The following is a 57,671-nucleotide window of genomic DNA, read 5'->3' as shown; positions in this document are numbered from 1 at the left end:
GGCCTCAACTCGCTCGCCGGCGGCAAGGACGGCGGCGAGCTGTTCCAGACGGTGAAGTCGATCCGCGAGCTCGCCGAGGATTTCGACAAGCGCTCCGGTGCGCTGATGACCGACGGCCGCCGCACCCTCGGTGACATCAGCCGTGCCGTGAACAATTTCGACCGCAATCCGACCCGCGTGCTGTTCGGCGCCAGCAACAGCAGCGCACAGCCCGCGCCGCCGCCCGAGCCGCCGAAGCCGGCGCCGGCGAGCGAGCGCAAGCGGCAGTAGCGCACGAAACGGTAGGCTCCCCAGTCGGGTTTGCTTGAACGGCTCAGGCGGCTACGCGTTCGTGGATAAGGCCGTTTAGCAAGTCTTCCGGCGCGTATCTTTGCAGGCCGTCCTCGATCGCATGCGGGTGACGGCGATGGCGACGACGAAGCCCCAGCCACGAGGGACTCGGCGCCGCCACTGACTATCGCGGAGGCCAAGCGACTGCTGTCGATCTCGCTGGGCGTTGACCCCGCCAATATCAAAATCATCGTCGAGGGCTGATGAATACACCGATCGACGTCTGGAATGCCGGCACCTTCGACCAGGAGCTAATGTCGAAGCTGCAGGCTAAGGCGGAGTTGATCCGGAATTACCTGACTACCAATCGGCGCCTGTTTGAGGAGCGTGAAGCATCACGAATGGAGAACGACAAGTCCTGGCGGACGCCCCGCCGCGTGTGCCAGGAGCGTGTACACCAGGCCCCATCTCCGAAGTCAGGTGGCTGCGCAGCTCCTGCGGGCCGCGGCCGTCGCGGGCGACTTTGTCGAGCAGGCGTTCGAACTCGCTGATGTAGCGTTCGACAGAAGCGCAGGAGCAACGCCAGCAGATCGATGGAAGTAGCTGCGCTTCGGCCTACTGCAATTGTTACACGCGTTGCTCGGATCTGACGAGGCCTTCTTTCGGAGAGACCACTCCATCCCGATCAGTGAGGGATCGTCGATCGATTTGGGCAACATGATTTGTCGTGAGGATGCCCGAAGCGACGTCGGCTATCACGACGTCGCTCAATCGAACTCAACGACGCTCCAAGACGGCAGTCGGCAGTACCCAATTGGCCAAAGGGCGCTCTATTGAATGACGCGGGGGGCTTTAGGGAATGCTTCGATCCTGGGGAAATCTTCTGACGTATCAAATTGTCCAAATCTTGAGTGCATCATCTGCCATCGCATGCTGCCGGCAGATGGCAGACGCTTCTGTCAATCGTTCGTGAGATTCGGTCTTTACTTTTGCGGTGGTTCTCAGCTCATTGTCGGGTGCGAGCAGCGTGCTCCTAACGAAAAAATCGTTGTCTTCTACGTTGAGACGCAGCTTGGGGACGTGCTCGCCACTGTTTTCATCGAACTCGAGCAGGAAGTTTTGCGTGTATTTGTGGGAGGCCTCTTTTTCGTTCGACGTACCTGCGAATAGATGATCGCGAATGGCAGAAATCAGAACTGCCGTTGTTGCCAACCTTTGCTGGCCGTCGGCAACCTCCCAACGATTGTCGCCGGTTTGAGACAGAACAATCGTTCCCAAAAAGTAAGTCTTACTTTCACTTGCAATCGCATTTGAGAAGTCTTGGAGCAGCGTTCGAACGTGATGGTCTTCCCACGCGTAAGATCGCTGGTTTAATGGCACCTTTAGAGAGTAGCGGTTGAGAACCGAACCAATGCCAGACTCGCCGATTGCGATTCCTATTCCCGCTCCAGCCATTAGCTAACCCTCCGATCAACTAAAAATAGAACCTATTTGCCGGATTCGACCAACTCGCGCCGCGAGAGGAGAAAGCGACCATAATTTCGGAATAATAGCATATGCACCTGTTTTGCCCGACGAGTCAAATCAGGGTTGCTCTCAGTCTAAATTGTTGATTTTGCTCTCGGCGGCTACTGTGCATGGGGTTGTTTTTGCTGTTGCGCTTGGCCACGCTACGGTATGCGGCTCAGCCACGCACCGCCGAGGAGTGGCGCGCCGCGTCCGGGCACGAGAGCGTGCAACGACAAGCTCAAATAAAAACGGAGGCCGTGAGGCCTCCGTTTCCTATTCTTGGTTGCTGTTACGAGCCCGTTTATCCCAGCCGACCCGCCGCATGCGCGAGCAGCGTGTACACCAGACCCGTCTCCGAGGTCAGGTGGCTGCGCAGCTCCTGCGGACCGCGGCCATCGCGGGCGACTTCGTCGAGCAGGCGTTCGAACTCGCCGATATAGCGGTCGACCGTGCCCTTGAAGTTGCGGTCGGCGCGATACTTGCGGGCCACCTCGTCAAAGGCCTTCTGGCCGGCGGGCGTGTACAGGCGCTTGGTGAAGGCCTTGTTCTCGCCGCGCTGGTAGCGGTCCCACATCTCGGCCGCGAGGTTGCGGTCCATCAGTCGGCCGATGTCGAGCGACAGGGATTCCAGCGGATTGCTGCTGGCCTGCGGGGCCTGCGGCTGCGGCGAGGGTGCAGCCTGGCGGCCACGCGGGGCCTCACGGCCGGACGGAGCGCCCTGGTTCGCGTCGGTGCGGTTGAGCAGATCCGACAGCCAGCCGTCGCGGCCTTGGTCGTTGCCGCCGGGGGCGACCGGCGGAGCCTCGGTGCGACGCGAGGAGGCAGGCAAGCCGAGGTCTGGCGGTGGCAGCGTCGAGGCGCTGCCGGTGTCGCGCATGCGGGTTTCGGTGACACGAACGCCTGCAGTCGCCATGATCGGCTCTTCCTGGCGCTGGACGGCCGCAGAAGCGCGGCTCGTCGTGGTGACGTCGAGGCCGCGGCCGTGCTGGGCCACGATGCGGTTGAGCTCGGCGAGCGCCTCGATCTGGTCGACGATCACCTTGCGCATCTGCGCGGTGCTCTCGGCGGCCTCCTGCGGCATCTCGAGCACGCCGCGGCGCAGCTCGTTGCGGGTGGCTTCGAGCTCGTTGTGCATCTCGAGCGCCATCTGCTTCATGCTGGCCACGAGGTTGCCGAACTTCTCGGTCGACTGCTTGAACATCGCATCCGCTTCGTCCGTGGTCTGGCGGTAGATGTCGTGCATGGCCTCGATGGTCTGGCGATGCTCCTCTTCGGAGGCCGACCGCACCGCCTCGAACTGGCGGGTGATCGCGGCCGAGCCCGCACCGGCGGTCTCAGCGACCACGCGGGCGATGTCGCGGGCGCGCTCTTCGGCCGCAGCGAGCGACTCATCGAGCAGCCCGGTGAAGCGCGACAGGCGCTGGTCGAGATCGGCGGTGCGCAGGTCGATGGTGGTGACGAGCGATTCCAGTGCCGCCTTGCGTTCGGCGAGCGAGGCGGTGGTGTTCTTGTTGCTCTGCTCGACCACCTGGGCGGCATCGACCAGCGCCTTGCCGTGGGCGTCGAACTGGGTCGACAACTCGCCGAGGTCCTGGAGCGCCTTCGTGGTCTTCGAATTGAACACGTTGAGCTGGTCTTCCAGGTTCTGCGTCGCTGCGCCGTTGCGCGAGGTCACGTCGTTCATCGCCGAGACGAAGTCGGCGACGCGCGTCACCAGCGCCCGCTCGAGCGAGTTGAGGTTGTCGTGCGCACCGGTCAGCACCTCCTGGAGGAGGATGTTGCCTTCGCGCAGGCGCTCGAACAGGGCGATGGTGTCGGTACGCAGGATCTTGCTGGTCTCCTGCATCTCGGTGACGGCTGCGATCGAGACCTGGCGCGACTGGTCGATCGCCGTGCGCGAGGCCTGCTCGAGGTCCTTGAGCGAACGGCCGACCGCACTGGTTGCGACCTCGCTCGCGGCGTTGATGGTGCGCGCGACTTCGTTGCCGTTGCCCATCATGGTCTGCGAGAAGGCCTGGCCGCGCGTCTCGATCGACTTCAGCGCGTCGGAGGTGACGCGGTCGATGTCGAGCGTGAGCTGGCTGGCCTTCGAGCCGATCGCGTCCACGAGCGAGCCGCGCTTGGCGTCGATCATGCTCGAGAGGCGGTCGGCCTGCTGCTGCACATAAGTGACGATCTCGTCGGTCTTGCCGGTCATGGCCTGGCCGAAGCTCGAGCTGGCCGCGAGCACCGAACGCTCGACGTCGGCCGAACTCGACTTGACCCGCGAACTCGCCTCGTTGGAGGCGGAGATCAGCGCGTTCTGGGCGTTGAGCGCGCTGCTCTGGATGTCGCTGGTCGCGTTCGCCGTCGCCGTGCTCAGCGCGCGCTCGATCTCGGTCGAGATCGTGCGGATCTGGCTTGCGGCATCCGCCGAGGTCGAGGTCAGCGAGGTCTGCGCCTCGCGGGCACTGTTGAGGATGGTCGAAGCAGTGTCGGCGCCGACCGCGGTCAGCGTGCGCTCGATGTCCGTCGTCAGCGACTTGATCTGGCTCGCCGCGTCGGTCGACGCGGTGATCAAAGTGCCCTGGGCCTCGCGGACGCCGCTGGTGAGCGCCTCGATGGTGGCGCCGCCGGCGGTCGCCAGCGCGCGCTGCATCTCGGCTGCGAGCGAGCGGACCTGGCCGGTCTGCTCGGCCGAAACCGCGAGCAGGGTGCTCTGGGCGTCGCGGGCGCTGGCCGTGATCGTCTCCGCGCTGGTCTGGCCGACCTGCGACAGCGAACGGTGCACCTCGGCCGCGAGCGACTTGACCTGGCTCGCCGCCTCCGAGGACGCATTCACAAGCGTGCTCTGAGCTTCGCGCGCGCCGGCCAGAATGCTCTCCGCCGTCGAAGTGCCGGCCATGGAGAGCGAACGCTGCACGTCGGCCGTCAGAGCCTTGACCTGGTTGGCCGCATCCGCAGATCCGGCAACGAGGGTGCTCTGGGCTTCACGCGCGCCCGTCATGATGGTCTCGGCCGTCGCGGTGCCCGCCATCGACAGCGAGCGCTGCACGTCGGAGGACAGCGCCTTGATCTGGTTGGCGGTCTCGGTCGAGGCCGCGATCAGCGTGCTCTGCGCGTCGCGGGCGCCGGCAGTGATCGATTCCGCCGTGGTGGTGCCGGCCAGCGACAGCGAGCGCTGCACGTCGGCGGTGAGCGTCTTGACGTGGTTGGCCGCATCCGACGAGGCGGTGACGAGCGTGGTCTGCACCTCGCGGGCGCCGGCCAGGATCGAGGCCGCGGTGGCCGAGCCGGCCGCGGAGAGCGTGCGTTCGACGTCGGCGGCGAGCCCCTTGATCTGGTTGGAGGCATCGCCCGAGGCGGCGACCAGGGACGACTGCGCCTCACGGGCGCTGGTCAGGATCGAGTTCGCAGCACCGGTGCCGACCGCAGTCAGCGCGCGCTCGACCTCGGCAGAGGTCATCTTGAGCTGGGCGTTGACGTCGGAGGAGACCGTCATCAGCGACTGCTGCGCGGCGCGCGCACCGGTCTGGATCGTCTCGCTGGTGTTGACCACGAGGTTGGTGAGCGAGCGCTCGGCGTCCTCGACATGCGAGCGGATCGCGGTCGAGATCATCTCGGCGCGGGACATCATGTCCTCGCTGGCCTGGCGGCCGCTGCTCTCGATGCGGCCGGCGACGGCCTCGACACGCGAGCCGAGCAGGTCTTCGAACTGCGCCACGCGGATGTCGATGTCGCTCGCGACCGAGCCGACCTTGGTCTCGATCGCCTGCTGGATGTCCTGGAAGCGCGCCGTGACCGTGTCGGTCAGGTGCATGCTGCGGCCATCGATGAGCTCGCCGACACTCGTGATGCGGCGGTCGACGGCCTCGATTGCCTGCGCCGTGCCGTCCGTGAGCGTCGAGTTCAGCAGGGTGAGGCGGGTGTCGATCGACTGCACGGCCTGCGAGGCGCCGTTGGTCAGCGCCGAAGTCAGGTAGGTCAGGCGGGAGTCGATGGATTCGAGCGCCTGCGTCGCACCGCCGGTCAGGGTGGTGGTGAGGTGGGTCAGGCGGGTATCGATCGACTGGATCGTCTGCGAAGCGCCGTCGGTCAGCGACGTCGTGAGGTGGTTGAGACGGGAGTCGATCGACTGGATCGCCTGCGTTGCACCGTCGGTCAGCATCGTGGACAGCGTGTTGAGGCGGCCGTCGATCGTCTCGGTAACGGACTTCGCACGTGCATCGAACGACTGCTCGAGCGCGCCGACGCGGCCGCCGAGCTGGTGGTCGAAGGTCTTGATATGGCCTTCGATCGTATTGTCGAGGCTGGCGATCTTGCCGTTCAGCGAGGCGTCCAAGTTGGACACGCGTTCGCCGATCGAGGTCTCGAACTGGACCAGGCGCTGGTCGAGAATGGCGGTGATCTCACCACCGCTCGAGGTGAAGCGGGTGTCGAAATTGTCGACATAGGTCTTCAGCGATTCGTGGATGTCGTGCGTGCGCTGGCCCATGCGTTCGACGATTTCGCCGCCGAAGGTCTTCACGGTGCGGTCGAACTCGGAGATGTGGCGCGTGATCAGGGCACCCAGCGTGCCGGAATCGCGGGCGAACTTCTCCACCAGCTCGGTTCCCTGGTTCTTCACCAGCTCGTCGAACGCGCTCATCTGCAGCGACAGCGAGTCGTGCGCGGTCTCGGTCTGGCTGACGACCTTGGCGACGAGGGTGTTGACGGTGGCATCGAGCGCTTCGCTCGCCTTGTCGCCGGAAGTCATGATCTGGCCGGCGAGGCGGTTGCCGGCGTCGTCGATCTTGGCGGAGAGGTCGTTCGAGCGCAGCTCGAGCTCGAGCAGCAACGAGTCCGACGAATTCTTCAAGGAGTCGTGCACCTGCTCGGTGCGCTCGGAGATGCCGTCGACGATCGCCGCGGAACGCTGCTCGAACTCGCCGGTGATGCGGTCGATGCGCTCGTTGAGCATCTCGTGGACGCGGTCGGCGAGATCGACGAACTCGTCGTGGACGTGGCCGGTCTTGAAGTTGAGACTGGTGGTCAGCCGCTCGCTCGCGTCGAGCACCGCGCGGGTGGTCTCTGCGCTGGCCTCCTCGAGACGGTCGAGCAGGTCGCCGCCACGCTCGCCGAGCGCCAGGATCATGTTGTCGCCGGCATGGCTGAGCGCGCTCGTGATGTGGGCGCCGCGCTCTTCCAGCGCGCCGGTAATGGATTTTGCGACTTCGTCGACACGCGAGGCGATGGCGTCCGAGATCAACGCGATGTCATGGCGAAGGTCGATCTGCACGCCGGAAATGGCGCTGCGGACCTGCTCGGCCTGGCCGACCAGGTTGTCGCGTTGATGGGCGATGTCCTGGAGCAGGGCGCGGATGCGGACTTCGTTGTCGGAATAAGCGCGCTCCAGCGCCGCGACCTCGTTGGCGACCAGTGTCTCGAGTTCGCCGGCACGCGCGATCGCGCGCTCGATGCCGTCGCCCATCGCGGCGACCTCGCGGCGGATGGCCTGGCCGACGGTGACCATGGAATCGGAGGCCGAGCCTTCCGGCTCGGAGAAGCGGATCGCGACCTGCGCCATCGCCTGCGCGACCTGACTCATCTGCTGGCCGCGCCAGACCAGGCTGGCGAGGAAGTAGAACAACATGATGGGCGCGAAGAACATCGTGGCGAGGCCGGCGATGGCCAGCACGCCGCCGCTCTCGCCCATGGCGGCCCGGATCGAGGGCAGGAATCCGACGGTCAGCGCGGCACAGGCGGCGAGCCACACGACGGTGAAAATGGTCGCGCCAGTGTAGATGTTGCGGGCAGGGCGGCCCGTTTGCAGCGACTGGAGCAGTTGGCCGATGGTCTCGCGGTCGTCATTGGCGGCGCGGCGCGAGGGGCGCGGTTCCTCGAGGGAATCGAACACGGCGCGCTCGTTGGCGGCAGCACGCGGCTCGAAGGCCGGTTCGTCGAACACGGGAGGTGCGGGCGGTACGACCGGTGGTGCCGATTCGTTGCGCATGGATGCATTGCGGCTGGTATCGGCAGCCGTGTCGCTGATGTTGAGGGCTTCCTGAATCGCAGAAAGCGCAACTTCTGTGGGGTCTTTGACCTTTTTGGGAGTATTGGCCATGTTCAGTCCGAGCCCTCGTTACTTGTACGCGTCCCCCCGCGAGCTCTGCGCGCTACGCAAGCCCACAGTCCGGATCATGCCGCTTGCGCGGATCTCCGAGCCATCCCCACCCGGATGGCTTGTCCGCCAATTTCCGCAACATCCTATTGGCAGAGCGTTGCGAATGAAATGCCCGCGATTAAGACATTCTTAATCATCGTTAACAGGAAAGAGCCGTAACACCTTAGGCCTAAATGAAATTCTCCACTGGACTCGGCCGATTGCGGCAACTTTTCGTCAAGAAACGGGCGGATTTGCGTAAAACGACCCAAACACTTCATTAACCAATTCCATGCTTCGGTGGGCGGAACCGCCGGACCGGCGGACCATCGCGCGATGCCGGGGGCCTGCGCCATGACGCCTGAACTGCAACGGATGGAATGGATGCCTTCGCCCCCGCTTGCGCCCATCGACAGCCCGCTCGACCTCGACCATCTTTCCCGCATGACGCTCGGTGACGCCGAGCTGGAGCAGGAAGTGCTTACGATGTTCGCCGAGCAGGCGGTCCGGCTGCTCGCGGCGATGGCGACGCTGCCGGCCGAAACGGGCACACTTGCACACAAGCTCAAGGGCTCGGCGCGCGGGATCGGCGCCTTTGCCGTCGCGGATGCCGCTGCCAGCCTGGAAACCGCGATCCGGATCGGCCAAGACCAGCCGCACGCCTTCGCCGCCCTGAAAGAGGCGGTCGCCGAGGCTCGTGCCGCGATCGCGGCGATCCTCAAGCACTAGGGAGACCGGCATCGTCCCGAAGTGCGGACGTTGCGCACTAGTCTTTTGTTTTGAAGCGGTTTTGTCACGCGAGCCGGGGCCCACGTCGCCTGAAAACGCTATGGCGCGGCCCTGAGCGACCCGTTATAGGACAACCCGGACTCTCCTTTTCCCCAGATCGCGTCAGCACGAGAACACATGGCCAAAATTCACTTTGTCGACCACAAGGGCGAAACCCGCACGGTGGAAGTCGAGAACGGCGCGACCGTGATGGAAGCCGCCATCCGCAATAGCATTCCCGGCATCGAGGCCGAGTGCGGCGGCGCCTGTGCCTGCGCGACCTGCCATGTCTATGTCGACGAAGCCTGGCGCGAGAAGGTCGGCAGCCCGACACCGATGGAAGAGGACATGCTCGACTTCGGCTTCGACGTGCGCCCGAACTCGCGCCTGTCCTGCCAGATCAAGGTCTCCGACGAACTCGACGGGCTGGTTGTCGGGACGCCTGAACGCCAGGCCTGATCCTTCTTTTTATGAGTGCATGACCTTTCGGAAAACCGCTGCACGCTTTGTGCTGACGCGGCCGGCGGGGTCCGGATCAGGCATTAAGTCCTCGGCGGCGCGACCTCGATGCCGCGCTTGTGCCAGGGCTTGAACTTCGCGATCACCTCAGGGGTCAGCGGGGCCGGCCGGCGCGTCATCTCGTCGAGCAAGACGCCGACCGATGTCGCCGAGGCGATGCATTTGCCGTCCGAGAACACGACCTGCTCGAAGGTCACCGACGTTCGTCCCAGCTTCACCACGCCGAGACCGAGCTCGATCGTGTTCGGCCAGCGCAGCTCGGCGCGGAAATGCATGTCGAGCCGCACCATGATCCAGGCGAGGCCCGGCGGCGTCAGCCCGTATTGGGGAAGCTTCATCAGCGTGACGCGGCCGGTCTCGAAATAGGTGGCGTAGACCGCGTTGTTGACGTGCTGATTGGGATCGAGATCGCCGAAACGGACATTGTCGCTGAGGCGGAAGGGGAAGTCCTCCAGGCGCGGCGTCGTATCGAGGCGGCTTGGTGCGTTCACCGATTGATCTCCGTCATATCGCATCCCGTTACAGCCCAGTTATGCTGGCCCGGCAAGTGGGCGCGGCCGCGGGGCGCTCCCGCTTTTATGCCTTCCCTGATCCACCCCCGTTGGCTAGACAGATAGAGTCACCTCGGCCCGAAGGGCGCCGTCCCACCGATAACGATCGATAAAGAGACGACATGAGCGAAGTGATCAAAACCGACGTGCTGATTGTTGGCGCCGGCCCCTGCGGCCTGTTCGCCGCCTTCGAGCTTGGCCTTCTCGACATGAAGGCGCATTTCGTCGACATCCTCGACAAGGTCGGCGGCCAATGCGCCGAACTCTATCCGGAAAAGCCGATCTACGACATTCCCGGCATTCCGCAGGTCTCGGGCCAGGGCCTCACCGATGCGCTGATGGAGCAGATCAAGCCGTTCCACCCGACCTTCCATCTCGGCGAGATGGTCGAAACCGTGGAGAAGATCGGCGATCCCGCGTTCCGCTGCACCACAGACGCCGGCAAGGTGTTCGAATGCAAGGTGTTGGTGATCGCAGCCGGCGGCGGCTCGTTCCAGCCCAAGCGCCCGCCCGTGCCGGGGATCGAGGCCTTTGAAGGCACCTCGGTGCACTATGCGGTGCGCAAGATGGAGACCTTCCGCGACAAGAACGTGCTGATCGTCGGTGGCGGCGATTCCGCACTCGACTGGACGCTCAATCTGCATCCAGTCGCCAAGCGCATCACGCTGTTGCACCGGCGCGACGAGTTTCGCGCCGCGCCCCACAGCGTCGAGCAGATGCGCGCGCTGGTTGCCGGCGGCAAGATGGATCTCAAGCTCGGCCAGGTCACCGCGCTGTCAGGCGCTGACGGTAAGCTCTCCGGCGCCACCATCAAGGGCAACGACAACAGCGTGAGCGATATTGTCTGCGACACCATGCTGCCGTTCTTCGGCCTCACCATGAAGCTCGGCCCCGTCGCGAACTGGGGCATTGCGCTGGAGAACAATCTGGTGCCGGTGGAGACGAGCGCGTTCGAGACCAACGTACCAGGCATCTTCGCGATCGGCGACATCAACACCTATCCCGGCAAGATCAAGCTGATCCTGTGCGGCTTCCACGAGGGCGCGCTGATGTCGCAAAAAGCCCATCGCTACGTCTATCCGGAGAAGCGGCTCGTGTTCCAGTACACGACGTCGTCCTCCAGCCTGCAAAAGAAGCTCGGTGTCAACTGACCGCTGCGCGAACGTGGCGGTGGCACCCCATGTTTCTGGTGCTGGAACCGTTCGCGAAATCGCCGTAGTCTGCGGCCAGTGCAGTGGCAGCTAGCAAGGTGATCATAATGCGGAATCGTTTTTCCAGCTTTCGGCTGCTCTCGCTCCTTACGCTCGCCGTCGTGACGATGATTGGCTTGGCGAGGCCGGCTGCCGCGCAACAGCCGACCGCTGCGGGTCTCTGGCAGAAGGTCGAAGATGGCCGGCCCGTGGGCTGGTTTCTCTTCGTCGACCATAACGGAATTTTCGAAGGCATCATCGCGAAGACTTTCCCGCGTCCCGGCGACGATCCGAACGAGGTCTGCTCGAAATGCACTGACGATCGCAAGAACCAGCCGGTGCTCGGGCTCTCCTTCATCCGCGACATGAAACGCGACGGGTTGAAATATGAGGGCGGCAACGTGGTCAATCCGCGCGACGGGAACGTCTGGAAGGCCAAGATGAGCGTGAGCCCGGATGGCCAGGTCCTGACCATGCGCGGCTTCCTCGGCATTTCTCTTTTCGGCAAGGATGAGACCTGGCATCGTCTGCCGGATTCCAGCATGGCCGAGGTCGATCCTGCGATCATCGCCAAATATCTCCCCGCGCAGGCGGCGGCGACCGCGCCGAAGGCCGCGCCCGCCGCCAAGAAGGGTGGCGCGATGATGATGGCGCCGGCAGCGAAGAAGTAGGCTCGCCGCGCGAGCCTTCGAGGCTTGTTTCACACACGCCAAGGTCATCCCCCCAGAGGCGCATTCGTCGAAAGGCGAATGCGCGCCAGTAGTTCCCCGGAATGCGCGCTGGCGCCGGATTTGCATAGCTGTCGGCAAAGCCCGTGGGGAGCGATTTGCCGAGTCCATGCCTGTTAAGGGCGTGAGCGGCCTTGTCTGCCCCTCGCGGTGCTCATTTCGATCCGCGAGACACCACCATGAATCTTGCAAGACCGTGTGCAGCGACATTGTTGGGGGTGACGACATTGCTGGCAACGTCGGCGCTCGCGCGTGATGACGGACGCTATGCCAACTCGCCGCTCAAACCCTGGTTCGAGAGCCTGCGCAGCGAGTACGGGCAGTGCTGCTCTGATACCGACGGCTATGTCGTTGCAGATGTCGACTGGGAATCCGACAACGGACACTACCGCGTGCATCTCGACGAGGAGTGGGTCGTCGTTCCCGACGGAGCCGTGATCACCGAACCGAACAAGATCGGTCGCACCATGGTGTGGAAGCACTATATCGACGGCCATCCGCGGGTGCGGTGCTTCATGCCGGGCAGCATGACGTGAGAACGCTGTCGGCGCCTGCCTCCGCCGGAGGTGCCGCCGGACCGTTTCACTGAAGTGTCCGGGAGCGGACGAGCGTCGGGGAGCCCGTCTCAACGCAGGCGGAACGTCGTCGCGCGGATATCGGTTGGCGTCGCGCCGTGGGCGCGACGGAAGGTCCGGTTGAAATAGGAGATGTCCGAGAAGCCGCACTCGAAGGCGATCGCGCTGATCGTATGACCGGCAAATGCAGGATCGCGCAGCATCTGGGCTGCACGCTCGACCCGGCGAGCAAGCAAATATTCCGAAAAGGTGGTGCCGTCGCGTTCGAACAGCTTATGCACGTAGCGTGGAGTCACCCCATGTCGCAAGGCGATCGTGGCGGCCGAGAGGTCGCCGGAGCCGAGCCGCTGGCGGATTTCCGCCTTGATCGATTGCAATCGCGCGGCGGCCACCCCGCGCTGCCTTGCCTCATGCGCGGCATCGGCATTGGCCCCGATCGCGAGCGCAGCGAGATCGACGATGTGGCTCGCCGCGGCCTTGGCCAGCGCCGCTTCGAGCGGGCCATTTTCGTGCAAGGTTTGCAGGTAGCGAACCAAGAGTCGCAGCGCGGAGTTGTCGGCAGGAAGCTGACTTGCAAAGGTGGAGTCGAGATCGCGCACCAGAGCCGAGACGTCCGGCCGTGGCAGCACGATGGTCATGAAGCTGCCGAAGGTGTGCATCGTGTTCACGGACGGGTCGGTCCCCGAGATGATCGACGCGGCGCCGGGCCGGCCTATGATCTCTCGGCCAAGCTGCTTCGTCGTTGCGGCTCCGCTCATCAAGACTGACAATCCAAAACCGTCCCGCGCATTGGCGAGGTGCTGGCGCGTGACATGATAGTGGGCCGGTGAGCGAGAACCGGTGACCACGCCGACGCCGGGCAATCCCTGGAAGGTCACGCTGGCATGAAAGGGCGTGTCATCGATCGTCTCGATGTCCACATTGGCGATGTTGCGGCCATAGACTTCGCGCCACATGGCAAGGCGCCGGTGAGCCGGGTACGCGTCGGTCGATGTACTGACGGGGACGAAGGGCGGGTTCGGAGATGTCATGCTGCTTGGGTCGCAATCCATCGACCGGCAGTGCGATGGCTCTGGCGTCTTGTTAGCGCATTTTCGCATCATTTCAATTGCGAGGGTCCGACTGTGGCCGCGATGCATCGCATGGCGGCAAAACGCCGATGAGTTCTCATGCGTCCAATCCAGTTCATCCCGGTCCGAGCCTGCCGCGGCAGCCCGCGGTTAGGTGTTCGCACGAACCGAAGCTGCGGAATCGACGGCCGGTTGCCGTCGGGCAGCGCTGCTCGCGTTCGGATGTACGGCGCTGATGATTTTTGGAGGAGCAGGAATGAGAAGTGGTCTCGGATTTCGCAACGTGTTGCTGGCAACGACATCCGTCGCGGCAATTGCGGTGTGCGGCGTCACGTCGGCGATGGCCGGCGAGAACGAGGCGCTTCTGTCGCTCCTGGCCAGCAAGGGCGTGATCTCGTCGAGTGAAGCTCGCGCCGTCACCTCTGCACCGCCCGCGCAACAGAGCGACCGCTTGGTGGCCCTCCTGCGCAAGAAGGGCGTGCTCGCCGAGGCCGATCTTCAGGTGCTCAAATCGAAGTCGCGGCCGGAGAGCGTTGCCGCTACGGATGCCCGACCAGCCCCGGTATCCGTCGTGCCGCCCCCGGTCGCGACGCCTTCGGGGCCAGCGCCGATGCCACGCAAGGCGGCCGGCTTCGAGGTCGGCGGCTTCGAGATTGCGCCGGTCGGCTACATTGCGCTCACCGGCGTCAGCCGCAACACAAATACCGGGAATGCGACCACGACCAATTTCGGCGCGATCCCGTTCGACAATACAATCGGCGGTAACATGACCGAGACGCGCATGTCGGCGCAGAACTCGCTGCTCGGCTTACGCGCCCACGGCAACATCAGGGGCGTCGATCTCACCGGTTATTTCGAAGGTGACTTCAACGGCAATGACCCCGCTAACGTCTACGTCAACTCCAACAGCCACACCTTCCGCATGCGGCTTGCCTACGCCGACGTCAAAGCAGGGCAGTTCGAGACGAGCTTCGGCCAGACCTACAGCTGGTTGACGCCAAACCGGTACGGCATGGGCCCCGATCCGTCGGACGTTTTCCTGACCAATAATATCGACCAGAGCTTTCAGGTCGGCCTGCCCTGGGCGCGTCAAGCGGCGGCGCATTTCGCCTGGCACGCCACACCGAATTTCACCATCGGTGCCGGCGTCGAAAACCCGCAGCAATATGTCGGCGCGGGTGAGGTGATCTATCCGTTCGCCTTCAATGCGCAGCTTGCGTCGCAGTTCGACACCGGCGCTGTTCCGGGCACGCCGAACCGCACTCCCGATGTGGTCGCCAAGGCCGCATACGACAGCGATATCTGGTCCGGCACGCGGCTGCATGTCGAGGCGGCCGGCATGTGGCGGCATTTCCGCTCCACGAATATCCCAACCGCCATCGGGACGACCTGGAACTGGCACGATGCGAACGGATGGGCGACGACCGTCGGGGCGAATCTCGAATTCTTCCGGACCTTCGCGCTTGTGGGCAACGCGTTCTGGAGCGATGGCGGCGGCCGCTATCTCGGCGCCCTCGGTCCTGATGTCGTGCCCACCGCAACCGGCAGCGGAGGTGTGTACAACATCGCGCTTTCGACCGTTCGCTCGCGCGGCTATCTCGCAGGCTTCGAGTGGCGCGTGCTCCAGCCGACGATCCTATCTGCCTATTACGGTCAGACCTTCTTCGACGCCAATTACTTCGTGGATCCGACCAATCCGCTTCCCAACCGAATTGCCGGTTTCGGCGGCCCGAACTCACCGAACACCGCCAACAAGCAGATCGAGCAGTGGACGCTCGACCTCAAGCATACGTTCTGGGCTGACCCGCAATACGGCGCCATCACCGGCCTCGCGCAATACTCCTATCTGCGGCGCGAGCCTTGGTTCGTCGCGATCGGCGCGCCGGGCGAGGCGCACACCCACTTGTTCTTCACTGAGCTGCGTTACCAGCTTCCCGGCACCTGAACGAGACGAGGATAACACAATGATCAAGTACGCAATTGCTCTCGTTTCGTTGACGGGCATTCTCGCCGGCGAAGCCGCAGCCGCGGATCTCGCAGCAGTGCCGTATACGGCTGCGACCGCGGCGGCGCCGTGGTCAGGATTTCATGTCGGTGTTGTCGCCGGCTGGGGGCGCGGAACGGCAAACCAGGATTATCCGACACTGCCGCTGATCGGCAATTCCGGCAGCTTCGCGCAAACCGGCTGGATCGGCGGCGCAACCGTCGGGTACGACTGGCAGTTCGGCACGATTGTCGCGGGCGTCGAAGGCGACCTCTCCGCAGCGGACATTGACGGCAACACATCAAATGGCTTTTGCGCAGGTTCAGTTCCCTGTCGGACGAAAATCACGTGGCTGCACACTGGCCGCGCCCGCGTCGGCGTGGCGTTCGGAGACGTCATGCCGTATGTGACGGGCGGTGTCGCCGTCGCGGGACTGAAGTCCTGGAACGCATTCAACTCGACCAACTCCGAGCCGAACGCCGTCTGGGGCGGCGTTGTCGGCGGGGGCCTCGAATGGATGTTCCTGTCGAATTGGTCGGCAAAGGCCGAGTACCTGTTCGTCCCGTCGTTCACGACGGCAACTTCAACCGACTTGCCGGACGCCAAAGTCAACGAACGCAATGTCAGCCTTGTGCGGTTCGGCGTGAACTATCATTTCGGTGAAGCGCCGGTGAGAGCGCGGTACTGAGGGCGCGGCGCCGCTCAGGTCACCGGCGCCGGATTAAACAGCGTGAGATCGTTGTGGATGCCCCAGCGGTCGGACCACGGCTTGGTCCGGCCGGAGGCGACGTCGAGGATCAGGTGGAACAGGTCCCAGCCGGTTTCCTCGATGGTCTTTGCACCGGTGGCGATGCCGCCCGCATCGAAATCGATCAGGTCCTTCCAGCGGCGGGCAAGCTCGGTGCGTGTCGCGACCTTGATGACGGGTGCGGCCGCAAGGCCGTAGGGTGTGCCACGGCCGGTGGTGAACACCTGCAAGGTCATGCCCGAGGCGAGCTGGAGCGTACCGCAGATGAAGTCGCTCGCCGGCGTTGCCGCGAACAGCATGCCTTTCTGCGTTGCCTTCTGACCGGGCGAGAGCACGCCGGTAATGGCTGATGAGCCGGATTTGACGATCGAGCCGAGCGACTTCTCGACGATGTTGGCAAGGCCGCCCTTCTTGTTGCCGGGCGTGGTGTTGGCGCTGCGATCGGCGCCGCCGCGGGCCAAATAACAATCGTACCACGCCATCTCGCGCACCAGCGCGCGGCCGACATCCTCGTTGATGGCGCGGCGGGTGAGCAACTGGATGGCGTCGCGCACTTCCGTGACTTCGGAGAACATCACGGTGGCACCGGCGCTGACCAGCAGGTCCGCAGCGAAGCCAACGGCCGGGTTTGCGGTAACGCCGGAGAAGGCGTCGCTGCCGCCGCATTGCAGGCCGATGACGAGATCGGAGGCGGGGCAGGTCTCGCGCTCGCGGGTGTTGAGCACCTTCAGACGCGCTTCGGCCTGGGTCATGATCGCTTCGACGATCGCGCCAAAGCCGTCGAAGGCTTCGTCCTGCATGCGCACGATGGCATCGCTGGCGCCTTCCGGCACCAGTCGTTCGGGTGCCAGCTTCTCGCAGCCGAGGCCGACGACCAGGATCTCGCCGCCGAAATTCGGGTTGATCGCGATATTCTGCAGCGTGCGGATCGGCACCACCGCGTCGGGCGCGGTGATAGCGACGCCGCACCCATAGGCGTGCGTCAGCGGCACGACGTCGTCGACGTTGGGGTATTTCGGCAAGAGCTCGGCGCGGATGCGCTTGACGGCATATTCCATCGTGCCCTTCACGCATTGCACGGAGGAAGAGATGCCCAGAATATTTTTCGTGCCGACCGAGCCGTCCGGATTGCGGTAGCCCTCGAAGGTAAAGCCTTCGAGCGGCGGCAGCGGTGCGGGCACGGCGGTGGAGATTTCGAGCTTGTCGAGAGCAGGGGCCTCCGGCATGCGGATGCGGGCCTCGTCGACCCATTCGCCGGCCAGGATCGGGGAGAGCGCGTAGCCGATCACCTCGCCATAGCGGATGATCGGCTCATCTTGAGCGATGTCGACCAGGGCGGTCTTGTGCCCTTGCGGCACGAACGCGCGCAGCGTCAGCCCGCAGGCAAAGCGGGAGCCGGCGGGAAGCCCGAAATCATTGACCACGATCGCGACGTTGTCGCGCGCGTTGAGCTTGATGTAGCGGGGCTGTTCTTTCGCTGCGACGTCCTGGTCCATCGAGGATTCCGGAAATGTAGGGTGGGTTAGCGCAGCGTAACCCGCCCCTGTCTGCATCCGTTGAACCAGAAGAGGTGGGTTACGCTGCGCTGACCCCCCCTACGAAGTCTGCCTATCAACCCGGGAAGGTATAAGCCGTCTTCACAGTCGTGTAGAACTCGCGGGCATAGGAGCCCTGCTCGCGGGCGCCGTAGCTCGAGCCCTTCCGGCCGCCGAACGGCACGTGATAGTCGACGCCGGCTGTCGGCAGATTGACCATCACCATGCCGGACTCGCTGTTGCGCTTGTAGTGCGAAGCGTATTTCAGGCTGGTGGTGCAGATGCCGGAGGCGAGGCCGAACTCGGTGTCGTTGGAGATGGCGAGGGCCTCCTCGTAGTTCTTGGCGCGGATGACGGCGGCAACGGGCCCGAAGATTTCCTCGCGTGCGATGCGCATGTTGTTATTGGCCTCTGTGAACAGTGCCGGCTGGAGATAGTGGCCGGGATTCTCGCGCTTGAGCAGTTCGCCGCCGAAGGCGAGCTTGGCGCCTTCGTCCTGCCCGATCTTGATGTAGCGCAGGTCCTGGTCGAGCTGACTCTGGTCGACCACCGGGCCGATATGCACGCCGGCCTTGAGCGCATCGTCCACGGACAGGCTGTTCAGGCGTTCGGCCACCGCCGCGACGAAGCGGTCGTGGATACCCTCGGTGACGATCAGGCGCGAGGAGGCGGTGCAGCGCTGGCCGGTCGAGAAATACGCGCCGTTGACGGCGACTTCGACGGCGGTCTTGAGGTCGGCGTCGTCGAGCACGACCAGCGGGTTCTTGCCGCCCATCTCGAGCTGGAATTTCTTCATCGGGTTCGAGAGCACGCAAGCCTGCGCGATCTTGCGGCCTGTTTGCACCGAGCCGGTGAACGAGATCGCGGCGACGTCGGGATGCTCGAGCAGAGTCTGGCCGACCACGGAGCCGGAGCCGACCACGAGGTTGAACACGCCGGCGGGAATGCCGGAGCGGGTGATGATCTCGGCGAGCGCATGTCCGGAGCCCGGCACCAGCTCAGCCGGCTTGAACACGACGGTGTTGCCGTAGCAGAGCGCCGGCGCGATTTTCCAGGCGGGGATCGCGATCGGGAAATTCCAGGGCGTGATCATGCCGACGACGCCGACCGGCTCGCGCGTGAGCTCGACGTCGAGGCCGGGACGGACGGAGGCACCCTTCTCGCCGATCAGGCGCAGCGCCTCGCCGGCGAAGAACGCAAAGATCTGGCCGGCACGCGCAACCTCGCCGATGCCCTCGGGCAACGTCTTGCCTTCCTCGCGGGCGAGCAAGCGGCCGAGCTCTTCCTTGCGGGCCAGGATTTCGGTCGAGATCTTGTTGAGCGCGTCGTAGCGCACCTGCGGCGTCGACTGCGCCCAGGCAGGGAAGGCAGCCTTCGCTGCGGCGATCGCCTTCTCGGTCTGCGCCTTGTCGGCCTTGGCGTATTCGCCGACGAGATCATTGGTGTTGGAGGGGTTGATGTTCCTGGTGACGCCGGAGCCGTCGACCCATTCGCCGCCGATGAAGTTTTTGAGGATCGCAGTCATCTCTTTTTCCTCCAAGGAAGGTTTCTTACCGAACGAGGCAGGGCCGCTTGTCGTCGAAGGTCCAGCCGGGGATCAGGTCCTGCATGGCGATAGCGTCATCTCGGGCGCCAAGTCCATGCTTCTTGTAGAGCTCATGCGCGGCCTCAATGGCCGCGCGATCGATGTCGATGCCGAGGCCCGGACGATCCGGGACCGCGATCTTGCCGCCCTTGATCTGGAGCGGCTCCTTGGTGAGTGCCTGGCCGTCCTGCCAGATCCAGTGTGTGTCGATCGCGGTGACCTTGCCGGGAGCGGCCGCGCCGACATGGGTGAACATGGCGAGCGAAATGTCAAAGTGGTTGTTGGAGTGCGAGCCCCAGGTCAGGCCGTTGTCGCGGCAGGTCTGGGCGACGCGCACCGATCCCTGCATGGTCCAGAAATGGGGGTCGGCCAGCGGAATGTCCACCGCTCCGAGACGCAACGCATGGGAGAGCTGCCGCCAGTCGGTGGCGATCATGTTGGTCGCGGTGGGCAGGCCGGTGGCGCGGCGGAACTCGGCCATGATCTCGCGGCCGGAGAAGCCGGCTTCGGCGCCGCAGGGGTCCTCGGCATAGGCGAGGATGCCGTGCATGTTCTTGCAGAGGCTGATGGCCTCGTCGAGTGACCAGGCGCCGTTCGGGTCCAGGGTGACGCGGGCGTTGGGAAAGCGTTTCGCGATCGCGGTGACGGCCTCGATCTCCTGCTCGCCGCGCAGGACGCCGCCCTTCAGCTTGAAGTCGGCGAAGCCGTAATGGTCGTGGGTGGCTTCCGCGAGCCGCACCACCGTCTCCGGCGTCATCGCCTCCTGATGACGGAGGTTGAACCACTCCGCCTTGCCGGTCTCGCCCGTGACGTAGTCGAGCTTGCTCTTACGCCGGTCGCCGACGAAGAAGAGATAGCCGAGCGTCTCGACGCTTTTGCGCTGCTGGCCTTCGCCGAGCAGCGCTGCGACGGGCAAATCGAGATGCTGGCCGAGCAGGTCGAGGAGGGCGGATTCGATTGCAGTGACCGCGTGGATCATCACGCGCAGGTCGAATGTCTGCTTGCCGCGGCCGCCGGCGTCACGGTCGGCGAAGGTGGTCCTGATATCGGCGAGGATGTTGTTCATCGCGCCGACGGTCTTGCCGATCACGAGATCCCTGGCGTCCTGAAGCGTCTGCCAGATCTTTTGCCCACCCGGCACCTCGCCGACGCCGGTGTGGCCGGCATTGTCGGTGAGGATGACGAGATTGCGGGTGAAGAACGGCGCGTGCGCGCCGCTCAGATTGAGGAGCATGCTGTCGCGGCCCGCGACCGGGATCACCTGCATCGCTGTGACGACCGGTGCGCCAGAAATATCTGTCCGGGCCATCGCCCACTCCTCCTGTTGTCGTTTGTTATTCAGCAGCCTGTTGTGACGATCGGATGGCGGGCAGATTTTTCACCAGCGCGGTCAGTTCCGCAATCTCCTGCTCGGTGAGATCGGTCAGCGGCGGACGGACCGGGCCGGAGTCGCGGCCGATGACCTTCATGCCGGCCTTGATGATCGAGACCGCGTAGCCCTTCTTGCGGTTGCGGATCGCGATCAGCGGCAGGATGAAATCCTTCAGCCCGGCATGGATCGTCGCATGGTCGCGCCTGCGCACAGCAGCGTAAAAATTGGTGGCGAATTCCGGCACGAAGTTGAACACGGCAGAGGAATAGGTCGTCACGCCCATATCGAGATAGGGCAGAGCGAAAGTCTCCGCGGTCGGCAGGCCGCCGACATAGGTCAGGCGGTCGCCGAGCTTGGTGTAGACGCGCGTCATCAGCTCGATGTCGCCGATGCCGTCCTTGTAGCCGACCAGGTTCGGGCAGCGCTCCGCGAGGCGGGCGAGCGTGTCGGGCTGCAGAATGGCGTTGTCGCGGTTATAGACGATGACGCCGATTTTCACGGAGGCGCAGACGGCCTCGACGTGAGCGGCGAGGCCTTCCTGCTCGGAATGGGTGAGGTAGGGCGGCAGCAGCAACAGACCGTCCGCGCCGGCCTTTTCCGCACCAACAGCGATCTCGCGGGCGATCGCGGTGCCATAGCCGGTACCGGCGAGCACGGGCACGCGGCCCTTGGTCTCGTCGACGGCGACCTTGACCACTTCGGGGACTTCCGTCGGGGTCAGCGAGAAGAATTCGCCGGTGCCGCCGGCGGCGAACAGGCCGGCGACGTCATAGCCGCACAGCCAATCCATGTTGGCGCGATAGGTCGCCTCATCGAAGGAGTAGTCGGCCTTGAACGGCGTGACGGGGAAGGACAGGAGGCCCGATCCGATCTTCTGGGCCATTTCCTGCGGGGTCATTTTGCTCATGGGCGCTGCTCCCTGCTCTCGTGTGTGTGTCGGGGACGCAATGCGGGTCGCGCGTCCATGCGCTGCTGTTTAGGGGGCTGTTCGATGCGCGTCCAAGCCAAAGCCTATATCGATCGATGCGGATTGAGCATCAATCCTCAATCACCTCCGCCGAGGACAATTCGCTGGCGATTTTGACCAACGCGGCGAGCAAGGGATTCTCGTCGTCGCGGCGCCACACCATGAACAGCTCGGCCGGAACACGCGTGCGCAGCTTGAGCGGGCGGAGCCGAACGTCGGAGATCTTCAGGCCGGCGGCCGCGGCCGGCACGATGGCAAGGCCAAGGCCGGCGCGCACCATCGCCAGGATCGAGTGGATCTGGCTGAGATGCTGGACATAGCGCGGCAGGATGTCGGCGCGGGTGAACAGCGCCACCAGCAGATCGTGAAAGTAGCGGCTCTCATAGGGCGAATACATCACGAAGGGCTGGCCGTCGAAGTCCTTGACGGTGATGCTTTCCGCGTTCGCCAGCGGATGCTTTTTCGGGATAGCGGCGAGCAGGGGCTCGGCGACGACCCGGCGGCTGGCAACTTCGGGACGCGCGATCGGCGGCCGCAGCAGGCCGGCATCGATCTGGCCCGAGGTGAGCGCCTCGAACTGATCGCCGGAGACCATCTCCTTCAGCGAGAAGTCGACCTCCGGCAGCTTGGCGCGGCAGGCCGCGACCAGCTCGGGCAGGAAACCGTAGGCGGCGGCGGCCGTAAAGCCGATCTTGAGCGAGCCGGTCTTGCCGAGTGCGATACGGCGGGCCACCTGCGATGCGCTTTCCGCGAGCTTCAGGATACGGCGGGCCTCGGGCAGGAAACTACGCCCGGCCGGGGTCAGCCGCACCGAGCGGCTGGTGCGCTCCAGCAAAGGCGCGTCGATGATATGCTCGAGCACCTGAATCTGCCGGGATAGCGGCGGCTGGGTCATGTTCAGCCGTGCGGCGGCGCGGCCGAAATGCAGTTCCTCCGCCACCGTGACGAAACAGCGGAGCTGGTTGAGGTCGAACATCGATACATGCCTTAGATGGATAAGGCGTTTCTCTGGCACTTCTAGCATCGATAATCCCCAAAACAAAGACGGCGGCCTTGGGAGCCGCCGTTGAGTTACCTGGTCAGCTCCCGCGGGAGCCCTCAGGAGGAACGTTTGAGCACCACCCGCTCGATCTTGCCGACCACCACGAGATAGGCGAATGCCGCCACCAGCGCGTTGAAGCCGACGAATACCAGCGCGCCGTTGAAGGAGCCCGTCGCGGCCACGATGTAGCCGATCACGATCGGCGTGGTGATCGAGGAGAGGTTGCCGAAGGAGTTGAACAGGCCGCCCGACACGCCGCCGGCCTCCTTGGGCGAGGTGTCGGAGACGACCGCCCAGCCGAGCGCGCCGATGCCCTTGCCGAAGAAGGCGAGCGCCATGAAGCCCACCACCAGCGCCCGGCCGTCGACATAGTTGCAGGCGATGATCGACATCGACAGCAGCATGCCGCCGACGATCGGGATCTTGCGTGCCATGGTCAGTGAGCCGGTCCTGCGCAGGATGGCGTCGGAGATGATACCGCCGAGCACCCCGCCAATGAAACCGCACAGCGCCGGCAGCGTCGCGACGAAGCCGGCTTGCAGGATCGAGAGGCCGCGCTCCTTGACCAGGTACACCGGGAACCAGGTCAGGAAGAAGTAGGTCAGCGTGTTGATGCAGTACTGGCCGAGATAGACGCCGAGCATCATCCGGTTGGAGAGCAGCTGGCGGATGTGCTCCCATTTCGGACCGGAGTCCGGCGCGCGCTCGTCCTTCGGCGCGTCGAGATCGACCAGCGCGCCGCCGTCCTTGATGTAATCGAACTCGGCTTCGTTGATCGAAGGATGTTCTTTCGGCCCGTAGACAGTCTTGATCCAGGCGAAGCCCATCACCACGCCGAGCCCGCCCATCACGAAGAACACGTAACGCCAGCCGTAATCATGCGCGATCCAGCCCATCAGCGGCGCGAAGATCACGGTGGCGAAATACTGCCCCGAATTGAAGAAGGCTGACGCGGTGCCGCGCTCATTGCCCGGAAACCAGGCCGCGACGATGCGGGCGTTGGCGGGAAAGGAGGGTGCTTCCGCGACGCCCACCAGCAGGCGAAGCGCGAACAGCACGGCGACCGCAGCGCCGGCGCTGAAGAAGCCGACCCAGCCTTGCATCATCGTGAACAGCGACCAGACGATGATGCTGAAGGCGTAGACGAGGCGCGAGCCGTAGCGGTCGAGCAGCCAGCCGCCCGGTACCTGCGCGACGACGTAGGACCAGCCGAAGGCCGAGAAGATCCAGCCCATCGCGACGGGATCGAGATGGAGTTCCTTGGAGAGGGCGGAGCCGGCAATCGACAGCGTGGCGCGGTCGGCATAATTGACTGTCGTGACCAGGAACAACATGGTCACGATGAACAGCCTGACGCGAGACCTCCTCACGTCCGCCGCGGACACCACTGCGCTCATCATGCGCCTCCTCAAGTCGAATGTTTCCTCAAGGCGACTCCTAGAGGCGCGCGCGGGAAAGTGTCCAAGTTGAAGGGGGTATCGATTGATGCCGTTTTTGAATTGATGGAACGGCAAGAGGAGGCGCTGGCAGCTAGACCAATGCCAGGTTCGTCGGATGCACGCCGGTGAAGATGCGCTGGAGGCTCTCGTTACCAAGGCCGAAGACATGACCGAACAGATCGGCAAACAGGGCGCGATAGTCGGTCAGCACGGGATAGTCGCGGTTCTGGAACAGATGCGGCTGCTCGACCTTGACCTGCTCGCCGAGGATACGGCCGCCGTTGATGCCGCCACCGAGCACCCAATAGACGCTGCCATGACCGTGATCGGTGCCGCGGTCGCCGTTCTCGCGGAAGGTGCGGCCGAATTCCGAGATCACGACGACCACCGTATCGCGCCACGCGGCCGGCCCGACTTCCTCGGAGAAGCCGACGAGGGCGCGACCGAGCTCACCAAGCCGGTCGGCGAGATAGCCGGTGGCTGCGCCCTGGTTGACATGGGTGTCCCAGCCGCCGACATCGACGAAGCCGAGATTGAACTGCTCGCGCATCAGGCGGCCGATGCGCCGCGCCGACAATTCGAAGCCACGCGGCGAGACCGCGCCGCGATTGGCGGCATTCATCTCCTCGGAGACCGATCGGTAGACGTCGTCGCGGACGCGAAAGCCCTCCGATACCGAGGAAGCGAGACTGGACTGCGCGTACATCCTCTTGATCAAATCGGCCTGGCGGTCGTCGACGCCCGGCTTTGCGACGTTGTTGATTCCAGTGTTCGGCACCTGTGATTTGCCGCGGAAGATCAGCGGCAGCTGATCGGTGAAGGCGATCGGCTTGACGCGCGTCAGCTCAGCGGCGAGACGGCTCATGAAGCCCGAACGATAGTCGCGCGAGCCGCCGGCAGACTGGCCGAGCTCGATCGTGTCCTGGGTTTCGAAATGGCTTCGGGTCAGATCGTCGCTGGTGCCGGCGAAGGGAATGAAGGCGATCTCGCGCTTGGCCCAGAGCGGATAGATGCTGTCGCGCAAAGCCGGATGCAACCCCCAGTCGGCGTCGAGCGCGAGCGCGGCGTTGGGATTGCCGACGTCGGGCTTGGCGATGGCGAGCGTCGGCCGCGATGTGCGGTAAAAGTCGCTCGAGACCGGTACCACGACATTGGCCGCATCATAAGCGCCGCGCAAAAACACCACCAGCATGCGCGCGTCGGTCGCCGGCGCAGCCCAGACGCGGCCCGCCACCGTGAGCGGAGCGAGGGCGGCAAAGGTCTTGATCAGCTCGCGGCGGTTCATGACGATCTCCGTGGCTCAGTGCATGAATTCCGGTGATGACAGGAAAAGCGTGTTCCAGTCCTGCGGTGAAATCGCCCGGTCGAGCGATGCCAGCGTCGCCGGGCCGAGAGTCTTGCGAAGGCCGTTGAAGTAGAGCGCATTCTGCAGGAGCGGGAACGCGGGCTGTTCGACCGGGTTGGGACCGTCGGATTTGAACAGGCCGGACGAGCCCGATCCGATCTGACGTGCGATCTCGAAGCGAACCATCATTTGTCCGGGGCCGTTCCACGCCGCCGACGTCAGCGCATAGCCGTCCGGCGTCTCGTGGTTGAACAGGCCTTCGCCCAGGCGATTGATCCAACCCTGGATCGGTGCGGTATTCAAGATCACCCTGTCGTCATAGGCGAGGCGGACTGCCGAGAGCACATATTGCACCGGATCCTTGAAGCGCGTGCCAGGCTTCAGCGCAGCCTCGAATTCGCTCGAATGGATCATTGTTGCGAGGACCGAGGCGATGTCGCCGTCGGTGGATTTGAATGTCTGGGCCATCCGCTGCACGAGTACTTCCGGCGGATTGTCGGAGACGAAGTAGGTCGCGATCTTGCGCGACAGATGGCTTGCGGTCGCGGGATGATGGACCAGGATGTCGATGGCTTCATCGACCTCGGCGAGCCCACGTCCTCTGATCGTGTGGCCGAGAAAGGTCTTGTCGCTGTAGTCGTGACGGGATGGATTGAATTCGAAGGCGCCCTCGCGCACCAGCTGGGACTGCAATTCCGGCTTGAGTTTCGGATCTTCCGGCCGGGTGTCGATGCCCACCCCGGTGAGGATCTTCGCCAACGCCTCGACGTCGGCCTGCGTGTAGCCGGAGCCGACGCCCATGGTGTGCAGCTCCATGATCTCGCGGGCGTAGTTTTCGTTCAGGTGACCAGCCGCGTTGTCGGCATTGTCGAGGTAGCGCAGCATCGCGGGGTGATGCACGGTCGCCGCGAGCAGGTCGCGAAACTTGCCGAGCGAATTGGGCCGGATGGCGTGATCGACGTAGTCGCCGACCAGTACGCGCAGATTCGACTTGTACTGGTGGACGTTGAAGTGATTGAACCAGAACCAGACCATGCGCTCGCGCAGCTGGTCGGGCGCGTAGAGCGCGTGCAGGATGGTGCGCGCCGCGGCCTGCCTGGCGCGATCGTTCATCGCCTGCTGAAACACCTGCTGCGCCGCCTTTTTCTGGTCGAGATCGGCGACCTGGTTGGCGCTCCTGGATTGCTGTTCGAAGGCGACCGCAATGTCGAACGGGAAGCGGTGTACGTCGGGCATTGCTTCGATCTGCGCCTTGGCAGCTTCGGGCAATGCGGGATTGCCTGCCGGGTGCAACTGCTCCTGGAGCCAGCGCTCGGCACCGATGCCGCGCATGTGCGCGGCACTCGAGGTGCTCACGCCGAAAGTCAGCCGATCGAGCAAAGCGAGATCATGCGGGTTGAGGTCGTCGGCACGGGCGATGTTCGGCATCAGGCCTGTGGAGAGCGCCAGGAGCGCCGCGAGGCGGGACCGGCGCAGCCGACGAAATGCGCTTCTGCTATCCACGATCGGTCCCGGCGGGTTCGGGCTGCATGAGGATGTCCGCATCACACGATGCGTGCATCATCATGCGCCGGTCGGCTGAACCTGGCCTGAATAGAATGGACTCAATTGACGGCAGCGCCATCAATTTCCAGCGAGCGGCGCCCGGTTCCCGCGCCGCCGGCTATCGCTGCGCACCCGGCAGGAGCGGAGCCAACAGTCCGCGCGTGACGCTTGGCGGCACGGCGTCGAGGCCAAGCACTGTGCTGGCGGCAGGCAGCGTCGCATCCGCCATCGCGGCGTGACCTTCGGCGCTGGGGTGCACGGCACCACCATAGACGGCCGAGAGCACGCCCCAGGTCGCGTCGTGGATGTCGGTCGGCTGACTCGCCGCCGGCAGGCCTTGCGGATAAGTCATCGCCGCGAAATAGCTGTCGTTGGCGTCGCGAATCCAGCGCGCGCGCGGCAGATAGGCGCGATACTCGGAGGCGCCGCGGCCGCACAACATCGGCTGGCTTGCCGCGCTGACGATGTCGGGGTTGAAGCTCTGGCCATTCTCGGCAAAGCAGGTGCGATCGAATTCGGGATCGCTGCCAGCATGGGCACAGAAGCCATGATCGGCAAACGCAGCCTGATGCGCATCGACGAAGGTCATGCGGTCGGCCTCGGGATCGCGGCATAACGCACCGCGTGTACAGGTGGCGAGCCCCTTCAGCTGCGGCAGGAATTCGGTGTCGACGAAGGTCGAGACGCGGGCGAGCCGCTGCGGATCGGCGTTGAAGGCGGGATGGATGTCGAAGCCGGCGCGGCCGCCGCGGCAGGGCACGCCGCCGTCGGCTAGTGCCGGATTGGCATAGGAGACGTAGATGACGTGCGAGAGGTCGCCGCCGACCAGCGGCTTCAGCGCCTCGCGTAGCTTGACGAAATTCTGCGGCAGTTCGCGCTGTAGCGCGTCACGGGAATCGTCGACGCTCGCCATCACGCCGGAGCGGCGGAATAGCGCACGCTCGGTGGTGGTATCGACGATGACGTCGGCGACGAGGCCGGAGAAATAGACGTCGTTGGCACCGATCGAAAGCAGCACGAGATCGAGGTTGCGGTCCGGCTGTCGCTTCTTCGCGGCACTGAGCGCTTCGCGCAGCTCGGCGACCTGCGCGTTCACGCTGGTGCTGCAGACGCCGAACTTGCCCGGCGGGCATTCGCGAGCGCGCTGCGAACCTAGCAGTCCGTCGCTGATGCTGGCGCCGGTGCAGGCGAGCGGCAGATAGGTGACGGCGATATGGGTGTAGCGCACCGCGAGCGCGAGCGCGGTGCGGGTTTGGTAGCTGTAGAGCGAACGATGACAGGGCGAGTTGAACCAGAGCGCGCTGTGACGCTGCCAGTTGGCGAGCGTATCCGGAGCCTCGCAGGCGCGGCCGCCCTTGAAGCCGGCGCGGCTCGGCCGGTAATACTGTCCGCCTGCGGTGCCGAGATAGGAGCGGAAGCAAAAGCCTTCGTCGGAGAGTGCCAGCGGCTTGTCCGGATTGCCTTCGCCGGAGGCGATGCTGTCGCCAAGGCCGGCAATGAAGATGTCGCGAACCTGGATCTCGGTCTGGATGCGCTGGCTCGGATCGGAGCCGGAGGAGACGTCGACGGTCGCCACCGTCTGCTTGCCGTAGCGCACCCGCAGATTAATCGGCTCGGCGCAGTCGAAGGTCGAGGTCTGCGGTCCGTCGCCGTCGTCGAACGACCAGGCGCAGATGGCGCCGACCGGCACCGCGCCGGTCAGGCGCACCGTGATGGGGTGGTCGATCGGGGTGATGTAGTTCTCTTTGACGTTGTCGCGAGTGCAGGGCTGGTTGACCCGACCCTGGAGGTCGATGCAGAGCCGGTTGACCATGTTGCGAGCCCAGCCGCGGCCCTCGCTCTGGAGCTCCAGCGACTGTTCGGCTGCGAGGATGCTGCGGTTGCGCGCATTCTCCACATGCAGCAGGAAGTCGCGCTCTTCCCGGAAGAGGCGGAAGCGGTTGCGGACCTCCCAATTGATCTGCAGGGCGCCGCCATCCTGGGCGGCTGCGGGCCGAAGCGGAAAAACCGAGAGGAGCCCGGCCAGCAGCAGGGCGCCCGCGAAAGATCGACGAAGGGAAACAGGGATCATGATCCGCGTCTTCAACGGCAAAGTTGAGGCGGAAATAAGAGAGCATGGCTCGCCTGCCTGCAACCTTTGTCTGCCGCTTTCGCGGGCGGCCGTCGTGATCGCCGGTCAGCTTCACCGTTTGCTGGCTTGGCGCAGCGACCGCTCGTGCTCCATCGCAGTGACCTGCTTGGGCAGGTTGGCCTGCGCGCAGGCTTCCGCCAGTCGCCGCCGCTCCTGCCAGGGCTGGACGACGTTCATCCAGAGTTCGCGCGTGCCCATGATTGAGATGGCGAGACCGAACGGGATCACGAAATAGAGGATGCGGAAGACGAGCAAGGTCGCCAGCAGCTGCTCGCGGCCGAATTCGGGCAGCGCCACCAGCATTGCGGCGTCGAACACGCCGATCGAGCCGGGGGCATGGCTGGCAAAGCCCAGCAGCGTCGCCAGGATGAACACAACCGCGAGCGACAGGAAGTCGATCGGCGGATCGGCCGGAATCAGCAGGTACATCGCGAAGGCGCAGAAGCCGAGATCGACCACTCCGATCAAAATCTGCACCAGGGTCAGCGGCGCCGACGGCAGCACGACCTTCCAGCCCTTCTGGCCGAGCTCGCGGCGCTTCTCGCCCATGCCGAGCCAGACCAGATAGGCTGCGATTGAGCCGAGACCGCCGAACGCGATCAGCCGGTTGATCGACGACGGCAGCTGATCCATGTAGGAGGCCGCATCCGGGTGGATGGCCATGCCGATCGACAGCACGAAGATGTTACCAAGCCAGAAAGTCAGGCCGGACAGGAAGCAGATCTTGGCGACATCGATCGCATTCAGCCCATAGTCCGAGTAGATCCGGAATCGGATCGCTCCGCCGGTGAAAACCGTGGCGCCGATGTTGTGGCCGATCGAGTAGGACGTGAAGCTTGACAGCGCTGCGATGCGATAAGGCACGTGCTTCTTGCCAATCGTTCGCAGTGCAAAAAAGTCATAGAAAGTCAGCGTACAGAACGCGAAGAACACGCAAACCGCGGCAAGCCCGATATGCGCGCGGGGAATCTCGGTTAACGCGGTCAGGATGACGCCGGTATCGATGCCCTTGAGGGTTCGCAGCAGCGTGGTGACCGCGAAGGCGATGATCATCACGCTCGCGGCAATGCCCAGCCGTCGCCAGCCGATCCATCTCTTGAAGCCGCGTTTCAGCGCGGGCAGCAGTCCGTGCATTCATCCTCCCGGCGGGGGGCAGATCCGACCCGGCCAGACATTGGCAGATCGGCTACGATCGTGGCCAAAGGCAGGCGTCGATCGCAAGACATGATACAGCTCATTTAAGGCAAAACCGGCGGCTTGTGCAGCCCTTGACAACAATAGGTTCTACGTCGGACCGGCCGGTCTTGTCACACGCGGTTCATATCGGGCGCGTTAAGCATATGAATCGCGACAGCAACTCGGGTCCCGCGTCCGTACATTAACATCGTTCCATATCCCGGCCCGCCGTCATTGTTCCAGCTCAAGTCACATGCGCTGTTTCGGAACGTCGATGCCGCGTGTTCGTTAGGCCCCCATCAGCAATCGAACATGGCGAAATATGCGGCTTTCGTGCAGGCCGGCGCCGCCGTGTTCCCGAAACCGAAGAGGACCGGAACGATGGGACTGTTCACAAAAGACATCAAGACCATGAACGATCTGTTCGTGCATCAGCTCCAGGACATCTATTACGCCGAGCAGCAGCTCACCAAGGCGCTGCCGAAAATGGCAGAAAAGGCTAACGATCCGCAGCTCAAGCAGGGCTTTTTGACGCACCTTGAGGAAACCAAGCAGCACGTCAAGCGGCTCGAGGAAGTGTTCAAGATGCACGGCGCCCAGGTGAAGGCGGTGGATTGCCCGGCGATCGACGGCATCATCGAGGAGGCCGATGAGACCGCGGGCGACGTCGCGGACAAGGCGGTGCTCGACGCAGCCCTGATCAACGCGGCGCAGGCCGCCGAGCACTACGAGATCGTCCGCTACGGCAGTCTGATTGCTTGGGCCAAGCAGCTCGGCCGCAACGACTGCGCCACCGTGCTGGCCAAGACGCTCGAGGAAGAGAAAGCAACGGACAAGAAGCTGACGTCGCTGGCCGAGAGTAAGGTCAACCTGCGGGCGGCAAGCTAAAGGGCCGGAGAGCCTCTGTCTGGAGACGCCGCGCATCCCGCGCGGCGTCTCTTTTTCGGCTGGGTCTAGTCGGTCTGGTATTTCAGCCCGAACACCAGCGCGACAACGGCAAAGAGCGCAATGGTCGTGGCGAAGACCAGGCTCGCCACCGTCGAACTGATCAGGGTCGAGAGCACGCCAATTCCGATCACCGGAAGCGCGTTGCCGAGAAAGCAGCAGATGAAATAGGCCGACACCACTTCGGCGCGACGATCGTTCGGTGCGATCTGATTCACCACCTGCAGGCTGCCGCGATAGCCGAGACCCGCTGCCACGCCGCAGGTCGCGGTCGCCACGATCATGACGCCGAGCGATTCCGCGAACTGCGCCGTCACGACTAGAACAAGGCTCGGCAACATCAGGCCGAGCGACCATAGCATTGCAGCGCGGCTCGACATCGACCGCGTCAGGGCAATGACGAGTGCAACGGCAGAAGCAAGCTCGAGGAAGATCGCGCCGGCGACCGCGTGGCTGGTGACATGCAACTCACCAGCGAGAACGCTCGGCGCGAGCGCGGCGAAAAAGGCGACGAGCGCCATGGCGCCGAAGCCTGTGACGGCGGGCGCGACGAATTTGGGCCGGATCGACGGCGGCACGCCGGCGCGCGGCCGCACCGACAGCTGCGCGAGAGCGGCGAAGGGACGTCTGACGGTTTCGCGCGCGAAGGCGAGAAGCGCCGCGACGACGACCAGCACCGCGAGATAGACGATGAACGGCGTTCGCAGAGGGAGTGCAACATACTCGGCGAGCAAGCCGGCGATCAATGCGCCGAGACCGAGACCGGCGAAGTTCGCGATCGTTGCAATCACGGTGGCACGGGAGCGGTCCTGTTCGGCGATCAGTTCCGCAAGCCAAGCAGTGCCGGTTCCGGCGCCGATCCCGATCGCAAGTCCGCTCAGCACCCGCGCAACGTAGAGCGAAGCGATTCCTTGCGCGAACAGGAACACGAGGGCGCCCACGATGGCGATGCCGATGGCAATGACCCCAGTGCGCCGCCGCCCGACCTGATCGGACATCCGGCCGAACATCAGGAGTGCGGTCAGATTGCCGACGACGTAGACGGCATAGATCAGCGTCAACGTGATCTGAGAGAAACCCAGCTGCTGCTTGTAGATGACGTAGAGCGGGGTTGCGACCGTACTGCCGGCGAACAGGGCCCCGATCATGCTCCCGACAGCAATGATGGTTGCCGTCTTGCCGAACTCCGATCGTGCGCCTGACGAAACCGAGGTGTTGCCAATTGTTGCCATGACTTTCACTACCTTGACGAGAAGATATAGGAACACGAAGCGATCTCGCGCCGTTCCCATGCCTCCGCGCGGATGGGGCTTGCACGACAAGCAGAGCACGACGTTCGCGGAGATCCGGCGCAGGACATGATTGATTCCGCGATGACGTTTCGATCAGAACCGAAGCGTCGTCACGCAACGAAGGCCTAACGGTGGCGTTCACCTGCAAACATGAGGTGGATCATGCCGGCAGACTCTCTTCAGCTGCATTCCTTTCCGAAAGCCTGGAACACGCGAGGCGCGCAGGCTGCGTCCGCTCTGACGTTGGCTGCAATGAGCCTTGGCTATGGCGTCGTGCAACTCGACGTCACCATCGTCAACACCGCGCTCGAGGCGATGAGCAAGACGCTGGGCGGCGGCGTCGCCGAATTGCAATGGGTGGTGAGCGCCTACACCATCGCCTTCGCCGCCTTCATCCTGACGGCCGGCGCGCTCGGTGATCGCATCGGAGCCAAGCGGATCTTCATGGCGGGGTTTGCGATCTTCACCGCGGCCTCTCTGGCGTGCGCGCTGTCGCCCAATGCCATTGTGTTGATCGGCGCGCGACTGGTTCAGGGGTTGGCGGCGGCGATCCTGGTGCCGAATTCGCTCGCGCTGTTGAACCATGCCTATACCGACGATCGTGCGCGCGGCCGTGCCGTCGCGGTTTGGGCTGCCGGCGCGAGTCTGGCGCTGACGGCCGGTCCCTTCGTCGGCGGCACGTTGATCACCCTGGTCGGCTGGCGCGCGATCTTCCTTGTCAATCTGCCCATTGGGCTCGCCGGCTTGTGGCTGAGTTGGCGCTACGCCAGCGAGACCACGCGGGCGCGTTCGCGCGAGGTCGATCTGCCCGGCCAGCTTGCCGCGATCGGCGCGCTTGGGTCGCTCGCGGGCGCAATCATCGAAGCCGGCGCGCTCGGCTGGGACCATCCGGCCGTGCTCGCGGCATTCGTGGCCTCGGCGGTGCTTGCGGCGCTGTTTGTCTGGCGCGAGAGCCGCGCGGCTCAGCCGATGCTGCCGCTGTCATTGTTCGGTCACCGGCTGTTTACCCTCACCACGATCGTCGGTCTCCTCGTCAATGTTGCGATCTATGGCCTTATCTTCGTGCTGAGCCTCTACTTCCAGCGGATCAACGGCCTATCGGCCTGGTGGACCGGGCTCGCCTTCGTGCCGATGATGGGGGCGGTGCTGCCGGTCAATCTGCTAGCCCCGCGGCTCGCCGAACGCATCGGCTCGTGCCAGACCATCGTCGTCGGCACCTGCACCTCCGCGCTCGGCTGCCTCGGCCTGGTCTGGATCGAGGCCGGGACGAGCTATTGGGCAATCGTTGCTCAAATGATCGCGATCAGCGGGGGCCTTGGCCTCTTGGTGCCGCCGCTGACTTCGACCTTGCTCGGTAGCGTCGAGAAGGCGCGGTCCGGTATCGCCGCCGGCGTCCTCAATGCGACGCGGCAGACGGGCAGTGTCCTTGGTGTCGCGCTGTTCGGCTCGCTGATCGCCTCCGACAGCGCCTTCATGACTGGCCTTCACCAATCGCTCATCATATCGGCAGCCGTGCTACTGATTGCGGCTGCCGTGATCGGCTTTGGTGCGAGGAGTTCAACACACACAATGTGAGCATCTGCACACAGTGTCTGTTCACCATTCCGGGAGCCAGTGCATAGCCGGTTACCGACTGTCTACCTCTGCCGGCTCTAGTGCGATTGGAAGAGGGGCCGGTAATGTATCAAGTTCTGTTTTGTCTCACGGACCAGCACGACTGGCGTCTGGTCGCGCTCGGCGGTGCAGTGTGCCTGCTCGCGAGCGCGGCGGCGATCAGCCTGTTTCACCGCGCGCGAGCAGCGCGCGGTGGCGCTCGACTGGTGTGGATCACGCTGGATGCCATCGTGGCCGGCTGCGGCATCTGGGCAACCCACTTCATCGCGATGCAGGCCTACGGGCCTGGTGCAGGTGGCGCCTACAATATCCCGGTAACGGTCCTCTCGCTGATCTTTGCGATCGCCGTCACCTTCATGGGTATCAGCATCTCTGTTTCGACGACGCGCGGAGTACTGGTTGCGGTCGGTGGCGCCGTCGTTGGCGCAGGTGTGGCAGCGATGCACTACACCGGAATGATGGCATTCGAGATTCCCGCTCATGTCGGCTGGACCACCGCAACCGTGACGGTATCGATCTTGCTCGGCATCGTCTTTGGATCGTGCGCTCTATTCGTCGCCGGACGAGGCGATGGCATATCCAATGCGCTTGCCGCGACGATTCTGTTGACGATTGCCATTGTCTCACATCATTTCACCGCGATGGGCGCATTGGAATTGACGCCCGATCCCGCCATCGCGATCAGCGGGCTGTCGATCCCGCCGGCCTCGATGTCCTTCCTCACCGCGAGCGCCGCGGTGGCGATCATCGCAATCGCACTGGTTGCGGCGTTGCTTGACCGCCGCGCCAAGGGCGAACTGGGGCGCCAGCAGATCGTGCTGGACACCGCGCTGGAGAACATGTCGCAAGGACTCTGCATGTTCGACGCGACCGGAAAGATCATGCTGTTCAATGAGCGCTATGCGGCGATGCTCGGGCGCACCGGCATGGCGCTCACCGGACGATTACTGGTCGACGTGGTCAGGGAAGAACAGGCCGCGGGACAGTGGAAGGGCGATGCGGATGAATTTTTCGCGCGCCTCGTCGCCGACGCACGTGACGGCCGCACCACGACTGACGTTGTGACCAGGTTCGACCGCTCGATCCGCGTCGTCAACCAGCCGATGCAGGGGGGCGGCTGGGTCGCCACTTTTGAGGACATTACCGAATGGCTTGAGGCGCAGGCCAAGATTTCCCACATGGCGCGCCACGACGCGCTGACCAATTTGCCCAACCGCGTGTTGTTCCATGAACAACTTGAACAAGGACTTCGCCTGGCGGGTGCGAACGACCAACTTGCGGTGCTCTGCCTCGACCTGGATCATTTCAAGGACATCAACGACTCGCTCGGCCATCCGATCGGAGATGCGCTGCTGAAAGAGGTCGGACGCAGGTTGAAGGCCACTGTCGGCGACCACGACACTGTCGCCCGCCTCGGCGGTGACGAGTTCGCCGTCGTCCAGATCGGGCGCTCGGAAGAGGCTGCCGCGCGAGCGCTCGCCGGCCGACTTGTGGAGGTGATCTCCGCGCCTTACGAGATCGACGACCACCAGATCGTGATCGGTGTCTCGATTGGCATCTCGCTGTCGCCGCAGGACGGCAGCGATCCCGATGAGCTGTTGAAAAATGCGGACCTCGCGCTGTATCGCGCCAAGGCCGATGGCCGCGGCACCTATCGCTTCTTCGAGACCGGCATGGATGCGCGCGCGCAGGCGCGGCGCCTTTTGGACATGGATCTGCGGGCGGCGCTCCAGCGAAATGAGTTCCAGCCCTACTATCAGCCGATCCGCGATGTTGCCAGCGACCGCGTCGTCGCCTTCGAAGCGCTGCTGCGCTGGAACCATCCGCAGCGCGGCCTGATCTCGCCCCTCAACTTCATTCCGCTTGCCGAAGAGACCGGCCTGATCATCCAGCTCGGCGAGCTCGTGTTGAAAGCAGCCTGCGCGGATGCCACGACCTGGCCGGCTGACATCGGCGTTGCAGTCAACCTCTCGCCGGTGCAATTCAGGAATCCGAACCTGATTGCATCCGTGACCGAGGCGCTGGAGCACTCCGGGCTCGCGTCGGGCCGCCTTGAACTCGAGATCACCGAATCGGTGCTGCTCCAGAACAGCGAGGCGACGCTGACCACGCTGCACGAGCTGCGCGCCATGGGCGTGCGGATCTCACTCGACGATTTCGGCACCGGCTATTCCTCGCTGAGCTATTTGCGGAGCTTCCCCTTCGACAAGATCAAGATCGATCGCTCCTTTGTGTCCGAACTTGCGACGCGCCAGGATTCGGTGGCGATCATTCGCGCCGTGACCGGCCTTGGCCGCAGCCTCGGCATCGTTACCACGGCTGAGGGCGTCGAGAATGACGCACAGCTCGAACTGCTCCGACGCGAGGGTTGCACTCAGGCGCAGGGCTATCTGTTCAGCCACCCGCGACCGGCTTCCGACGTCGCGATGATGCTGCACGGACCTAAGCTGCGCGCTACAGGCTGACCGGCTAACCCCGGCGCAGCGCGAAATGCGCGCCGCAGAATGCCATCACGGCGCCGAGACACAGCGCGGCGAGTCCCGCGAGCACGCCGGATACAGTGGGAATCGGGCTCGGCGCCGAGGCCGCCTGTCCGGCGCCCGCGAGCAGGAGCACGCCGACCGCGATCAGGAACTGGCGCATCCGTTGTGGAATCTGGCCGGAGACCGCGCTTTGCATCAACGTCGCGGTGAAATAGCCGCCGGAGAATCCGACCGTCGCAATCAGCCACCAGGCGATCGCCGCGCCCGTCGGCACGAACTCGCGCGTGTCGGCGCGCCAGAGGCCGCCGAGGTCGAGCCCGTAGCGCGCGCCCAGCATATGCACCGCGAGCGCGAGCAGCACGCCTGCGATCATGGCGGCCCCGAGAATCAGGCGGCGCGGAAAATAGATCGTCTCAGCCATGTCTCGCTTGTAGGATGGGGAAGGGCGATCGCGCAAGCGGATCGCAGACGGGATCGACGATCGAGATGCAGGTTTCGGACGCGCAAGTCGCCGCGATCACGAGTTATGCCTACAAGGCGTCGCTGATCGGCTCGGCGCATCGATTCGAGCTGACCGAGGAAGGGTTGTCCTGGCACATCGCCGGCCGCTCCGGCCTCTGGCGCTACGACGAGATCGGTGCAATCAGGCTGTCGTTCCGTCCGGTCTCGATGCAGCAGCATCGTTTTCGCGCCGACATCAGCCACATCAAGGGCGGCCGCATCGCGATCCTGTCGACGAGCTGGCAGACGGCGGCGCTGATGGCGCCGCAGGACAATGGCTTTCGGGAGTTCATCGTCGCACTGCACGCGCGGATGGCCAGGGCCGGCAGCCGGGCCGAGCTGACTGCCGGCCTTGGCGCTAAGACCTATGCGGCGGTGCTGGCGTTCATGGCGGTGCTGGCGGTGGCGATGGCCGGGCTACTGATCCGCGCGCTAGTGATCGGCGAATTCGCCGGCGTGCTGTTCATCCTCGGCTTTGCCGCGCTGTTTGCCTGGCAGGTCGGCGGCTTCGTCCGGCGCAACCAGCCGCGGCGCTATGGTTTCGAGCAATTGCCGCGGTCCTTGCTGCCGTAGCGCCTGCAATCGGCCGCAATCAAACGTGACTTCGCAGCCGCGCTTAGGTCCCGCATCCTGCTGCAATGAATCGCAGCACGCGCCTGCCGACGGCGGACGAGATCGCCGAGATCAATCGCACCCATCTGATCGACACCCCGCTTGCGCCGGCCGATCTGTTGTTCCTGTTCGGCACCCGCGAGGACGTTGCGCTACGCGTCGAGACCGCTGCGCGACTGTGGCGCGAAGGCTATTTCTCCTGGTCGATTGTCAGCGGCGGCGTGACCCCGGGCTCGGAGCAATCCGAATGTACGATCATCAAGGCGGCAATGGTCACCGCAGGCATTCCCGCAGATCGGATCCTTGAGGAGCACCGTGCGATGAATACCGGCGAGAACGTAATCCTTTCGCTGCCGGTCATCGACGCTGCACTCGGGCTTCCCAATATCCGCAGCGTGATCTGCCTCGGCAACACCTGGACTGCGCGCCGGTATCCGATGACGCTGCACCGGCACTGGCCCGAGGTGACGAAGCTGCTGCTCACCGTCGACAGCTTTGCGACGCCGCGTCCGCTCTGGCATACCGACGCCGAGTTTCGCCGGCGTGTCCTGCACGAATGGGACAAGATCGAGCCGTACAGGGCGATGGGCTTCATCGCGGAATGGCCGGAGGGCTGACCGCCAACGGGGCTATTCCGTCGAGTCGAAATCCTCCTCCTTGGTGCCGAGCAGCGACACGATGGTGCGGAGGCCGGAATCGAGCTGCTCGAACGAGGGCGGGGCGAGCGCGAGCCGCACGGCGTTCGGAGCATGGCCATGCGCGACTGCAAATGTCGAGGACGGCGTCAGTGCAATGCCGCGCCTCGCGGCCGCAGTAACGAAGGTCTGGGAGCGCCAGTGCGGCGGCAGTGTCAGCCAGAGATGATAGGAGCGCGCGTCGGCTGCGATCTGGTAGCCGGCGAGCAGCCGCGCCGCGGTCTGCTGGCGGCGGGCGGCGTCGATGCGCTTCAACCGCGTCAGCTCGGCAACGGTGCCGTCGGCCATCAATCGCTGTCCGGCGGCGAGCGCGTGGCCGGAGGCGATCCAGCCGCCGGTGCGGACCGCGCTCATCACGCTTTCGCGCAAACGAGGCGGCGCGACGAGAATGCCGAGCGCAAGTCCTGGCGCGACCTTCTTGGAGAGGCTGTCGAGCACGATGCAGCGGTCCGGCCCGAGCGCTGCGAGCGGCGTGTCGTCGGCGAGGAAGCCGTAGACGGTGTCCTCGATGATGGTGAGATCGAGCTTCTCGGCGACGCGCATGATGTCGGTGCGCCGTGTCGCGTTCATGGTGACGCCGAGCGGATTCTGGATGATCGGCTGGAGATACAGCGCCGACAGATGTGCTTCGCGATGCGCCTTCTGGATCGCGTCGGGCCGCGCGCCATGTTCGTCCATCGGGATCGGCACCAGCGTGATGCCGAGTCGCGCGGCGATGCTCTTGATGTATGGGTAGGTGAGGGCCTCGACGCCGCAGCGGCCGCCGGTCGGAACGAGCGCTGCGAGCGCGGCTGCGAGCGATTGCTTGCCGTTCGCGGTGAACACGATCTGCTCGGCCTGCGGCGCAAAGTCCTTGCGTGCGAGATAGGCGGCGGCGGCATTGCGCGCGCTCTTGGTGCCGGTGCTCGTCGAGCTACGCAGTACGGCTTCGAGCGCATCGACGCGCTCGAGCCCGGCAAGGCTCTTGGCGATCATCGCCCATTGCTGCGGCAGCAGGGGATAATTGACCTCGAAATCGATGCGCGCGTCGCGCGGCTCGCTGATGGTTTCGATTTGGCGCTTGATATCACCGGAGATGAAAGTGCCGCGGCCGACTTCGCCGATGACGAGCCCGCGGCGCAATAGCTCGGTATAAACACGGCTGGCGGTCGAGACCGCAATGCCCCGGTCATAGGCGAAATTGCGCTGCGGCGGCAGCCGGTCGCCGGGTCTTAACGTGCCCTTAGCGATATCTGCGGCAATGGCATCGGCAAGCTTCACGTACTCGAACTTTGACATTATTGCACCGAGAGCAATGTTTTACTTGCTCCGAGCAATGTACTGGAGCATTTAAGTTCCATCAAGGTCCGCGATTGAGCCGAGGTGAGCGAGAGCAATCCGACGGCAGATGAGGTGCAGGCGCTCACAGCGTTTGCGCCAACGGCAGCTGCTTCGCCGCGCGGGACACGAGGCCGGAGAACAAACATGACCACGATCTCGCAAACTGCCGGGCGGAGTTTACGCCCATCCTCGTCGAGCGGATTTTTTGCCAGGCTTGCTGGCGCCGCCTATGCTCTGTTCGATCGCCTGCAGCGCCGCACCGCCGTCAAGACGCTGAACGAGCTCGACGACCGCGCCTTGCGCGACATCGGGATCACCCGAAGCCAGATCGAGGACGCCGTCTACGGGCAGTTCAAGGCCGAGCTGAGGCGGTATCTGTGAGGCGATACGTCGCCGCCTGAAGACCTGGATGCCCGGGTCAAGCCCGGGCATGACGATGGTGTGATAGGCGACCGCCGTTTCCACATCGTCATTGCCAGCGCGCTCACCATCACAGCGGGACGAGAGTTCGAACCTCCGCGCGAACTAGGCCAATGCGGGTTTGGCCCACGCGCTACCGCAAGCTCGATCGTCGTCAGAGCGGTCAGGCCTGCGGCGAGGCCGCGTCGGAGCGGTGCGCTGCCGCCGATGCCGGATATCCAAGCGCTGCATCCGGGCTGTGACGCTGTCCGCGAGGGACTTGATGCGGGCTGCCGCCTGTTTGACGACGAACAGGATTGTCGTGACGCGGCTGAGCACGCCCATCAGGATCAGCACCGAGAAGATGTCGATATAGGCGAGGAAATCGCCAACCAGCATCAGCTCCGGCGGAATCGGAATCCTGTGGTAGTAAGCGAGCACGATGATCACGACGGGGATGAGGGCGATGATCTTCCGCACGGTCAGCCTGTCGAGCATCGCGGCGAATTGGACGACCAGCACCTCCCACAGCGCATCACCGATTGCGAGCGGGACCTCGTGAGTCCACCTGCGCCACCATTGCTTCACGACATGTCTCCGAGTTCAGTGTCGCACCACCAGCACAGAACATTTCGCGTAACGCACCACATGCCCGGCATTTGACCCGAGGAAGTAGGTGCGCATTGCCGGCCGGTGCGAGGTCATGACGATCAGGTCGGCCTTCATCTGCGTGGCTTCCTCGAGGATCTCGTGATAGATGCCGCCCTGCCGTACCACGCTGGAGATGTGGGCGGCGTCGATGCCGGATTCGCGCGCGACGATGGCGAGGGCCTCTTCGGAGGTCTGGCGCTGCTGTTCGTCGAAATCGGCCGGCACGTATTCGGCCAGCATCACCGGCGTCATCGGCAGCACGTTGAGCAGCCGGATCGATCCGCCCCAGTTCTGTGACAACGTTGCCGCGGTTTCGATCGCCGGCTTCGCCAGATCGGTGTCGGCGAGGTCGATGGGCACCAGGATGGACTTGAACATCTGCGCCTCCAAATCTTCCAGTCAGCACGTTTTGCCAGTACGTCGCGCGATCATCCCAGTCTAAGCAGCTTGGGGCTGACGAACAGCACCAGTTTGCCGCGGCGGTAGGCCACGTCACCCCAATCCTTGACGTCAAAGTCGAGGATCGCAAGTCCCGCGGTGGGCAGATTGTCGACGAGCGCCTTGGCGCTGGCGGGATCGCCGCTGCCCATCAGCATCAGGGCAGCCTCGTGCATGCCGGGATTGTGGCCGACCAGCAGCAAAGGCGCAGGGTTGGCCGGGATCGTTGCAGTGCGAATGGTTTCGAGAATCTGGGCGGGATCGGCGCCATAGAGGTCCGGCAGAATCTCGACCTGAGGCGCTGCGGCGCGGTCCTTCATGGCCTGCCAGGCGATGTCCCAGGTCTGGCGGGCACGGACGGCGTGCGACACCAGCACGGCCCTGGGCACGGGTGGATGGCTGGCGATCCAGTCGCCCATCTCGGCGGCATCCCGCTGGCCGCGTTCGTCGAGCCGGCGGTCCTGGTCGCGGCCGCTCGGCGCGTCGGTCTCGGTCTTGGCGTGACGCAGCAACATCAAACGGCGCATGGCATTCTCGAATCGTTCCACGTCCTGAATAATCTACAGGCTGGCGTTGAGGACAAGGTGACAAGCGCCCCGAATCCGGGTTTGTCGGGAGAGAAAACCGCTGCACGGTTTTCCGGATCATGCTCTAAGAAAACGACATGAGCGAGACTTTCACAAGCGTGTCCCAGGAAGAAGCCGGCTTTCGCGAACGTACCCGGCTATCGTTCGATCTCGATGCCGACATTTGCGTGATCGGGGCAGGGCTCGCCGGGCTTTCCATTGCGCTGGAGGCGGCCCGGTTAGGGGCGAGCGTCGCGGTGCTCGAGGGCCGCCATGTCGGTTGGAACGCCTCGGGCAACCAGCTCGGCACGGTGATGCCGGGTTTTGCGCTGCCCCTTACCGATTTGATCGAGCGCATCGGCTTCGAGGACGCCGGCGAATTGTGGTCGCTTTCGAAGGAGGGCGCCGAGTTCGTCCGTGCCAACGCCACTGAAGAGAACATGCCAGGCATCGGCCTTACGGATGGTGTGCTGGAAGTTTCCAACGTCGATGCCGGCGACCGGCTGATCAGCCGGCTCCAGATGTTGAACGAGGATTTCGACACCGAAGCCGAGGGCTGGCAAGTCGATCGCGTGCGCGAGGCGCTCAAGACCGATCGTTATTTCCATGGCGTCTATTACCCCAAGGCGTTCCAGGTCGACGGCCGCAAATATGTGCATGGCCTCGCCGCGCTGGCGCGGCGGGCCGGTGCGCGCATCTTCGAGGATACGCCTGTTGTCAGCATCGATCATTCCGGCATCCGCAAGCGCATCGTCACGCCGTCGGCGCGGCTGCGCGCGGGCCACATCGTGCTTGCCGGCAACATTCATCTGGGTGCGCCGTTGCGGCGCCTGTCGGAGACGCTGCTGCCGGTCTGGCGTTACGCCGGGATCACCGCGCCACTCGGCGAGCGCCTGCATGAGATCATCGGCTTCAAGGGATCGGTGATGGATTCCGACGGCGTCGATCATTTCCGCATCGTCGAAGGCGATCGACTGATGTGGGAGAGCCCGGAGACCACCTGGGCGGCGCGTCCACAGCGTTTTGCAGGCGGTGTCAAGCGTCGCATCCGGTCGATCTTCCCGCAGCTCGGCAATGTCGAGATCAGCGAGATGTTCGGCGGCGTCACCGGCCAGACCGTGCATGGCATGCCGCAGATCGGCCAGCTGCGCAAAGGCCTGTGGGTGGCAAGCGGCTTCGGCCGCCAGGGAATGAACACGTCCGCCTTGGCTGGGCAGCTGATTGCGCGCAGCATCCTGTGGGGCGACGAACGCTGGAAGCTGTTCTCGCCGTTCGAACTGGTTTGGGCTGGCGGACTAACTGGCCGGGTCGCGGGTCAGTTGGTGGGTATGTGGGGCAGGGCGAGTTCCGCTGCCGCGGGGTCGCTTGCCCGCTACCGCGAACGGGCGCGGGTGAAGGACAGGGAACGCGAGGCGCGGCTGGCCGAGGCAAACCGGGCCGCCGGCACCGGTCCGCGCCATCAGCCCTCAGGGGTTCGGCCGCGGACGGCCCCGCCGGCTGCGCCGGAGGCGGTGGAACCGGTCGCCCAAGAGACGATTCAGGAGACCGCCCAAGAGACCGACCAAGAGCAGGGCGTCGCGCAATAAGGGCGCGAAAAATCCTGCCTGAAAGTGTAACGTTCCCCGTTAGAGCCCGTATCTCAGGGCGTGGTCCCCGCGCACGGAGAATGAGATGTTTGACCGCCGAATCCTGCTAACCACCGTCGCCGGCCTGTTTGGCCTTTCGGCCTTCCGCTGGCTGAGGGCAGCGCCGGCAGCAGCCGGCGAGAAGGCCGCGCAAAAATTCGAGATCGAGAAGACCGACGCCGAGTGGCGCGCCCAACTGACGCCGCAGCAATACGAGATCCTGCGCAAGGAGGGCACTGAGCGGCCGGGCTCCAGCCCGCTGCTGAACGAGCATCGCAAAGGCGTCTTCGCCTGTGCCGGCTGCGACCTCCCGCTGTTTACCTCGGAGACCAAGTTCGAGAGCGGCACGGGCTGGCCGAGCTTCTACCAGCCGATCGAGGGCAATGTCGGCAAGACCGAGGACCGCACCTTCGGCATGGTGCGCACCGAGGTGCACTGCCGGCGCTGCGGCGGCCATCTCGGCCACGTCTTCGACGACGGCCCGAAGCCGACCGGATTGCGCTACTGCATCGACGGTTTCGGGCTGGTGTTCCATCCGGCGACACCGTCGGCGACGTAGGGCGTCGATTGATGAGATTCCCCGGCAATTGTTGCCGGTCCGGCAATTATGCCCCGGTCATCTGATCGGGGCATCTTCATTTAAGTCATTGATTTTCTGACGATACCCGCTTTGGCATAGGCCTTGCGACTGTCTCCCCGATTGCGGCCATAAGTCGATCCGCCGCCGCGACCGGATTTGGAGACAAAGTTATGGGTATCTTCGATGCAATGAATACCTCGGTGGGTGGTCTGCAGGCGCAGTCCTTCGCGCTTCAGAACATTTCCGGCAACATCGCCAACTCATCCACCACTGGGTACAAGGGCATCGGCACCAGCTTCGTCGATCTCATTCCCGACGCCTCCGTCCCGAGCAAGCAGGTCGCGGGCGGCGTGACGGCAAATGCGAAGGCCACCATCACCACGCAGGGCACGATCTCGTCCTCCAGCGTCGCCACCAACATGGCGATCACCGGTGATGGCTTCTTCTCGATCCAGAAAGCCACCAGCATCGTCGACAACTTGCCGCAGTTCAGCGGCGTCACCTATTACACACGGCGCGGCGACTTCCAGCTCAACGCCAACGGCAACCTCGTCAACGGCGCCGGCTACTATCTGATGGGTGTCACGGTCGACCCGAAGACCGGAAACCCGACCGGCAACGTGGCGTCCGTCCTGAAATTCCAGAACAACTTCATCCCGGCCCAGGCGACAACCTCGATCCAGTACGCCGCGAATCTTCCTTCTCAGCCGAACACGGCGGCGAGCTCGACTGCGGCGAGCAAGACGCTGCTGGCGGCGGGCGGCCTGAATCCGTCCGATTTCGCCGCCAATCCGTTGCCGGTCGGTACCCCGCCCCCGCCTTATGTGAACGCAACGATCTCCGGCGGCGCCGCTACCGGCAATCTGCGTTCGCCCTACACGTCGACGACGGTAACTGGTTCGGTGGCGCTTCTGAACAGCGCTTCGGCGGCGGCGAACAGTGCCACGTCCCTCGACCCCAGTGCATCCCCGCATCTCGCCGCCTCGCTGGCCGGCCAGACGCTGTCGATCAACAATGGCAGTGGCGTTTATACGATCACCTTCGACAACACCATTTCGGGCATCACCACGACTGCCACCAGCACCACGATCGGTCTCAAAAGCCCCACCACGAATACGGTGAACGATATCCTTAATGCGATTGCAACGGCCGGCGGGGCCGGAAACGGCGTCACCGCGGCGGTCAACACGAGCGGCAACATCCAGATTACCGGCGGCGTGAACGTCGATCTTACGATCAGCGGTACCGCGGCCACTACGCTTGGCCTCAGCAACGTGACGCGCGGGGGCAACGTGCTGTCCACGCCTCCGATCACCGGCAACACGCTGCTCAGTGGCGCCGCGACGGCCGGCGGCGCGGAAGTTCTTTCAACGGGCTTCACCGCGGGCCCCCCGACGGCCGATACGATCACGGTGAACGGTCAGCTACTGACTTTCGTCTCTACGGCCCCGCCCATCGCCAACCCGAACCAGATCAGCACCAGTGACACCATCTCGACCTTGCTTCAGAAGATCGACTATCTCAGCGGCGCTTCGGGCTCATCGATCAGTAACGGCGTGATCACGCTGAATACCGGTATCGCCAGCCCCGCCCTGCAGATATCCAGCAGCAACACCGCTGCCCTGGCCGCGCTCGGCTTCACGTCGGCCATCAACAAGCCCCGCGGTGGTGGCGGCACCGCCGGCACCGGCACCGTGATCGGCAACGATATCGCCACGTTTACCAAGGAATCGATCAGCGGCGGCGCGGTCACCGCCTACAACGCCGCAGGCACGCCGGTGAACCTGCAGCTCCGATGGGCCAAGACCGACAGTGCCTCGCTGGGCACCGGTCATACCGATAGCTGGAACCTGTTCTACCAGACCGATCCCGCCGCCACCGGCACGACAGTCGGCTGGGTCAACACCGGACAGACGTTCACCTTCGCCGCCGACGGCTCGCTGACCTCGCCGAGCGGCTCGGGCGTCACCATCAACAATGTCAGCGTCAGTGGCCAGCAGCTCGGCTCTGTCGCCTTCAACATCTCCTCGGGCGGGTTGACGCAATATGCCAGCACCAGCGGCGCGGTGACCATCAACACCATCACCCAGAACGGCTATGCTGCCGGCCAGCTCCGCTCGGTTGCGGTCAACAACAGCGGCCTCGTGGTCGGCACCTTCTCCAACGGCCAGAACCTCGACCTCGCCCAGGTGACGTTGTCGCACTTCAACGGCACCAACTATCTGAAGGCAATGGACGGCGGCGCTTATTCAGCGACCGACCAGTCGGGGCCGGCGATCGACGGCGCCTCAGGCAGCATCAGCGGCTCGTCCCTGGAAGGTTCGAACACCGACATCGCCGACGAATTCACCAAGCTGATCGTGACCCAGCAGGCCTATTCGGCCAACACCAAGGTGATCACGACGGCGAATTCGATGGTCCAGGATCTCCTCAACGTGTTGCGCTGATCGGCGCGTAACGTAACCAAAGGCGGCAAGTAAGATGGGTTTGAGTTCAGCCCTTGCCAGTGCGATGAGCGGTCTGCGGGCCAACCAGGCCGCGCTCTCGATCGTCTCGTCCAACGTCGCAAACTCGCAGACGCCGGGTTATGTCGCCCAGACGCCGAACCAGATCGAAGTCACCACAGGTGACTTCGGCTCGACGGCGAAAACGACAGGCGTCAGCCGCGAAATCGACGGCTATGTGCAGAACCAGCTGCGCACCGAGACCGGCGGCAGCGGCTATGCCGACCAGATGGCCAACATCCTGAAGCAGCTTCAGAGTGTCTATGGCACGCCCGGCAACAGCGGCACGCTTGAAAACGCGCTGAATACCTTCACCTCTTCGCTGCAGGCGCTCTCGACCAGCGCAGGCTCGTCCTCGGCGCAGCGGGTTGCGCTCGGTGCCGCCCAGGCGCTGGCGACGCAGCTCAACGTCACCACCAAGGGCATCCAGTCGCTGCGCTCCAACGTCGAGCAGGATCTCAGCACCTCCTCGCAAGCCGCCAATGCGGCGCTGAACCAGATCGCAGACATCAACACCAAGCTCCAGGGCCTGTCGCCGACCGATCCGTCCGCGGCAACCCTGATGGACCAGCGCGACCAGGCCATCAACAGCCTGTCGAAATATGTTGACGTTCGCGTCACCACCGACGGATCGAACCAGGCCAACATCTATACGACGACGGGTGTCCAGCTGGTCGGTGCGGGATTGGCCTCGCAATTCTCCTTCGCGTCTTCCGGCGCGCTGTCGGCGACCTCGCTCTACAATATCGATCCGGCCAAGTCCGGCGTCGGAGCGCTCACCCTCAAGCTGCCGAACGGCTCGTCCATCGACGTCGTCGGCAACAACGTGGTCTCCTCCGGCCAGATCGCGGCCGACCTGAAGCTGCGCGACGAGACCCTGGTGCAGGCGCAGAACCAGGTCGACCAGCTCGCCGCGACGATGTCGAGCGCGCTGTCGGACAAGACCACGGCGGGTACCACCGTCTCCGGTCCGCCTGCCGGCTTCGACATCGATCTTTCCGGCGCGCAGCCGGGCAATAGCGTCAACATCACCTATACCGATTCCACCAATACCCAGCGCCAGATCACGCTGGTGAACGTGACCGATCCGGCGGCGCTGCCGCTGCAGAACGCCACCAATGCCAATCCGATGCAGATCGGGGTCAATTTCGCCAATGGCATGGGGGCGATCGCCTCCGCGCTCAACACCGCGCTGTCAGGCTCGCACCTGACGTTCTCCGCAGCTCCCTCGCCGGCGACCGCGACGACGCTCCGGGTTACCGATGACAACAGCGGCCTCGCCAAGGTCAATTCGGCGTCGAGCAGCAAGACGGTGTCCTCGCTGACCTCGGGCGGTCCGCAGCTTCCGCTGTTCACCGATGGCGGGCAGGCGCTCTATACCGGCGCGATCACGAGCTCGGGCTCGCAGATGACGGGCCTTGCCGGGCGCATCGCCGTGAACACGCAGCTCACCGCCGACCCGACCAGGCTGTCGATCTACAACACCTCGCCGGTCACGCCCACCGGCGACACCACGCGCTCGGACTATCTCTACTCGCAGTTGACGAATACGGTTTTCTCCTATTCGCCGCAGACCGGTCTCGGCTCGGCGAGCCAGCCGTTCACCGGCAGCGTCTCGAATTACCTGCAGCAATTCCTCAGCGTGCAGGCCAACGCCTCGACCCAGGCGACCGCGCTCCAGCAAGGCCAGAGCGTCGTGGTTTCGACGCTCCAGGCCAAGTTCAACTCGACCTCCAGCGTCAATCTGGACTCGGAGATGTCGAACCTGATCCAGCTCCAGAATGCCTATGCCGCCAACGCCCATGTGATGTCGGTGGTGCAGAGCATGATGAACACGTTGATCCAGGCTCAAGGGTAATCAGTAGGGCTCTGAAACATGTCGATCAGCAGCATCAATTACGGCTCGTCGATCCTCGGCGCACAGATCCGTAACATCAATCAGCAGCTCACCGACCTGTCGACGCAGCTCTCGACCGGCAAGCTGTCGCAGAATTATTCCGGCATGGGCACCAACGAGGGCTTTGCGATCGCCTCGCGCGCGCAGCTCTCGAACATCGCCGCCTATACCGACACGATCACCAACGTCAACGTCAACATCAACCTCGCCAACACCGCGCTGCAGTCACTGACCACGATCCGCAATACCGTGCAGACGGGCTCGGCCAGCACCGCGCAGGATCTCAATGTCAACGGCCAGACGGTGGCGCAGAACACGGCCGCCGCGCAGTTCGGCTCGATGGTTGGCGTCCTCAACACGCAGTCGGGCAACCGCTATCTGTTCTCCGGGACCGCCTACAACACGCAATCTGTCGCCGATGCCGGCGACATCATCAACGGCACCACGACGCAAGCGGGCCTGAAGACGGTGATGGCGGAGCGCCAGGCCGCCGACCTCGGCGCTAACGGCATGGGCCGGCTTGTGCTGGCGTCGCCGCAGCCGACGCCGAGCTCGGTGAAGGTGTCCGAAGACGTTGCGGGGTCGCCGTTCGGGCTCAAGCTCAAGGCGGTGTCTTCGACGCTATCAGGCGCGACCGTCACCGGCCCGAGCGGCTCGCCGGTGTCGTTCTCGGTCGATCTCAATGGCGTCAACCCAAACAACGGCGACAAGCTCAGCGTCCAGTTCACGCTGCCTGACGGTTCGACCGAGCAGATCGACTTGACCGCGTCCACGGCTGTCCCGACGCCGGCCGGCAGTTTCGCCATCGACCCCGGCAAGCCCAATGCGGTGCCACCGGTTGCTCCCGACCCGAACATTACGGCATCTAATCTCAACACAGCGCTGAACATCGCAATCAAGAAGCTGGCTGGCACCTCGCTGGTGGCGGCATCCGCCGTTGCGGCAGGCGACAATTTCTTCAATACGGCGGGGTCGGCTATCGCGAATGTGGCGGCCGCCGGCAATTTTCGCTCGGCCTATACCTCGACGACCGGGACGGGCTCGGTCGCATTGCAGGACAGCGCATTGGCGGCTGCCTCGACGAGCACGTCGCTCGATTCTTCGGCGACACCCCATCTCAACGGAGCTATTCTCAACGCGCTCGCCAACGCTCCGACCGGTACCACCCTGACCATCACCGGCGCGAGCGGCGCCCACACCATCACCTTCGACCCTAACGTCACCACGGTCACGACGGCCGGCGGCAATACCACGATCGGACTGGCTTCGGGCAGCGCCGCGAAGATGTCTGATATCTTGAATGCGATCGCGACGGCCGCCGGCATCCCCTCCGCCAACGTGACCCTGAGCGCCAGCGGCAATATCCAGATCGCGACCGGCACCGGCACAGACGTGGCGGTCGCCGGCGGCGCGGCCACGGCGCTCGGTCTCAGCAGCGTGACGCGTGGCGGCAACGTACCGTCGACGCCCCCGATCACCGGTTCAACCGTGCTGAGCGGCACGGCGACCGCGGGCGGCCCGGAAGTCCTCACGGCGGCGTTCCAGGCGGGGTCGGCTCCCGATACCATCACGGTGAACGGTCAGACGCTGACTTTTGTCGCCTCGGGCGCCACCGGCCCGAACCAGATCAACGTTACCGACAACATTACAACTCTGCTGAGCAAGATCGATCAGCTCACCGGCACCTCGAAGCCGTCGACCATCCAATGCGGCGTGATCACGATCAATACGGACGATCCCGGCAGCCTCAACATCACGAGCTCGAACAGCGCGGCGTTCACGGCGCTCGGCTTCACGTCCTCCCCGGTTACGGCAGCAAAGCCTCCGCTGCGGGTCGGCTCTTCGCCTCTCGGCTCGGCGACGACGCTGGTGAATGGCTCGGCCACCACAGTGAAATGGTACACCGGCAATGACGGGCCGGGCTCGGCGCGTTCGACCGCGGTGGCGCGGGTGGATGACTCCGTCACCGTGCAATACGGCGCGCAGGCCGACGAGACTGCGATCCGCAAGCAACTGCAGGCGATCGCCGTGTTTGGGACGTTCTCGACATCGCCGACCGGGCAATATGCGGGCGGTCAGGTCTCGGCCCTGGCGCTGCGGACCACGCAGGCGCTGACGCCGCAGCCGGGGCAGCAGAAGATCGAGGACATCCAGACCGACCTTGCGATGGCCCAGAACACGATGAAGGACGCGACCACGCGCCAGACCCAGGCCAAGGCTCAGCTCCAGACCATCGTGGACCAGGCGGAGTCGGCCTCGCCCGACCAGGTCGCGAGCGAAATCCTGTCGCTCCAGAACGCGCTGCAGGCGTCCTACCAGACGACCGCCAAACTCGCGGAGCTCTCGCTGGTCAAGTTCCTGTAACGGCGCATTAAGGCGCCGTTAACCATGCCTCTTTACCTCTTGGAGAGGGTTTGAGCGGGGGGCGGAGCCGTCAATGTCGGACAACATGCAATTGGTGGTCGCGACGCCCTGCTTCGGCGGGCAGGTGTCGAGCATTTATGCGAGCTCGATCTTCGCGCTCCAGCGCGCCGTGCACGGCATGTCCAATCTCGGCCTCAAGGTGCTGTTGCGCGACGGCGATGCGCTGATCACCCGCGCGCGAGCCAATCTGGTCGCGATGTTCCTGGACGACCCCGACGCGACGCATTTCCTGTTCATCGACGCAGATATCGGTTTCAAGCCGGAGCAGGTGTTCCGGCTGATCGAATGCGGCGCCGATGTCGTCGCCGGCTGCTATCCGATCAAGCGGGTCAATTGGGACAAGGCGAAGCGGGCAATCCAGTCTGGCCGCACCGATGTGCCGGCCGCCTCGCTCGACTACGTGCTCGAGATCGAGGACCCCGATCGCATCGTGGTGGTCAACGGCTTCACCCGTGTGCGATATGCCGGCACTGGTTTCCTGATGATCCGGCGACAGGCGCTGGAGGCGATGTGCCGTCATCCTGACTATGCCAACCTGCAGTTCTTCCGCGAGCATTCGCACGACTCGCTCGTCACGAGCCAGAACAGGTTCGCCTTGTTCGAATGCATGATCGATCCGGCGACCGGGACTTATCTTTCGGAGGACTTCGCCTTCTGCAAGCGCTGGACCGATATCGGCGGTGAGATCTGGGCCGACATCCAGAGCCCTCTCGATCATGTCGGTCCGTCGGTCTTCCACGGCGACATTGCCTCGCAGTTCGCAGCCGCGCCTGCCGCTGCGGCGGTGGACGCGGCGTGAGCCTGCCCGGGATGAGCATCGGCGCATCCCGCCTGTCAGACATCGAGCGCGCATCCGAGGGCGGCTCGCGCCATCGCCTGCGCGATCTCTTCACGCCACTGGATACGTTGCTTGTCTCCGGCGGAGACGGGCGGCTGGCGCTCGACCCGAAGACGCGCGTCAACGCCCATGGCTGCGCGCCGTCGCCGGAACCCCATATCTGGAATTTCGGCTCGTCGACCGCATCGACGATCTCGCAAGAGGCCTATGACCGTGCGGCGCTGGCGCGCGAGGAGCTGGTGCACAAATCGCTGTTCGACGAGGTCGAGATCGCCTTCGACCGGCGCTGCGAGGACCTGCGTGACGAGCTGCGCGGTCACTTCCAGCTGCCGCCCCGCGTCGACATCGTGTTCTCGCCATCGGGCACGGACTCCCAGCTCCATGCCTTGTTCCTGGCCCACGCGATGCTCGGTGCTCCGCCGGTGACGATCGTGGTCGGCGCCGACCAGACCGGCAGCGGCACCGTTCATACCGCGCGCGGCCACCATTTCGGTGCGATGACGGCGAGCGGCGTTGCCGTGCGCAAGGACGCTGCGATCGCGGGTCTTGCCGGCGACAGCATCGCGGTGCCGCTGCTCGACGCTGCTGGCCTTATGATGCGAACCGACGCGGATGCCGCGGTCATGCGCGCCATCGAGGACAGCCTCGCGCAAGGCCGGCGGGTTCTGTTGCACATCATGGATTCGTCAAAGCTCGGCTGGCGCGCGCCGAGTGCCGCCTGTCTCGATGAGATCGCGCGGCGTTGGCCGCGCAAGGTTCAGGTCGTCGTCGATGCCTGCCAGGCGCGGCTCGGCCGCCGGCGGCTGGGATCCTATCTCGATCGCGGTTACATGGTGCTGGTGACCGGTTCGAAATTCTTCGGCGGGCCTGCCTTCAGCGGTGCGCTGCTGGTGCCGAAAGGCATGTGGCGCGTGCTTGACAGGATCGAAGGGATCGCGCCCGGCTTCTTTCACTATGCCGGCCGTTGCGATTGGCCGACGGCATGGACGGCGCTGCGCTCGCGCTTCGAGCGTCGGCCGAATTTCGGTCAGTGGCTGCGCTGGGAAGCCGCGCTGGCCGACATCGGCAGCTACTACGCCGTGCCCGGCGCGTTCCGCGCCAAGGCAATGGCTGAGCTTGCGGCAGGCATCGACAGCATGATTGCGTTGTCGCCGTCGCTGCGGGCCGTACCTGCAGCAGTCGGCACTGCTGATGCTGACGATGAAGAATTTGTGCAGCGTTCGATCTTTCCGTTTACGCTGCTGCGTAACAACAAGCCGGTGTCCGTCGCCGACACCAGTGCCGTGCATCGCGCGCTTGCGCGCGACATGAGCGGTGATATCGTCGGCAGCGACGCCGACCGCGAGGTTGCCGCGCAGCGCTGTCTCGTCGGGCAGCCGGTGCGGCTGGAGCAAGCGGACGCCGCTCCGCAAGCCGCGTTGCGGCTCTGCGTCGGCGCGCGGCTCGTCACCGAAGCCTGGTCGATCGACGGCGCGCAAGCGCAAGCTAATGTGCAGCACACCCTCGATCGCATCGCCCATGTCCTGGTGAAGATCGAGCTGCTGCTTGACCGTACCGCCGCCGTGCCGGCGTAATCCGTATTCGAGGTGTAGATGTTGCATCCGCTTGCCGCGCCCAATTATGCCGACCGTATCGGCTTCGCGCATCTGACCCGACAGGCCTTCGAGGGCGTCGATCTACATCCGTTACGCGACCAGCTCCTGGCGCGGATCGCGGAGGGGACGGCGGAGGCAGGCGAGGGGCTGGATCTGTCGCTGATTGCCCAGTTGATGGGCGAGAAGGAAGCCGGCCTCGTGATCCAATCCGAGGTGCTGTCGTTTCATCAGCTGTTTCGCACGCCTGCCGCCGTGCCTAAGCCGGGGTTGCGCGTGCTTGCACTTGCAGCCGACATCGACATGGGCGGCAACACGCCGATCGAGTTCTTGCTCGAAGACTCCGACATCGAGCTCCTGACGCTGTATGTGACCAAGGACAAAGGCCTGCCGGAAACATTGCCCGAGCACGACGTCGCCATCGTAGTCGCATCCGATTCCGAGGAATGCCGCGAAGCGCTGGCGCTGATCGAAAAGGCCGCGCCGCACTGGCCGCGACCACTGCTCAATCGCCCCGCGCTGATCGGCAATCTCGACCGCGACAAGCTGTTCCGGCTGCTGGCCGATATCCCGGGTCTCGACATTCCCGTGACGGCTCACGCAACGCGCGCGCAATTGACTGATCTCGTGGAAGGCCGGATCGCTTGCGCGGACATCACGGGCGAATTGCACTTTCCGATGATCGCGCGGCCGCGCGGCACGCATGCCGGCGTCGGGCTTGCGAAGCTCGACGATGCGGCCGCCCTCGCGGCCTATCTCGCCGAGCGGCAGGAGCAAGACTTCTTCGTTGCGCGTTTCGTCAACTATGCGGGCCCCGACGGGCTGTTTCGCAAGATCCGACTCGCCATGGTCGACGGCAGGCCTTATGCCTGTCACATGGCGATCGCCGATCGCTGGGACATCTGGTATCTCAACGCCTATATGGCATTCAGCGAAGAGAAGCGCGCCGAAGAAGCCATCTTCATGCAAGACTTCGACCACGCCTTCGCGGAGCGCCACAGGCGCGCGCTCGACGTAATGAGCCGGCGGGTCGGGCTCGATTATTTCATCGTCGATTGCGCCGAGAATCAGAACGGCGAGCTGCTGGTGTTCGAGGCCGACAACACCGCCGTCGTGCACAACATGGATTCGCCTGTCGTGTTTCCATACAAGCCGCCGCAGATGCGCAAGATCTTTGCTGCATTCACCGCGATGCTGTCGCGGCACGCCAAGGGCACTGCAAAGGCGGACGTGGAGAGTGCGGCATGAACGAGATCATCCGCAATCCGCAAGCCGGCGTTTCGAATGGATCGCTCGATCCGGAGGACTGGAGCGAGTTTCGGGCGCTCGCTCATCGCATGCTGGACGATGCCATCGATGGCATTGCCAATGTCCGCGCGCGCCCGGTCTGGCAGCCGATCCCCGACGAGGTTCGCGCGGCTATCAGAACCGATGTGCCGCGCGAGGCGACCGATCTCGCCGAGGTCTATCGTGAATTTTCCGAGCATGTCGCGCCTTACGCGACCGGCAACGTTCATCCCGGCTTCATGGGCTGGGTGCATGGCGGCGGCACGGCGGTCGGCATGATCGCGGAGATGCTCGCGGCCGGCCTCAACGCCAATCTCGGCGGTCGCGATCACATGCCCATCGCGGTCGAGCGCCAGATCGTCGAGTGGATGCGCGTCCTGTTCGACTTTCCGAAAGGAGCAAGCGGCATCTTCGTCACCGGCACGTCGATGGCGAATCTGATGGCGGTGCTGGTGGCACGTACGAGCGCGCTCGGCGCGCTGGCGCGGCAGCACGGTCTCGGCAACGGCGGCGCGCTGCTCACGGCCTACGCATCGAAGGCCGCGCATGGCTGCATCTCCCGCGCGATGGATATCGCCGGCTTCGGAACCGATGCGCTGCGCAAGATCGATGTCGATGTCGACCATCGCATCGACGTCACCGCGCTGCGCGCACAGATTGCTGTCGATCGCACGGCCGGGTTCAGGCCGTTCCTGGTCACGGCGTCTGCAGGGACCGTCGACATCGGCGCGATCGACGACCTCAGGGCGATCGCGCAGCTGTGCCGGGAGGAGGGAATCTGGTTTCACGTCGACGGCGCCTTCGGGGCGCTCGCGATCTTCTCGCCGGAGCTTGCGCCGCTGCTCGACGGCATCGCGCTTGCGGATTCGATCGCACTTGATTTCCACAAATGGGGCCAGGTGCCTTATGACGCCGGCTTCCTGCTGGTGCGCGACGGCGAACGTCACAGGCAGGCCTTCGCGCAGCCGGCGGCTTATTTGAGCCGTGAGGCGAGGGGGCTTGCGGCCGGCACCGTGTGGCCGTGCGATCTCGGTCCTGATCTGTCGCGCGGCTTCCGCGCGCTGAAGACGTGGTTCACGCTGAAGACGTTCGGCATCGACCGGCTGGGTGCGGTGATCGCCCGGAGCTGCGCGCTGGCAAAATACCTGGAGGCGCGCGTGCTCGCCGAGCCGAGGCTCGAGCTGCTCGCGCCTGTCAATCTCAACATCGTCTGCTTCCGATACCGCGCTGGCGATGCGGTCAATCGCGAGATCGTCGCCGATATCCAGGAGTCCGGCATCGCCGCGCCGTCGGGCACGACGCTGGACGGCAAGTTCGCGATACGCGCCGCGATCGTCAATCATCGCACCGCCGAGACGGACATCGACGCACTGGTGTCGGCCGTGATCGAGTTCGGTACGAAGCGCACCGGCGGATTGATCGAGGTCGAAGCGCCGCCGCTTGCGACGCAGTAGCCACGACCGGCTGAAACGACAACGGCCCCGAAAGATGATCCGGGGCCGTTGTCGTTCTCGTTAGTCTTGAGATCAGGCGGCCGTGCTGACGTCGGTCTTGCCTGCTTCGGTTTTGGGATGCGTGGCCTCGAACTGCTCACGCAGCTTGTCCTCGTAGGCGATCAGTTTGCGGGCATCCTTCAGGGCGCGGTAGAGGTCGCCGCTCATGATGTTGTTGTTGATGCCCTCGATGATGGACCAGGCGCTCGGCACGGCGGTGACGATGTCGCGCACCAGGTTGAAATAGGTGCCGTGCTGGCTCTGCGGGTCCGGCGAGATGTACATGAGCTGGACCGCCAGATAGACCAGCTTGGCCGGCGTGTTGGCCGTCTCCGGCGTCAGGATATCGCGCTCGCGCAGGATCGGCACGTTCTCGCCGTCGATCAGAAGGCGGGCGCGCTGGTCGGTGTTGGTGATGACGCAATTGCCGACGATGATGCGTTCATGCGGTTTGAGCTCGACCTTGAGCGCCATGCCTGTTCTCCATTAACCCGCTTGTAACGAGCGGCGCGCGCTTCCCGGAATAATGGCTGCCCGCCCTGATTTGGGTCCAATCCTTGCTGAATGTGGTTAACGGGTCGTAAAGATTTCCGTGGGAGCCGAAAAGAAGAATGCTTTCAGTATCTTGCTGCTCAGCAATGGAGCTGGGCATAACTTTGCCAAACGCCGTTTTGGGTTCGAAGCGGACAAACCGGGGGTTTCATTTCACGGATTGTTAGAGGCTCGGAGGCACCGTCCGCCCGTCGTTTGATCAATATCGGTCAAACAGGACGCGTAGCTACCAGAAAGGTAACAGTATGTCCGGTATCGTCCTCTCCGCATCGGTTCGCCAGAACCTGCTCTCTCTCCAGTCCACCGCCGACCTCCTCGCCACCACCCAGTCGCGTCTGTCGACCGGCAAGAAGGTGAACTCGGCGCTGGACAACCCCACCAACTTCTTCACCGCCCAGTCGCTCGACAATCGCGCCAGCGACATCAACAACCTGCTCGATGGCATCGCCAACGGCGTGCAGGTGCTGCAGGCCGCCAACACCGGCATCACCTCGCTGTCGAAGCTGCTGGACAGCGCCAAGTCGATCGCCAACCAGGCGCTGCAGACCACGGTCGGCTATTCGACCAAGTCGAACGTCTCGACCACGATCGCCGGTGCGACCTCGTCCGACCTGCGCGGCACCACGACCTATTCGAGCGCGACCGCGTTGACCAACGTGCTGTTCGACGGCACGGCCGGTGGTGCTCACGCTGCATCGAGCACGACCACGCTCGGCAGCGCGGCCGTCGCGACCGTCACCGGCACGGCGATCAACGCGGCCACCACCGCGGCCAAGCTCTTGAACGGCGCAGGTGCGGGCGACGCCAACGCCGGTGTCGTTGCAGGCGATACGTTCACCGTTGACGGCAAGACGATCACCTTTGCTTCGGGTGACGCTCCGACCACGGCACCTACGGGATACACCCAGGTCACTGCGATCGCCAACACGACCACCGGTAACGTCTTCACCGACGCCAATGGCAACTCGCTCGTCTATCTCGGCTCGACGACGAAAGCCTCGATCGGTGACGTGCTGACCGCAGTTGACATCGCCAGCGGCGCGCAAAGGAACGTCTCGGGTACCCTGACGTCCAACGGCGGCCAGACGCCCTCGACCGTCAACGGCAGTGGCGCGTTGGTTCTCAACAGCTCGACGGGCGCTGATCTGAGCATCACCGGCAAGGCGGACACCCTGAAGGCTTTGGGGCTGACC

Annotated in this window: 45 protein-coding genes (1 of these 45 running past the window's edge); 24 read left to right on the top strand and 21 right to left on the bottom strand. The window is 64.3% G+C overall.

The annotated features are described in order from the left end of the window. Positions 1–270, top strand: partial view of an MlaD family protein gene (locus tag BM374_RS34480; RefSeq protein ID WP_092302999.1) — the final stretch only. 609 nt of this gene lie to the left of the window's left edge; 270 of the gene's 879 nt are visible here — the last part of the coding sequence; its start codon lies beyond the left edge, outside the window; it ends in the stop codon at positions 268–270. 891 nt (positions 271–1,161) lie between these two features. Here BM374_RS34480 and BM374_RS34470 read toward each other — a convergent pair. Beyond that, positions 1,162–1,725 carry a DUF262 domain-containing protein gene (locus BM374_RS34470; RefSeq protein ID WP_092302995.1) on the bottom strand — a complete coding sequence of 188 codons (564 nt, stop codon included), beginning with the start codon at positions 1,723–1,725 and terminating at the stop codon, positions 1,162–1,164. A gap of 355 nt (positions 1,726–2,080) precedes the next feature. Then, complete coding sequence (locus tag BM374_RS34465) at positions 2,081–7,861, bottom strand: apolipoprotein A-IV repeat region-like domain-containing protein (protein WP_092302993.1); 5,781 nt, start codon at positions 7,859–7,861, stop codon at positions 2,081–2,083. A gap of 393 nt (positions 7,862–8,254) precedes the next feature. On the opposite strand from BM374_RS34465, the gene BM374_RS34460 reads away from it, so the two are divergent. Both BM374_RS34460 and BM374_RS34455 read left to right on the top strand, forming a co-directional pair. Then, complete coding sequence (locus tag BM374_RS34460; RefSeq protein WP_092303064.1) at positions 8,255–8,629, top strand: Hpt domain-containing protein; 375 nt, start codon at positions 8,255–8,257, stop codon at positions 8,627–8,629. Between the two features lie 177 nt (positions 8,630–8,806). Further along, the gene (locus BM374_RS34455) at positions 8,807–9,127 is read left to right on the top strand and encodes a 2Fe-2S iron-sulfur cluster-binding protein (protein WP_063687913.1); all 321 of its coding nucleotides are present in this window, start codon (positions 8,807–8,809) and stop codon (positions 9,125–9,127) included. A gap of 83 nt (positions 9,128–9,210) precedes the next feature. Here the strand turns inward: BM374_RS34455 and BM374_RS34450 are convergent, their stop codons facing one another. Continuing rightward, the gene (locus tag BM374_RS34450; RefSeq protein WP_092303062.1) at positions 9,211–9,678 is read right to left on the bottom strand and encodes an acyl-CoA thioesterase; all 468 of its coding nucleotides are present in this window, start codon (positions 9,676–9,678) and stop codon (positions 9,211–9,213) included. A gap of 182 nt (positions 9,679–9,860) precedes the next feature. On the opposite strand from BM374_RS34450, the gene BM374_RS34445 reads away from it, so the two are divergent. The 3 genes from BM374_RS34445 (at position 9,861) to BM374_RS34435 (ending at position 12,192) form a co-directional block, all read left to right on the top strand. After that, the gene (locus tag BM374_RS34445; RefSeq protein WP_092302991.1) at positions 9,861–10,889 is read left to right on the top strand and encodes an NAD(P)/FAD-dependent oxidoreductase; all 1,029 of its coding nucleotides are present in this window, start codon (positions 9,861–9,863) and stop codon (positions 10,887–10,889) included. Positions 10,890–10,996: 107 nt separating this feature from the next. Continuing rightward, the gene (locus tag BM374_RS34440) at positions 10,997–11,599 is read left to right on the top strand and encodes a DUF2147 domain-containing protein (RefSeq protein WP_177248740.1); all 603 of its coding nucleotides are present in this window, start codon (positions 10,997–10,999) and stop codon (positions 11,597–11,599) included. Positions 11,600–11,835: 236 nt separating this feature from the next. Next, the gene (locus tag BM374_RS34435; RefSeq protein WP_092302989.1) at positions 11,836–12,192 is read left to right on the top strand and encodes a hypothetical protein; all 357 of its coding nucleotides are present in this window, start codon (positions 11,836–11,838) and stop codon (positions 12,190–12,192) included. Between the two features lie 89 nt (positions 12,193–12,281). Here BM374_RS34435 and BM374_RS34430 read toward each other — a convergent pair whose 3' ends face one another. Beyond that, positions 12,282–13,187, bottom strand: coding sequence for an AraC family transcriptional regulator (locus BM374_RS34430; protein ID WP_177248739.1), 906 nt, complete (start codon positions 13,185–13,187; stop codon positions 12,282–12,284). Between the two features lie 370 nt (positions 13,188–13,557). On the opposite strand from BM374_RS34430, the gene BM374_RS38990 reads away from it, so the two are divergent. Both BM374_RS38990 and BM374_RS38985 read left to right on the top strand, forming a co-directional pair. Next, a complete protein-coding gene (locus BM374_RS38990; RefSeq protein ID WP_177248738.1) occupies positions 13,558–15,246 on the top strand; it encodes a hypothetical protein in 1,689 nt (562 codons plus the stop codon). A 19-nt stretch (positions 15,247–15,265) separates the two neighbouring features. Beyond that, the gene (locus BM374_RS38985) at positions 15,266–15,973 is read left to right on the top strand and encodes an outer membrane protein (protein WP_177248737.1); all 708 of its coding nucleotides are present in this window, start codon (positions 15,266–15,268) and stop codon (positions 15,971–15,973) included. Positions 15,974–15,987: 14 nt separating this feature from the next. Here the strand turns inward: BM374_RS38985 and garD are convergent, their stop codons facing one another. The 10 genes from garD to BM374_RS34375 form a co-directional block, all read right to left on the bottom strand. Beyond that, the gene (gene garD / locus BM374_RS34420; RefSeq protein ID WP_092302985.1) at positions 15,988–17,529 is read right to left on the bottom strand and encodes a galactarate dehydratase; all 1,542 of its coding nucleotides are present in this window, start codon (positions 17,527–17,529) and stop codon (positions 15,988–15,990) included. A gap of 115 nt (positions 17,530–17,644) precedes the next feature. Further along, entirely contained in the window at positions 17,645–19,093 is a 1,449-nt protein-coding gene (locus BM374_RS34415; RefSeq protein ID WP_092302983.1) for an aldehyde dehydrogenase family protein, read from the bottom strand. 25 nt (positions 19,094–19,118) lie between these two features. After that, entirely contained in the window at positions 19,119–20,462 is a 1,344-nt protein-coding gene (gene gudD, locus BM374_RS34410; protein WP_092302981.1) for a glucarate dehydratase, read from the bottom strand. Positions 20,463–20,487: 25 nt separating this feature from the next. After that, complete coding sequence (gene kdgD, locus BM374_RS34405; protein WP_092302979.1) at positions 20,488–21,432, bottom strand: 5-dehydro-4-deoxyglucarate dehydratase; 945 nt, start codon at positions 21,430–21,432, stop codon at positions 20,488–20,490. A gap of 130 nt (positions 21,433–21,562) precedes the next feature. Beyond that, entirely contained in the window at positions 21,563–22,468 is a 906-nt protein-coding gene (locus BM374_RS34400; protein WP_092302977.1) for a LysR family transcriptional regulator, read from the bottom strand. A gap of 122 nt (positions 22,469–22,590) precedes the next feature. Further along, entirely contained in the window at positions 22,591–23,931 is a 1,341-nt protein-coding gene (locus BM374_RS34395) for an MFS transporter (protein WP_177248736.1), read from the bottom strand. Between the two features lie 133 nt (positions 23,932–24,064). After that, positions 24,065–25,258: a DUF1501 domain-containing protein gene (locus tag BM374_RS34390; protein WP_092302973.1), complete on the bottom strand. Its 1,194-nt coding sequence runs from the start codon at positions 25,256–25,258 to the stop codon at positions 24,065–24,067. Positions 25,259–25,273: 15 nt separating this feature from the next. After that, a complete protein-coding gene (locus BM374_RS34385; RefSeq protein ID WP_177248747.1) occupies positions 25,274–26,746 on the bottom strand; it encodes a DUF1800 domain-containing protein in 1,473 nt (490 codons plus the stop codon). 235 nt (positions 26,747–26,981) lie between these two features. Next, on the bottom strand, positions 26,982–28,934 hold the full coding sequence (locus tag BM374_RS34380) for an SGNH/GDSL hydrolase family protein (RefSeq protein WP_092303056.1): 1,953 nt from the start codon (positions 28,932–28,934) through the stop codon (positions 26,982–26,984). A gap of 111 nt (positions 28,935–29,045) precedes the next feature. After that, positions 29,046–30,128 (bottom strand): lysylphosphatidylglycerol synthase transmembrane domain-containing protein, encoded by a 1,083-nt coding sequence (locus BM374_RS34375; RefSeq protein WP_092302969.1) that lies wholly within the window; start codon positions 30,126–30,128, stop codon positions 29,046–29,048. 423 nt (positions 30,129–30,551) lie between these two features. Between BM374_RS34375 and BM374_RS34370 the strand changes: the two genes are divergently transcribed. After that, positions 30,552–31,058: a YciE/YciF ferroxidase family protein gene (locus tag BM374_RS34370; protein WP_092303054.1), complete on the top strand. Its 507-nt coding sequence runs from the start codon at positions 30,552–30,554 to the stop codon at positions 31,056–31,058. Positions 31,059–31,123: 65 nt separating this feature from the next. Here BM374_RS34370 and BM374_RS34365 read toward each other — a convergent pair whose 3' ends face one another. Continuing rightward, positions 31,124–32,383 (bottom strand): MFS transporter, encoded by a 1,260-nt coding sequence (locus BM374_RS34365; RefSeq protein ID WP_244552800.1) that lies wholly within the window; start codon positions 32,381–32,383, stop codon positions 31,124–31,126. 186 nt (positions 32,384–32,569) lie between these two features. On the opposite strand from BM374_RS34365, the gene BM374_RS34360 reads away from it, so the two are divergent. Then, positions 32,570–33,982, top strand: a complete 1,413-nt coding sequence (locus tag BM374_RS34360; protein ID WP_092303050.1) for an MFS transporter — start codon at positions 32,570–32,572, stop codon at positions 33,980–33,982. Between the two features lie 104 nt (positions 33,983–34,086). Continuing rightward, positions 34,087–36,486 carry a bifunctional diguanylate cyclase/phosphodiesterase gene (locus BM374_RS34355; RefSeq protein WP_092302967.1) on the top strand — a complete coding sequence of 800 codons (2,400 nt, stop codon included), beginning with the start codon at positions 34,087–34,089 and terminating at the stop codon, positions 36,484–36,486. Positions 36,487–36,490: 4 nt separating this feature from the next. Here the strand turns inward: BM374_RS34355 and BM374_RS34350 are convergent, their stop codons facing one another. Then, the gene (locus tag BM374_RS34350; protein ID WP_092302965.1) at positions 36,491–36,925 is read right to left on the bottom strand and encodes a hypothetical protein; all 435 of its coding nucleotides are present in this window, start codon (positions 36,923–36,925) and stop codon (positions 36,491–36,493) included. 65 nt (positions 36,926–36,990) lie between these two features. On the opposite strand from BM374_RS34350, the gene BM374_RS34345 reads away from it, so the two are divergent. Continuing rightward, positions 36,991–37,578, top strand: coding sequence for a hypothetical protein (locus BM374_RS34345; protein WP_092303048.1), 588 nt, complete (start codon positions 36,991–36,993; stop codon positions 37,576–37,578). 65 nt (positions 37,579–37,643) lie between these two features. Beyond that, positions 37,644–38,234, top strand: a complete 591-nt coding sequence (locus tag BM374_RS34340) for a YdcF family protein (RefSeq protein ID WP_092302963.1) — start codon at positions 37,644–37,646, stop codon at positions 38,232–38,234. Between the two features lie 12 nt (positions 38,235–38,246). Here BM374_RS34340 and BM374_RS34335 read toward each other — a convergent pair whose 3' ends face one another. Beyond that, complete coding sequence (locus BM374_RS34335) at positions 38,247–39,590, bottom strand: aminotransferase-like domain-containing protein (protein ID WP_092302962.1); 1,344 nt, start codon at positions 39,588–39,590, stop codon at positions 38,247–38,249. A 186-nt stretch (positions 39,591–39,776) separates the two neighbouring features. Between BM374_RS34335 and BM374_RS34330 the strand changes: the two genes are divergently transcribed. Beyond that, entirely contained in the window at positions 39,777–40,013 is a 237-nt protein-coding gene (locus BM374_RS34330) for a DUF1127 domain-containing protein (protein ID WP_092302960.1), read from the top strand. 144 nt (positions 40,014–40,157) lie between these two features. On the opposite strand, the gene BM374_RS34325 is transcribed toward BM374_RS34330, so the two are convergent. Genes BM374_RS34325 through BM374_RS34315 form a run of 3 tightly spaced genes read right to left on the bottom strand, consistent with a single transcriptional unit; the run spans position 40,158 to position 41,647 of the window. Beyond that, a complete protein-coding gene (locus BM374_RS34325; protein WP_092302958.1) occupies positions 40,158–40,619 on the bottom strand; it encodes a hypothetical protein in 462 nt (153 codons plus the stop codon). Positions 40,620–40,634: 15 nt separating this feature from the next. Beyond that, entirely contained in the window at positions 40,635–41,060 is a 426-nt protein-coding gene (locus BM374_RS34320) for a universal stress protein (protein WP_092303046.1), read from the bottom strand. A gap of 50 nt (positions 41,061–41,110) precedes the next feature. Then, a complete protein-coding gene (locus BM374_RS34315) occupies positions 41,111–41,647 on the bottom strand; it encodes a SixA phosphatase family protein (protein ID WP_177248735.1) in 537 nt (178 codons plus the stop codon). Positions 41,648–41,784: 137 nt separating this feature from the next. Here BM374_RS34315 and BM374_RS34310 point away from each other — a divergent pair, with 137 nt between their 5' ends. The 9 genes from BM374_RS34310 (at position 41,785) to BM374_RS34270 (ending at position 55,887) form a co-directional block, all read left to right on the top strand. Continuing rightward, complete coding sequence (locus BM374_RS34310; protein WP_092302954.1) at positions 41,785–43,272, top strand: NAD(P)/FAD-dependent oxidoreductase; 1,488 nt, start codon at positions 41,785–41,787, stop codon at positions 43,270–43,272. Positions 43,273–43,357: 85 nt separating this feature from the next. Then, on the top strand, positions 43,358–43,870 hold the full coding sequence (gene msrB / locus BM374_RS34305; protein ID WP_092302952.1) for a peptide-methionine (R)-S-oxide reductase MsrB: 513 nt from the start codon (positions 43,358–43,360) through the stop codon (positions 43,868–43,870). Between the two features lie 191 nt (positions 43,871–44,061). Continuing rightward, positions 44,062–46,338: a flagellar hook-basal body complex protein gene (locus BM374_RS34300; protein ID WP_092302950.1), complete on the top strand. Its 2,277-nt coding sequence runs from the start codon at positions 44,062–44,064 to the stop codon at positions 46,336–46,338. A gap of 34 nt (positions 46,339–46,372) precedes the next feature. Then, positions 46,373–48,253, top strand: a complete 1,881-nt coding sequence (gene flgK / locus BM374_RS34295; RefSeq protein WP_092302948.1) for a flagellar hook-associated protein FlgK — start codon at positions 46,373–46,375, stop codon at positions 48,251–48,253. An 18-nt stretch (positions 48,254–48,271) separates the two neighbouring features. Next, entirely contained in the window at positions 48,272–50,656 is a 2,385-nt protein-coding gene (locus BM374_RS34290; protein WP_092302946.1) for a flagellar hook associated protein, read from the top strand. Positions 50,657–50,729: 73 nt separating this feature from the next. After that, positions 50,730–51,515, top strand: a complete 786-nt coding sequence (locus BM374_RS34285) for a methylenetetrahydrofolate reductase (protein WP_092302944.1) — start codon at positions 50,730–50,732, stop codon at positions 51,513–51,515. Positions 51,516–51,526: 11 nt separating this feature from the next. Then, entirely contained in the window at positions 51,527–53,128 is a 1,602-nt protein-coding gene (locus BM374_RS34280) for a hypothetical protein (RefSeq protein WP_092302942.1), read from the top strand. Between the two features lie 18 nt (positions 53,129–53,146). Beyond that, on the top strand, positions 53,147–54,394 hold the full coding sequence (locus BM374_RS34275) for an ATP-grasp domain-containing protein (protein WP_092302940.1): 1,248 nt from the start codon (positions 53,147–53,149) through the stop codon (positions 54,392–54,394). Further along, the gene (locus BM374_RS34270) at positions 54,391–55,887 is read left to right on the top strand and encodes a pyridoxal phosphate-dependent decarboxylase family protein (RefSeq protein WP_092302938.1); all 1,497 of its coding nucleotides are present in this window, start codon (positions 54,391–54,393) and stop codon (positions 55,885–55,887) included. Before BM374_RS34275 ends, BM374_RS34270 begins: the two co-directional genes overlap by 4 nt. Positions 55,888–55,959: 72 nt before the next feature. Here the strand turns inward: BM374_RS34270 and flbT are convergent, their stop codons facing one another. Then, complete coding sequence (gene flbT / locus BM374_RS34265; protein ID WP_092302936.1) at positions 55,960–56,400, bottom strand: flagellar biosynthesis repressor FlbT; 441 nt, start codon at positions 56,398–56,400, stop codon at positions 55,960–55,962. Positions 56,401–56,723: 323 nt separating this feature from the next. Between flbT and BM374_RS34260 the strand changes: the two genes are divergently transcribed. Further along, a partial coding sequence (locus tag BM374_RS34260; protein ID WP_143270319.1) for a DUF1522 domain-containing protein occupies positions 56,724–57,671 on the top strand: 948 nt, incomplete at its 3' end.

Source organism: Bradyrhizobium sp. Ghvi (assembly GCF_900115265.1).
Lineage (GTDB): Bacteria > Pseudomonadota > Alphaproteobacteria > Rhizobiales > Xanthobacteraceae > Bradyrhizobium.
The sequence above is the reverse complement of the archived record's forward strand: the minus strand, read 5'-3'. Positions and strand labels throughout refer to the sequence as shown.

Coding starts and splice junctions, on each gene's coding strand:
- BM374_RS34470 (WP_092302995.1), bottom strand. CDS start 1,725: ATGGCTGGAGCGGGAATAGGAATCGCAATCGGCGAGTCTGGCATTGGT.
- BM374_RS34465 (WP_092302993.1), bottom strand. CDS start 7,861: ATGGCCAATACTCCCAAAAAGGTCAAAGACCCCACAGAAGTTGCGCTT.
- BM374_RS34460 (WP_092303064.1), top strand. CDS start 8,255: ATGACGCCTGAACTGCAACGGATGGAATGGATGCCTTCGCCCCCGCTT.
- BM374_RS34455 (WP_063687913.1), top strand. CDS start 8,807: ATGGCCAAAATTCACTTTGTCGACCACAAGGGCGAAACCCGCACGGTG.
- BM374_RS34445 (WP_092302991.1), top strand. CDS start 9,861: ATGAGCGAAGTGATCAAAACCGACGTGCTGATTGTTGGCGCCGGCCCC.
- BM374_RS34440 (WP_177248740.1), top strand. CDS start 10,997: ATGCGGAATCGTTTTTCCAGCTTTCGGCTGCTCTCGCTCCTTACGCTC.
- BM374_RS34435 (WP_092302989.1), top strand. CDS start 11,836: ATGAATCTTGCAAGACCGTGTGCAGCGACATTGTTGGGGGTGACGACA.
- BM374_RS34430 (WP_177248739.1), bottom strand. CDS start 13,187: ATGTGGCGCGAAGTCTATGGCCGCAACATCGCCAATGTGGACATCGAG.
- BM374_RS38990 (WP_177248738.1), top strand. CDS start 13,558: ATGAGAAGTGGTCTCGGATTTCGCAACGTGTTGCTGGCAACGACATCC.
- BM374_RS38985 (WP_177248737.1), top strand. CDS start 15,266: ATGATCAAGTACGCAATTGCTCTCGTTTCGTTGACGGGCATTCTCGCC.
- garD (WP_092302985.1), bottom strand. CDS start 17,529: ATGGACCAGGACGTCGCAGCGAAAGAACAGCCCCGCTACATCAAGCTC.
- BM374_RS34415 (WP_092302983.1), bottom strand. CDS start 19,093: ATGACTGCGATCCTCAAAAACTTCATCGGCGGCGAATGGGTCGACGGC.
- gudD (WP_092302981.1), bottom strand. CDS start 20,462: ATGGCCCGGACAGATATTTCTGGCGCACCGGTCGTCACAGCGATGCAG.
- kdgD (WP_092302979.1), bottom strand. CDS start 21,432: ATGAGCAAAATGACCCCGCAGGAAATGGCCCAGAAGATCGGATCGGGC.
- BM374_RS34400 (WP_092302977.1), bottom strand. CDS start 22,468: ATGTTCGACCTCAACCAGCTCCGCTGTTTCGTCACGGTGGCGGAGGAA.
- BM374_RS34395 (WP_177248736.1), bottom strand. CDS start 23,931: ATGAGCGCAGTGGTGTCCGCGGCGGACGTGAGGAGGTCTCGCGTCAGG.
- BM374_RS34390 (WP_092302973.1), bottom strand. CDS start 25,258: ATGAACCGCCGCGAGCTGATCAAGACCTTTGCCGCCCTCGCTCCGCTC.
- BM374_RS34385 (WP_177248747.1), bottom strand. CDS start 26,746: ATGCCGAACATCGCCCGTGCCGACGACCTCAACCCGCATGATCTCGCT.
- BM374_RS34380 (WP_092303056.1), bottom strand. CDS start 28,934: ATGATCCCTGTTTCCCTTCGTCGATCTTTCGCGGGCGCCCTGCTGCTG.
- BM374_RS34375 (WP_092302969.1), bottom strand. CDS start 30,128: ATGCACGGACTGCTGCCCGCGCTGAAACGCGGCTTCAAGAGATGGATC.
- BM374_RS34370 (WP_092303054.1), top strand. CDS start 30,552: ATGGGACTGTTCACAAAAGACATCAAGACCATGAACGATCTGTTCGTG.
- BM374_RS34360 (WP_092303050.1), top strand. CDS start 32,570: ATGCCGGCAGACTCTCTTCAGCTGCATTCCTTTCCGAAAGCCTGGAAC.
- BM374_RS34355 (WP_092302967.1), top strand. CDS start 34,087: ATGTATCAAGTTCTGTTTTGTCTCACGGACCAGCACGACTGGCGTCTG.
- BM374_RS34350 (WP_092302965.1), bottom strand. CDS start 36,925: ATGGCTGAGACGATCTATTTTCCGCGCCGCCTGATTCTCGGGGCCGCC.
- BM374_RS34345 (WP_092303048.1), top strand. CDS start 36,991: ATGCAGGTTTCGGACGCGCAAGTCGCCGCGATCACGAGTTATGCCTAC.
- BM374_RS34340 (WP_092302963.1), top strand. CDS start 37,644: ATGAATCGCAGCACGCGCCTGCCGACGGCGGACGAGATCGCCGAGATC.
- BM374_RS34335 (WP_092302962.1), bottom strand. CDS start 39,590: ATGTCAAAGTTCGAGTACGTGAAGCTTGCCGATGCCATTGCCGCAGAT.
- BM374_RS34330 (WP_092302960.1), top strand. CDS start 39,777: ATGACCACGATCTCGCAAACTGCCGGGCGGAGTTTACGCCCATCCTCG.
- BM374_RS34320 (WP_092303046.1), bottom strand. CDS start 41,060: ATGTTCAAGTCCATCCTGGTGCCCATCGACCTCGCCGACACCGATCTG.
- BM374_RS34315 (WP_177248735.1), bottom strand. CDS start 41,647: ATGCGCCGTTTGATGTTGCTGCGTCACGCCAAGACCGAGACCGACGCG.
- BM374_RS34310 (WP_092302954.1), top strand. CDS start 41,785: ATGAGCGAGACTTTCACAAGCGTGTCCCAGGAAGAAGCCGGCTTTCGC.
- msrB (WP_092302952.1), top strand. CDS start 43,358: ATGTTTGACCGCCGAATCCTGCTAACCACCGTCGCCGGCCTGTTTGGC.
- BM374_RS34300 (WP_092302950.1), top strand. CDS start 44,062: ATGGGTATCTTCGATGCAATGAATACCTCGGTGGGTGGTCTGCAGGCG.
- flgK (WP_092302948.1), top strand. CDS start 46,373: ATGGGTTTGAGTTCAGCCCTTGCCAGTGCGATGAGCGGTCTGCGGGCC.
- BM374_RS34290 (WP_092302946.1), top strand. CDS start 48,272: ATGTCGATCAGCAGCATCAATTACGGCTCGTCGATCCTCGGCGCACAG.
- BM374_RS34285 (WP_092302944.1), top strand. CDS start 50,730: ATGTCGGACAACATGCAATTGGTGGTCGCGACGCCCTGCTTCGGCGGG.
- BM374_RS34280 (WP_092302942.1), top strand. CDS start 51,527: ATGAGCATCGGCGCATCCCGCCTGTCAGACATCGAGCGCGCATCCGAG.
- BM374_RS34275 (WP_092302940.1), top strand. CDS start 53,147: ATGTTGCATCCGCTTGCCGCGCCCAATTATGCCGACCGTATCGGCTTC.
- BM374_RS34270 (WP_092302938.1), top strand. CDS start 54,391: ATGAACGAGATCATCCGCAATCCGCAAGCCGGCGTTTCGAATGGATCG.
- flbT (WP_092302936.1), bottom strand. CDS start 56,400: ATGGCGCTCAAGGTCGAGCTCAAACCGCATGAACGCATCATCGTCGGC.